At 37.5% G+C, this 57,671-nt stretch carries 55 protein-coding genes and 2 pseudogenes (1 of these 57 running past the window's edge); 43 read left to right on the top strand and 14 right to left on the bottom strand.

The genetic code is table 11. The annotated features are described in order from the left end of the window. The 4 genes from HVN35_08190 to HVN35_08175 all read left to right on the top strand — a co-directional run. Positions 1-7 carry the final stretch of a hypothetical protein gene (locus HVN35_08190; protein NYB52519.1) on the top strand. The gene continues 722 nt to the left of window position 1, outside the view, so 7 of the gene's 729 nt are visible here — the last part of the coding sequence; the start codon falls outside the window, past its left edge; its stop codon occupies positions 5-7. Positions 8-104: 97 nt separating this feature from the next. Then, complete coding sequence (sucD, locus tag HVN35_08185) at positions 105-965, top strand: succinate--CoA ligase subunit alpha (protein NYB52518.1); 861 nt, start codon at positions 105-107, stop codon at positions 963-965. Positions 966-1,108: 143 nt separating this feature from the next. Beyond that, complete coding sequence (hmgA, locus tag HVN35_08180) at positions 1,109-2,317, top strand: hydroxymethylglutaryl-CoA reductase (NADPH) (protein NYB52517.1); 1,209 nt, start codon at positions 1,109-1,111, stop codon at positions 2,315-2,317. 309 nt (positions 2,318-2,626) lie between these two features. Then, a complete protein-coding gene (locus tag HVN35_08175; protein NYB52516.1) occupies positions 2,627-3,208 on the top strand; it encodes a TIGR00267 family protein in 582 nt (193 codons plus the stop codon). Positions 3,209-3,273: 65 nt separating this feature from the next. Here the strand turns inward: HVN35_08175 and HVN35_08170 are convergent, their stop codons facing one another. Further along, positions 3,274-4,122, bottom strand: coding sequence for a TatD family hydrolase (locus HVN35_08170; GenBank protein ID NYB52515.1), 849 nt, complete (start codon positions 4,120-4,122; stop codon positions 3,274-3,276). A 122-nt stretch (positions 4,123-4,244) separates the two neighbouring features. Beyond that, positions 4,245-5,096 carry a shikimate dehydrogenase gene (locus HVN35_08165; GenBank protein NYB52514.1) on the bottom strand — a complete coding sequence of 284 codons (852 nt, stop codon included), beginning with the start codon at positions 5,094-5,096 and terminating at the stop codon, positions 4,245-4,247. A gap of 667 nt (positions 5,097-5,763) precedes the next feature. Here HVN35_08165 and HVN35_08160 point away from each other — a divergent pair. Both HVN35_08160 and HVN35_08155 read left to right on the top strand, forming a co-directional pair. Continuing rightward, positions 5,764-5,856, top strand: coding sequence for a hypothetical protein (locus HVN35_08160; protein NYB52513.1), 93 nt, complete (start codon positions 5,764-5,766; stop codon positions 5,854-5,856). 69 nt (positions 5,857-5,925) lie between these two features. Beyond that, positions 5,926-6,339 (top strand): hypothetical protein, encoded by a 414-nt coding sequence (locus tag HVN35_08155; GenBank protein NYB52512.1) that lies wholly within the window; start codon positions 5,926-5,928, stop codon positions 6,337-6,339. Positions 6,340-6,891: 552 nt separating this feature from the next. Here HVN35_08155 and HVN35_08150 read toward each other — a convergent pair. Both HVN35_08150 and HVN35_08145 read right to left on the bottom strand, forming a co-directional pair. Continuing rightward, entirely contained in the window at positions 6,892-7,281 is a 390-nt protein-coding gene (locus HVN35_08150; GenBank protein NYB52511.1) for a zinc ribbon domain-containing protein, read from the bottom strand. An 86-nt stretch (positions 7,282-7,367) separates the two neighbouring features. Further along, on the bottom strand, positions 7,368-7,979 hold the full coding sequence (locus HVN35_08145; GenBank protein NYB52510.1) for a zinc ribbon domain-containing protein: 612 nt from the start codon (positions 7,977-7,979) through the stop codon (positions 7,368-7,370). Positions 7,980-8,799: 820 nt separating this feature from the next. Here HVN35_08145 and HVN35_08140 point away from each other — a divergent pair. The 5 genes from HVN35_08140 to HVN35_08120 all read left to right on the top strand — a co-directional run bounded on the left by HVN35_08140 (position 8,800) and on the right by HVN35_08120 (position 14,276). Further along, positions 8,800-9,462, top strand: coding sequence for an RNA ligase partner protein (locus tag HVN35_08140; GenBank protein NYB52509.1), 663 nt, complete (start codon positions 8,800-8,802; stop codon positions 9,460-9,462). Positions 9,463-9,695: 233 nt separating this feature from the next. After that, complete coding sequence (locus tag HVN35_08135) at positions 9,696-10,991, top strand: histidine--tRNA ligase (protein NYB52508.1); 1,296 nt, start codon at positions 9,696-9,698, stop codon at positions 10,989-10,991. A gap of 73 nt (positions 10,992-11,064) precedes the next feature. Further along, on the top strand, positions 11,065-11,463 hold the full coding sequence (gene hisI / locus HVN35_08130; GenBank protein ID NYB52507.1) for a phosphoribosyl-AMP cyclohydrolase: 399 nt from the start codon (positions 11,065-11,067) through the stop codon (positions 11,461-11,463). 5 nt (positions 11,464-11,468) lie between these two features. After that, positions 11,469-13,334, top strand: coding sequence for a Flp pilus assembly complex ATPase component TadA (tadA, locus tag HVN35_08125; GenBank protein ID NYB52506.1), 1,866 nt, complete (start codon positions 11,469-11,471; stop codon positions 13,332-13,334). Between the two features lie 192 nt (positions 13,335-13,526). After that, entirely contained in the window at positions 13,527-14,276 is a 750-nt protein-coding gene (locus HVN35_08120) for a sugar phosphate isomerase/epimerase (GenBank protein NYB52505.1), read from the top strand. 186 nt (positions 14,277-14,462) lie between these two features. Here HVN35_08120 and HVN35_08115 read toward each other — a convergent pair whose 3' ends face one another. Further along, positions 14,463-15,131 (bottom strand): hypothetical protein, encoded by a 669-nt coding sequence (locus HVN35_08115; GenBank protein NYB52504.1) that lies wholly within the window; start codon positions 15,129-15,131, stop codon positions 14,463-14,465. Between the two features lie 751 nt (positions 15,132-15,882). Between HVN35_08115 and HVN35_08110 the strand changes: the two are divergent. The 3 genes and pseudogenes from HVN35_08110 to HVN35_08100 all read left to right on the top strand — a co-directional run bounded on the left by HVN35_08110 (position 15,883) and on the right by HVN35_08100 (position 17,765). Further along, positions 15,883-16,514, top strand: a pseudogene (locus tag HVN35_08110) (flavin reductase family protein). Between the two features lie 2 nt (positions 16,515-16,516). Next, positions 16,517-17,062 carry a dTDP-4-dehydrorhamnose 3,5-epimerase family protein gene (locus tag HVN35_08105; GenBank protein ID NYB52503.1) on the top strand — a complete coding sequence of 182 codons (546 nt, stop codon included), beginning with the start codon at positions 16,517-16,519 and terminating at the stop codon, positions 17,060-17,062. A gap of 91 nt (positions 17,063-17,153) precedes the next feature. Beyond that, on the top strand, positions 17,154-17,765 hold the full coding sequence (locus tag HVN35_08100) for a TraR/DksA C4-type zinc finger protein (GenBank protein NYB52502.1): 612 nt from the start codon (positions 17,154-17,156) through the stop codon (positions 17,763-17,765). A gap of 1,201 nt (positions 17,766-18,966) precedes the next feature. On the opposite strand, the gene HVN35_08095 is transcribed toward HVN35_08100, so the two are convergent. Genes HVN35_08095 through HVN35_08085 form a run of 3 tightly spaced genes read right to left on the bottom strand, consistent with a single transcriptional unit; the run spans position 18,967 to position 19,561 of the window. Then, a complete protein-coding gene (locus HVN35_08095; protein NYB52501.1) occupies positions 18,967-19,131 on the bottom strand; it encodes a hypothetical protein in 165 nt (54 codons plus the stop codon). Next, positions 19,092-19,310: a hypothetical protein gene (locus HVN35_08090; GenBank protein ID NYB52500.1), complete on the bottom strand. Its 219-nt coding sequence runs from the start codon at positions 19,308-19,310 to the stop codon at positions 19,092-19,094. Before HVN35_08090 ends, HVN35_08095 begins: the two co-directional genes overlap by 40 nt. Positions 19,311-19,360: 50 nt before the next feature. After that, positions 19,361-19,561 (bottom strand): hypothetical protein, encoded by a 201-nt coding sequence (locus tag HVN35_08085; GenBank protein ID NYB52499.1) that lies wholly within the window; start codon positions 19,559-19,561, stop codon positions 19,361-19,363. 149 nt (positions 19,562-19,710) lie between these two features. Here HVN35_08085 and npdG point away from each other — a divergent pair, with 149 nt between their 5' ends. The 22 genes from npdG to argH all read left to right on the top strand — a co-directional run bounded on the left by npdG (position 19,711) and on the right by argH (position 35,347). Beyond that, entirely contained in the window at positions 19,711-20,382 is a 672-nt protein-coding gene (gene npdG / locus HVN35_08080; protein ID NYB52498.1) for an NADPH-dependent F420 reductase, read from the top strand. A 103-nt stretch (positions 20,383-20,485) separates the two neighbouring features. After that, on the top strand, positions 20,486-21,067 hold the full coding sequence (gene hxlB / locus HVN35_08075; protein ID NYB52497.1) for a 6-phospho-3-hexuloisomerase: 582 nt from the start codon (positions 20,486-20,488) through the stop codon (positions 21,065-21,067). 136 nt (positions 21,068-21,203) lie between these two features. Beyond that, positions 21,204-21,707, top strand: a complete 504-nt coding sequence (endA, locus tag HVN35_08070; GenBank protein ID NYB52496.1) for a tRNA-intron lyase — start codon at positions 21,204-21,206, stop codon at positions 21,705-21,707. Between the two features lie 135 nt (positions 21,708-21,842). Then, positions 21,843-22,934, top strand: coding sequence for a tryptophan--tRNA ligase (locus HVN35_08065; GenBank protein NYB52495.1), 1,092 nt, complete (start codon positions 21,843-21,845; stop codon positions 22,932-22,934). Positions 22,935-22,966: 32 nt separating this feature from the next. Further along, on the top strand, positions 22,967-23,599 hold the full coding sequence (locus HVN35_08060) for a stage II sporulation protein M (GenBank protein ID NYB52494.1): 633 nt from the start codon (positions 22,967-22,969) through the stop codon (positions 23,597-23,599). A 271-nt stretch (positions 23,600-23,870) separates the two neighbouring features. Next, positions 23,871-25,067, top strand: coding sequence for a threonine synthase (locus HVN35_08055; GenBank protein ID NYB52493.1), 1,197 nt, complete (start codon positions 23,871-23,873; stop codon positions 25,065-25,067). A 236-nt stretch (positions 25,068-25,303) separates the two neighbouring features. Beyond that, positions 25,304-25,507: a histone family protein gene (locus tag HVN35_08050; protein NYB52492.1), complete on the top strand. Its 204-nt coding sequence runs from the start codon at positions 25,304-25,306 to the stop codon at positions 25,505-25,507. Between the two features lie 547 nt (positions 25,508-26,054). Then, positions 26,055-26,426 carry a 50S ribosomal protein L7ae gene (locus HVN35_08045; protein ID NYB52491.1) on the top strand — a complete coding sequence of 124 codons (372 nt, stop codon included), beginning with the start codon at positions 26,055-26,057 and terminating at the stop codon, positions 26,424-26,426. Between the two features lie 48 nt (positions 26,427-26,474). Then, positions 26,475-26,681, top strand: coding sequence for a 30S ribosomal protein S28e (locus tag HVN35_08040; GenBank protein NYB52490.1), 207 nt, complete (start codon positions 26,475-26,477; stop codon positions 26,679-26,681). Positions 26,682-26,697: 16 nt separating this feature from the next. After that, positions 26,698-26,859 carry a 50S ribosomal protein L24e gene (locus tag HVN35_08035; protein NYB52489.1) on the top strand — a complete coding sequence of 54 codons (162 nt, stop codon included), beginning with the start codon at positions 26,698-26,700 and terminating at the stop codon, positions 26,857-26,859. Beyond that, entirely contained in the window at positions 26,856-27,314 is a 459-nt protein-coding gene (gene ndk, locus HVN35_08030) for a nucleoside-diphosphate kinase (protein NYB52488.1), read from the top strand. The genes HVN35_08035 and ndk overlap by 4 nt, the downstream gene beginning before the upstream one ends. Positions 27,315-27,439: 125 nt before the next feature. Beyond that, on the top strand, positions 27,440-29,218 hold the full coding sequence (infB, locus tag HVN35_08025) for a translation initiation factor IF-2 (GenBank protein NYB52487.1): 1,779 nt from the start codon (positions 27,440-27,442) through the stop codon (positions 29,216-29,218). 112 nt (positions 29,219-29,330) lie between these two features. After that, on the top strand, positions 29,331-29,708 hold the full coding sequence (locus tag HVN35_08020; protein NYB52486.1) for a 30S ribosomal protein S6e: 378 nt from the start codon (positions 29,331-29,333) through the stop codon (positions 29,706-29,708). A gap of 18 nt (positions 29,709-29,726) precedes the next feature. After that, positions 29,727-30,953 (top strand): translation initiation factor IF-2 subunit gamma, encoded by a 1,227-nt coding sequence (locus HVN35_08015; protein ID NYB52485.1) that lies wholly within the window; start codon positions 29,727-29,729, stop codon positions 30,951-30,953. Between the two features lie 27 nt (positions 30,954-30,980). Further along, positions 30,981-31,337, top strand: a complete 357-nt coding sequence (locus HVN35_08010) for a twitching motility protein PilT (GenBank protein NYB52484.1) — start codon at positions 30,981-30,983, stop codon at positions 31,335-31,337. A 150-nt stretch (positions 31,338-31,487) separates the two neighbouring features. After that, a complete protein-coding gene (locus tag HVN35_08005) occupies positions 31,488-32,009 on the top strand; it encodes an inorganic diphosphatase (protein ID NYB52483.1) in 522 nt (173 codons plus the stop codon). Positions 32,010-32,048: 39 nt separating this feature from the next. Further along, a complete protein-coding gene (locus HVN35_08000; protein NYB52482.1) occupies positions 32,049-32,627 on the top strand; it encodes a DNA-directed RNA polymerase in 579 nt (192 codons plus the stop codon). Then, positions 32,628-32,810, top strand: coding sequence for a DNA-directed RNA polymerase, subunit E'' (locus HVN35_07995; GenBank protein NYB52481.1), 183 nt, complete (start codon positions 32,628-32,630; stop codon positions 32,808-32,810). Beyond that, positions 32,810-33,331 (top strand): DUF359 domain-containing protein, encoded by a 522-nt coding sequence (locus tag HVN35_07990; protein NYB52480.1) that lies wholly within the window; start codon positions 32,810-32,812, stop codon positions 33,329-33,331. Before HVN35_07995 ends, HVN35_07990 begins: the two co-directional genes overlap by 1 nt. 11 nt (positions 33,332-33,342) lie before the next feature. Beyond that, entirely contained in the window at positions 33,343-33,648 is a 306-nt protein-coding gene (locus HVN35_07985; protein NYB52479.1) for a 30S ribosomal protein S24e, read from the top strand. 53 nt (positions 33,649-33,701) lie between these two features. After that, on the top strand, positions 33,702-33,866 hold the full coding sequence (locus tag HVN35_07980) for a 30S ribosomal protein S27ae (GenBank protein ID NYB52478.1): 165 nt from the start codon (positions 33,702-33,704) through the stop codon (positions 33,864-33,866). Positions 33,867-33,940: 74 nt separating this feature from the next. After that, the gene (gene argH, locus HVN35_07975; GenBank protein ID NYB52477.1) at positions 33,941-35,347 is read left to right on the top strand and encodes an argininosuccinate lyase; all 1,407 of its coding nucleotides are present in this window, start codon (positions 33,941-33,943) and stop codon (positions 35,345-35,347) included. A 336-nt stretch (positions 35,348-35,683) separates the two neighbouring features. On the opposite strand, the gene HVN35_07970 is transcribed toward argH, so the two are convergent. Continuing rightward, positions 35,684-35,959, bottom strand: coding sequence for a hypothetical protein (locus tag HVN35_07970; GenBank protein NYB52476.1), 276 nt, complete (start codon positions 35,957-35,959; stop codon positions 35,684-35,686). A 53-nt stretch (positions 35,960-36,012) separates the two neighbouring features. Between HVN35_07970 and HVN35_07965 the strand changes: the two genes are divergently transcribed. Continuing rightward, complete coding sequence (locus HVN35_07965; protein NYB52475.1) at positions 36,013-36,153, top strand: DUF3096 domain-containing protein; 141 nt, start codon at positions 36,013-36,015, stop codon at positions 36,151-36,153. On the opposite strand, the gene HVN35_07960 is transcribed toward HVN35_07965, so the two are convergent. From HVN35_07960 to HVN35_07945, 4 genes are all read right to left on the bottom strand, one after another. Further along, positions 36,154-37,260: a 7-cyano-7-deazaguanine synthase gene (locus HVN35_07960; protein ID NYB52474.1), complete on the bottom strand. Its 1,107-nt coding sequence runs from the start codon at positions 37,258-37,260 to the stop codon at positions 36,154-36,156. Between the two features lie 183 nt (positions 37,261-37,443). Beyond that, positions 37,444-39,588 (bottom strand): PAS domain S-box protein, encoded by a 2,145-nt coding sequence (locus HVN35_07955; GenBank protein NYB52473.1) that lies wholly within the window; start codon positions 39,586-39,588, stop codon positions 37,444-37,446. A gap of 26 nt (positions 39,589-39,614) precedes the next feature. Continuing rightward, complete coding sequence (locus HVN35_07950) at positions 39,615-41,222, bottom strand: MEDS domain-containing protein (protein ID NYB52472.1); 1,608 nt, start codon at positions 41,220-41,222, stop codon at positions 39,615-39,617. 218 nt (positions 41,223-41,440) lie between these two features. Further along, positions 41,441-41,911 (bottom strand): YbhB/YbcL family Raf kinase inhibitor-like protein, encoded by a 471-nt coding sequence (locus HVN35_07945; protein ID NYB52471.1) that lies wholly within the window; start codon positions 41,909-41,911, stop codon positions 41,441-41,443. Positions 41,912-42,238: 327 nt separating this feature from the next. Between HVN35_07945 and HVN35_07940 the strand changes: the two genes are divergently transcribed. From HVN35_07940 to HVN35_07925, 4 genes are all read left to right on the top strand, one after another. Next, entirely contained in the window at positions 42,239-42,445 is a 207-nt protein-coding gene (locus HVN35_07940) for a histone family protein (protein NYB52470.1), read from the top strand. A 607-nt stretch (positions 42,446-43,052) separates the two neighbouring features. Further along, positions 43,053-43,277, top strand: coding sequence for a hypothetical protein (locus tag HVN35_07935; protein ID NYB52469.1), 225 nt, complete (start codon positions 43,053-43,055; stop codon positions 43,275-43,277). Further along, the gene (locus tag HVN35_07930) at positions 43,255-43,494 is read left to right on the top strand and encodes a sensor histidine kinase (protein NYB52468.1); all 240 of its coding nucleotides are present in this window, start codon (positions 43,255-43,257) and stop codon (positions 43,492-43,494) included. The genes HVN35_07935 and HVN35_07930 overlap by 23 nt, the downstream gene beginning before the upstream one ends. Before the next feature lie 327 nt (positions 43,495-43,821). Continuing rightward, on the top strand, positions 43,822-45,597 hold the full coding sequence (locus HVN35_07925) for a ribosome biogenesis/translation initiation ATPase RLI (GenBank protein NYB52467.1): 1,776 nt from the start codon (positions 43,822-43,824) through the stop codon (positions 45,595-45,597). Between the two features lie 38 nt (positions 45,598-45,635). Here HVN35_07925 and HVN35_07920 read toward each other — a convergent pair. Beyond that, a pseudogene (locus HVN35_07920) lies at positions 45,636-45,994 on the bottom strand (DUF1801 domain-containing protein). Positions 45,995-46,899: 905 nt separating this feature from the next. Here HVN35_07920 and HVN35_07915 point away from each other — a divergent pair. Together HVN35_07915 and HVN35_07910 are read left to right on the top strand one after the other, a co-directional pair. After that, positions 46,900-49,875: a right-handed parallel beta-helix repeat-containing protein gene (locus tag HVN35_07915; GenBank protein ID NYB52466.1), complete on the top strand. Its 2,976-nt coding sequence runs from the start codon at positions 46,900-46,902 to the stop codon at positions 49,873-49,875. A 93-nt stretch (positions 49,876-49,968) separates the two neighbouring features. Beyond that, positions 49,969-57,671, top strand: a 7,703-nt coding sequence (locus HVN35_07910) for a right-handed parallel beta-helix repeat-containing protein (protein NYB52465.1), incomplete at its 3' end; no start/stop codon positions are given.

Here is a 57,671-nt window from a genome sequence, read left to right as displayed (position 1 = left end):
GGTTTAAACATGGTTTAAAAATCATCAGATAACTTATATAATTAACAAATTTGGAAAAAAACAAAAAATCAATGATAGATCTTTAAGTTACAGGAAGTGATACCGTGATATTTCTTGATGAGGACACCAGATGCGTGGTGCAGGGCATTACCGGGAAACAGGGTTCTTTTCACACTAAAAGTATGCTGGAATATAACACCAACATAGTAGCAGGCACATCACCAGGTAAAGGAGGTCAGGAATTTGAAGGTATTCCTGTCTACAACTCCATTGCAGAGATAAAAGAAGAAATGGATGTTAATGCATCCATAATATTCATTCCCGCACCATTCGCTAAGGATGCTGCTTTTGAAGCCATATCCCAACTGGAATTAGTAGTGATCATCACCGAACACATCCCAGTCCATGATGCCATGGAAATAGCTAGGTATGCTAGGAATAACAACTGTAATGTAATAGGACCCAACACTCCGGGTATCATAACCCCAGGAGTTGGTAAGCTGGGAATAATGCCTACCCACATCTTCAACCCTGGTGATATAGGCATTGTTTCACGTAGTGGAACCCTTACCTATGAAGTGGCCAGTCAAATAACCAACGCTGGTTTAGGACAGAGCACCTGCCTGGGTATTGGAGGTGACCCAGTGGTGGGTATGGATTTTGCAGATGTATTGCAGAAATTCGAGGATGACCCTCAAACCAGGGCCATGGCAATGATAGGAGAGATAGGGGGTAATGCAGAGGAAAAAGCCTCAGAATACATTGCAGAGCACATAACCAAACCAGTGGTAGCCTACATTGCGGGTAGAACAGCTCCTGCAGGGAAGAGAATGGGACATGCTGGGGCGATTATAGAAGGAAATACAGGGACTGCTGAAAGCAAGATAAAAGCACTTAAAGCAGCTGGAGTGGAAGTAGCAAAACAGCCCTCACAAATTGCCAGTCTAATGAATGAAATAACCTAAATCTTAAAAAAAAATGTTTGAATGAACCCTGAATTAATGATTCACTAGTTCTATTCAAAGAATATAAAAAACCTTAACACCAGCACTGCCATGCACAGAAAAAAATTATAGAAAAAAGATTATAAAAAAAATAAGATGATTTTATGACAGGAAAAAAAGAAATCATTGAAAAACTTTCCAAAGGAGAGATTAAACTTCATCAGGTTGAGAATTTCACTGCTAAACCTCGAGATGCAGTTGATATAAGGAGAGAATTTGTAGAAAAAATTTCCAAAACTAAATTAAAACACTTATCCCAGTACTCACTGGACCTGGTTGAAGCCAGTAAAAGGAATATTGAAAACCCCATTGGAACCGTGCAGATCCCATTGGGACTGGCCGGACCTTTAAAAGTCAATGGAGAACATGCTCAGGGAGACTTTTTCATTCCCCTGGCTACTTCTGAAGGTGCACTGGTTGCCTCGGTTAACAGGGGATGCTCAGTTACCCAGGCAGTTGGCGGTGCCACCGTTCGAATCATAGATGATAAGATGACCCGAGCCCCTGTCATAAGGGCCAGTTCTGTTTCTGGAGCACTGGAAATAAAGGAATGGATTGAAAGACATTTCATTGAGCTTAAAGAAGCCTCAGAAAGTACTACCAGTCATGGGAGACTTTTGAAGATTGACCCCATTGTAGTGGTTGGTCGCTATGTTTATCCCCGTTTCACCTTCAGCACTGGAGATAGTATGGGTATGAACATGGTTACCATTGCCACTGAAAAGGCACTGGAAATTTTAACCAGGGAAACTGGAGCCCATGTGGTGGCACTCAGCAGCAACCTGTGTGTTGATAAAAAGCCTTCTGCACTGAACCTGATTGAAGGACGTGGAAAAACCGTGGTTGCTGAGATTGTGATACCCGGTGAAGTGGTGGAGGAAAAACTTAAAACCAATGTCCAGTCAATTGTGGAAGTTAACCTTGCTAAAAACATGATTGGATCTGCCGTATCCGGAAGTATGGGATTCAATGCCCATTACGCCAACATGATCGGAGCATTATTCCTGGCCACAGGACAGGATGAAGCCCACATAGTAGAAGGCAGCCTGGGGATAACCACTGCTGAAGAAGAAAATGGAAACCTTTACTTTTCTGTGACCCTGCCAGACCTTCCCCTGGCCACAGTTGGAGGAGGCACACGTCTGGAAACTGCCCGGGAATGCTTAGAGATCATGGGAGTTTATGGCGGGGGTAATGTTAGTAAATTTGCCGAAATCGTAGGCGCTACTGTACTGGCAGGTGAATTATCACTCATGGGCGCCTTAGCAGCCGGACACTTGGCACGGGCACATAAAGAACTGGGAAGAGGTTAAAATAACTTTCCCCAACATTAACTAGACTAAAGGTTTTTACAATGCGGAAATTATACTGAAGGTTTATGTTAATGTACAGATTCTAATAATGAATTAAACCATGAATTGGGAAAAAGGCACCCTTAACCCAGTTTTATTACAAGATGCAATAAGATTTTAAATTCACCGATACTTTGAATAGAACTTATATTTAACCTGAAAATTTGTTCCAAGTGGTATTCCATCCTGTGAGGAAATTCTCAAAATAAAGGAAGAATTATATTAAAGAATATTAGATTAATTTTAACTTTTATATTGGAGTAAATTTCAATGAAGATAAGAGAATTCATTAATGAATATCTTAAAATGAGCCGTTACGTTGCTCTGGGCACTATGGATGGGATACTGGCAGTTATGGGAGTTACCCTCACTGCTAGTGGAGTGGCTGGTGCAGCTGGAGTGGAGATTTCTAATTTTTCTGTTGGATTAACTGGTCTTGCCGGTGGCATAGCCCTGGCCCTGTCCAATGCCTTCGGATCCTTTATTGGTGAACGGGCTGAGGAAGCTCGCACCCTCCGTGAACTGGAGCAGAAGATGATGCTTGATGAGGGTAAACTGGATGACACCCATATTCACCAGCAGGCCAAGAGACGAATCTTTATGAGCATGTTCACACATGGATTCAGCAGTTTCACTGGTTCATTTGTCCCAGTGCTGCCCTTCCTCTTAATAGCTGACAGGATGCCTGCCACCATATGCACCATTATACTCTGCTTTGTAGCCTTGATTATACTGGGTGTGTACCTGGGCCGAGTATCCCGGGAAAGTTTACTTAAAACCAGTATTGAAATCGTGATCATCGGGATTGTAATTGGCGTGATCAGCTTCTTAATTGGAGGAGGGCATGGTTAAAACCATGTTATTAACATATAACTACACTAATAACTTATCTCCATATTCTTAACATAAAATCTACACTAATAACCCATATCTATATTGTAAAGCCTCTCCACTCGTTCAACATGAATCTTAAAAGCATCTTCTTCAGTTATTAGACCTGCATTAAGAAGTTTACGGGTTCTCCTGGGCACTGTTTTCGGACCCAGAACTGCACCAGGTCTATTAAGGTCATCCAGGTAATCAGTTTCCATCAGGAAGTTTTTCCCCTTCCTCAGAGCCTGTCTCATAACATCCCCACTGGCTATGAGTGATGGTGTCAGACCATGATTTTCCTCAGGGAGTATATAAGGTCCTGAGAAATGTTTGATAACTTTTTCTTCCTTTAAATGGGCTTTTCTGGCCATGTCTGCGAATTCTTTGAAATTTTCTTCTGAGGCACTCTCGGTGTGCAATTGCACTGGGCAATCTGCCTCTCGGGCCAGTTCCATGGCATACACCATGATACGGTTATGGGCTTCCATCTCCTCTGTGGAAACTGGATAATGTGGTCTGCCAATTTCACCAATGCCCACGGCTCTTCCCTCTAACACCATGCTCTGGGCTGTTTCCAGGGCTCTTCTCATGAGTTCCTCAGCCTGGGCCAATTCCATCCCGGCTTCAACTCGGCGGCTGAGTTCGGCGGGATGGGCTCCCACCACTGCAAAGGCTTTCACTTCGGTTTCACGGTTGATTTCAGCCACATACCTTATTACAAGTTCCATGGCCTCCTTGAAATCACACTGAGGGCTTACTGTCCAGGTAGGTTTGTTGGGAATGATCATGGCAGTGCCACCTGATCTGTGGAATTTCACTGCAACTGTCTGGGGTCCCTCACCGTTTACCGGGTCCACGTGTATGTGATTGTCTGTGGATGGCAGGTTATCCATTAAAATACCTCTAAAGAACTATTTTATAGCATTATTAACTCGTATTTCTCTAATAATCCGATCAATTGTCTATTTTAGAAATCCTAATTGTTTTAAAACCTGAAAACTCAGATTCGATTTTCTTAATAACCCAATCCCTTCATTAATGCTTCTTCGAATATTTTATAGGAGGGCGTGACCCCGGTCCATATGCGAAAAGCCTCCATTCCCTGATAGATAAGCATTTTAGCACCAGTGATTGTTTTTGCCCCTGCTTTGCGAGCTTCAATCAGAAGACTGGTCTTTAGTGGGTTGTATACTATATCATTCACCACCAGATCACGATGCATCATATCCCGGTTTACAATGGGTTTTTGATTCTCATAGGGATGCATTCCCACCGGTGTGGTATTTATTAGTACATCTGCATCCTTCAATTCTTCTTTAAGTTTATCATCCAGCCCCAAACTGCTTACTGATGTGGGGAAGTGTTCCCGAAGGTTATCAGATAGTTTAGTTGCATTTTCGATGGTGCGGTTGGCAATTAAAACCTCACCCGCGCCATTGAAGAGTAATTGGAATGATATTGCCCTTGCTGCACCACCAGCACCTATTATAATAATCTTTTTCCCCTTAACAGGAATTACCTCTTCAATGGCCTTCACTGCACCCATACCATCGGTGTTGAAACCTGATATTTTGTTTTTATGAAATTTGAGGGTGTTTACTGCACCAATAAGCTTAGCTGCCTGAGTGATTTCATTAAGGTAACCTATCACTTCTGTTTTATGAGGAATAGTTATGTTGAGACCTTTGATTCCCATAGACCGGGCGCCAGCAATGGCAGGTGCCAGTTCCCCTCGTTTAACATGGAATGGCACGTACACATAGTCCATTTTAAGGTCCTTGAAAGCAGCATTGTGCATGGAAGGAGATAGGCTGTGCTCCACTGGATCCCCCATTATTCCCACCACAGCAGTTTTTCCAGTTATCAATTTCTTCACCAACACATTATTAGGCAACATTTTATATTACCCCATTCCCATAAAAGGGAAGGTTTTATTTTTGGATAATAATTTTTCCTTTATTAGATGTTGTTTTGCAATCTATAAAAGTTTCAATGAAAAAAACCGATTAATTATTAATTTACCCTTGATATTGGCATTTCGTACATTTGTTTTCTAATTACTTTTTTAGGGACTGTAAAGTTAATGGGTGTTGGACTGTTCATCAAAATTTGAAATTCGTTGTTATGTTCTTTCACCAAACAAAGACACATTAAAGCAAAAATTATTGCAAACATCTCTTAACCCCCAATAACTTTACAACCCCCTTTTTTAGTAAAGTATATATAAATCCCATATCATTTGAGGACTATATTATCATATTTTATAGTTTAAGTTCATTATAATGGTTTTTTCAGGATCGTTGCAATTAATGTATTATTCCATTCTTTTTGGAAAAGTTAAATGGGTTTGATGATAAAATAAGACGTTTGTTGCGATGTGCAGATCCTATAAAGGATTCATGTTTTTCGAACTCCACAAAACCTTTACTAGAGAAGTGTTCTAGAGGATTTTCTTGTTAAATAGGAGAAATTTAGATACTCTTGCAGAAGGATTCCCATAAAACAAGGATTGAAAGGATTACTGCCTAAAATTAATTGTCCTAAATGGAGATTCTAAATACCTTAGAAACATTACAGGAAAAATAATGAAGCTTAAAGGTGTTGAGCATGTTGAACTTACAAGTTAAGGAATTAAAGAGAAATAATAATATTTATTTGTAATTAATGATTAAGTAAATTCTGATACGAACATTTAATTGAATAAGGATTTAGATTATATGGGAAGAAAAAAAGAATTTTCCATCATAACAATGTTGGTACCAGCATTTTTTTTATTGAGTTCAGTACTTAGATATTTAATTTCATATTTAAGAAATGCATTGGACCCGTTTAATGGTATATCAGCATTTTTCTTCTTTTATTGTCTGGTTGGGGGATTGTTTTTGTATAAAAATTATTATAATAAAAAACTTTTTCAGTTAATTGGTGTTGTAATTTTAGGTTTAATGTTGGTTTATATTTACACTTTGCCTTCAAAATGGGTAGATTCCTTATTTTTGGCATGTTCAGGAATAATTACAGTGGCATTGTTCTTTTTAGTATTTTATCAGCCTAAAGAATGGGAAAAATACCAAAAAGAAATAGAACAAAAAGATGAAGTTGTGGAATAGTTGTATATAATAATTAAGTAATTTTATATGCTTGGTGGTTCATTTGATCGATTATTTTTACCTAATAATGGGTTTGGGTTACTTAATTCCTGGTTTTTTCTTTATTTATGTGAAAAAGAAAGATTTATTTTCTGGTTTGACACTTAATTTTAATATTATATTCTGTTTTTTTATGGGAATTGGATTTTTATACCTTGCATTTACGTAAAAAACTTTAATAATCTCCTAAACCCCCTATCTCACTTTTGTTTTTTGTCGAAGATGCCTAAGGATTCTACTTACCATATTTAATTTATCCTTCAGATGTTGCCATGTTACTCGCTGATTAAATAAAGATAATTTTTCATAAATCTATCTTTAATGTCGCTAAATGTAATATGATGAGTTGACAAATAGATTCTAAAGTTATTATGATACCCAGATGTTTTTCGTCGACTTATCATCGGACTCATAACTAGTTCCGGATTAATACCTACAAAATTTACTCAATGAAAAAAAGAGAATAATGGATTCATATAGGCAATTATGGAACTTATTATATTCCAAATTAACCTAGATTAGGTCTCTGTATTGATAGGAACTATAAAAAAATGTAATGGCCATAAAAAACTGGATCAAACCAAAATTATTACCTGAAAAAATGTTGTAGATTCCAGCCAGAAGAATTAGGGTGCCAATAACTGGCAATAGTACAACTTTCTTTAATAGAAGCATAAGAGCACCCAAAAAAATGGTTAATAATCCTGCATTTATATTAAATAAACCTATAAATGCTCCTAATCCAATGGTAAGAAACCCGGAATTTCTCATTAAAATATCAAACTTTTCATTTTTAGTTTGAATCTGCTCTTTTTCTGTATTATTCGTAGTTAGAATGTTTCCACATTCCTGACAGTATTTCGCTTCGTCAATGTTAGCAGCACCGCATTCCGTACAGAACATATATAACACCCATCAATCCGATTAATAGCAAGATAAATTTGTTTATAATAAAAAAAGAACATGTATTTATAATTATTTTACAATTTTCAGTCTAAAGCTTTATAGTTATGTTTTTTTCTGTATATTAAAACCCCAATTAGACCTCCTGTTGTTCCGAATACGGTTAATGTTACAAAACCACCGATAAAAGTTATAATATTGTTGGTAAACCCTATTGAAAAGATCATTCCCATTAATAAACCTAATATAATTCCATTAAAATAACTTTTACCCGATAAATAACCGACCATAAACCCACTTATAAGTATGGAAATCAAAAATTGGGTAAAATATCCCTCTGGTGATAAATCCTGAATATATGTGAATGACAGTATGTACAATAAATAGTATACCAAAATAAATGCTGCGAATCCAATCAAGATAGCTTTAAGTTTAAATATTTTAGGAAATAGTTTATTTAATCCACTCAACGTTAAGATAAGACCTAAAGGAACCAATAAAAAATTTAAAATTATTCCTAATCCATCAATTATTATAAAAGTAAGACCTATAATGGTTATTAAAGCATAAATATAGTTCTCAGATTTACTTTTTTTATCTTCAGTTGTTTCTAACTCTCTTGTTAAAGTATTCCCACATTCTTTACAGAATTTAGCATCTGCATCATTTTTTGTACTACATCTACTGCAAAAAGCCATGATTCATAATATATAATATTAATATATAAACATTTTCTATTATCATGACTGTAAAATTATAAGAAGTTGATATTTTTTGAATGTTTTATATCATTTGATCCTTGAAAGAGCAATCAATGCATCATATACTCTTTATCATTGTACTCTCTAACAGGGTTTCATATTATGGATTTGAGAAGGTCCGGTGATCATAAAAGCCTTAATATTTTTAGGATCAAGTAGTCTGACCATATTTAAGGTTCTATCAATTATTTTCATCTTAAAATTGTATGTTTCAACTAGATCCATCTTTTGAAGACGTTTATGGAAATCCGTCTGATGATCCTCTCTTAAAATCATCAGCATATGGATTTGATGATTCCATTAATATTTATTGTAATCATCTTCAATTGAAAATATGCAATTGTAAACCCTGTTAATTGGTTTTTACTAGGATACTCTGGAAATCTGGCTTAGGCATCTGAATGACAGATAAATCCAGAGTTTGTTGATTGTAAGACTTTTTAACATTTTCCGCAAATCATGACGCTGCCATGTTAAGTTTTTAAAACCAATGGCCTTGAAATGTATGAATGACACCCTTTGAGCCGCTGAAAAAAAGGGCAAGGTAATTATTAAGGTTTCTATAAACCCTACTGCAAAATGTTTATATTAATCATTTTAGAAATTAAAATGTTAAGAGCTTATGTTAAATAAAAGATATTGATTTGTCATCTTCAGAAAGGATTGTAAATATGGGGATTCTCAGAGTTAATGGATAATACCCAAGTTTCAAGTTATAATATGATTTATTAATAAAATTTTTGAGGGGTTTTGGATGATGATTGCTAAACAGAGGTTCGTTTTAGATACAACTGCCTTTACTGATAATCAGTTAAGGGAGGATTACGGTGAGGGGGAACTGAACAAGACCGTAGAGTGCCTGCTGGATTTGATAGCTCGTTCCAGGATAAAACTCAACATGAGCTGTCACATGCCCCCCATAACCTATAAGGAATTCACTGATTACATAACCCGCTATGAATGTCCCCAGGAAATCATGATCAAGGCAGAAACCTGGATTGTGAAAAAATCACCCAACAGATACGACACCAAAATACCCTCCGAAATATTCTACGAATACGTGCATGACATGCGGGAACGTATGAATAAGGGTATGCGCATCTCAGAGAGTGCAGTATGGGAGGCAGCTGTGGAATCCATGGTAATGATGTCCCGTGGTGAGAAAAAAACCCAGATCGAAATGGAAGTCATAGGCAAGGCCATAAAGGATTTCAGAAAACGCTACCGAGCAGCTCTCAGAAAAGGAACCCTGGACAGTGCCCCTGACCTGGATGTGCTTCTATTAGCCAAGGAATTGGGAGCTGGAGTGGTGGCTGCAGATGAAGGGATCAAGGTCTGGGCCGAAAGACTGGGACTGCGCTTTTTAAGTGCTAAATCATTCCCTAAAATGCTAAAAGAGTACCTAAAATACTATGAATAAGATTTAAAACCATTTGAAGGCCTTTTTTATTTATTACCATTAATGAATAAATCATAAACCTATGGTAGATTTATTATGGTAGATCTATAAATCATGACGCATTTAATCAGATTGAAAATAATTATCCACCATTCTAAAATAAGATCTATAAATAAGATCTATATTCTTGAAATGCAACTATTTAGAAATGTAACAATCAAAAAAAATTCACTTTTTTGAGGCAGGCAATAAACATGGAACTACAAAAACCTAGAGGAACGCGTGATTTTCTCTTTGAGGAGATGAAAGAACGAAAATCGGTTGAAAACACCATGCGGAGAGTGTTTGAAACTTACGGTTTTCAAGAGATCAAAACCCCCATATTCGAAGATCTTTCACTTTTCACCACAAAATCAGGTGAAGGAATAATTGAAGAAATATATCATTTCCAGGATAAGGGAGGAAGAGACCTGGCACTCCGTCCAGAGTTAACTGCCCCCGTAGCTAGAATTTACCTTAACCAACTGCAAAAAGCACCTAGACCAATAAAAATGTATTATTTTGGTAGTTGCTTCCGTTATGAGCGACCTCAGGCTGGCCGTTTCAGACAGTTCTGGCAGATGGGGTGTGAAATTATTGGTGGAAAATCACCGGATTCAGAAGCAGAGATCATTGCCCTGGCAGCCCACTGCATGGAAGAACTGAAATTAGAAAACTATGAAATTCACCTGGGCAACCTGGGAATTTTAAGGGGCATCCTAAGCCAGAATGGTGTTTCCAGTGATCAGCAGGACCAGATAATGGCAATTATCGATAAGGGTGATGTTGATGGTCTTAATACATTACTGAACCAATTTGAACTGTCCCAAAAATCCTGTGAAATTCTCCTGAAACTGGTTGGAATGCAGGGACATCAGGAAATAATAGGAGAGGTAAAAGAAATAATAGAAGATTATCCTGATGCATTAAAATCTTTAAAGGAACTGGAAGAACTTTTATTAATGCTGGATGCCTTTGGTTTCTCAAACTACATTGTAAATCTGGGTATTGCCCGTGGACTGGATTACTACACCGGCACAGTTTTTGAGATCTACATGGAAGGCTTGGGAGCCCAGAAACAAATAAGTGGTGGGGGAACCTATAATTTAATAGAGATTTTTGGTGGGGATAAGGTGGAATCCACTGGTTTCGCCTTTGGCTTCGACCGGGTTATGGAAGCACTCAGAATACAAGAAACACGGATACCAATCGAAAAGAACGTGGAAGTCTTTGTTGCCCCCATATCTCCAGAAATGAAATTTAAAGCCTTTGAAATAGCCCAAAAACTGAGAAAATCCGGTATTGCTACAGATGTGGAACTGGCAGGTAGAAAGCTTAAGAAGGTACTTTCCTTTGCCAACAACCTAAAAGCAGGGTATGTGTTACTGGTAGGGGCCCGTGATCTAGAAGAGGGCAAGGTCACAGTTAAAGACATGGAATCCGGTGACCAGGAACAAATACCTGTAGGAACTGTAGTTGAAGTTATTAAAAACAGACTTTTGCAAGAATGATGGGTTTTTAGAAGATTGAAAGAGTACAGGAGATTAAAAAATAATTTAGATTAGTAAATAAGGACTGATGTTAATGGAATTACCCCAACTAAACTACCGCCATGTGATTAATGGAGAAAAACTGGTTATTGCCATATCCCAGGACTATGAAAGTGGGGAAGTGCTAATGGTAGCCTACATGAACCGTGAAGCATTTCAAAAGACCATTGAAACTGGTAAAGCCCACTACTGGAGTACCAGTCGCCACCAGCTCTGGTTAAAGGGTGAAAGTTCCGGTCACACCCAACAAGTGCGGGAAATACTTACTGATTGTGATCTGGATGCCATTCTCATGAAGGTTGAACAGAATGGTGCTGCCTGCCACGAAGGTTATTATTCATGTTTCTATAGAGAGATAAAAGATGAAGATGGATTTAAACTTAAAATAGTTAAAGACAAGGTTTTTGAACCGGAAAATGTTTATGGAGAATGAGAAGGATGCGAATTGTTCCAGATACAAGTGTGATTGTGGATGGTAGGATCACTCGTATAGTTCAGGAAGAAGATTACCAGGGTTGTGAGGTGATAATCCCAGAAGCTGTTGTATCTGAATTAGAAAACCAGGCTAATAAGGGAAGAGATAGCGGTTATAACGGTCTGGAAGAATTGAAAGATTTGCAGAAACTGCATAGTCAGGGGACCATACATTTGAGTTTTGTGGGACGTCGACCTACCCTGGAGGAGATATCCCTGGCCAGGGGAGGGGAAATTGATGCCATGATCAGGAATACTGCTGGGGAAAACAAAGCCACCCTCATAACCAGTGACAGGGTTCAAAAAGAGGTTGCAGAAGCACAGGGCCTTAATGCGATTTATTTGAAACCGGAAATGTTGGAATACGGTGACATTGAAGTTACCAAATATTTCGATAAAAACACCATGTCCGTCCACCTGAAAGAGAATGTAGTTCCCATGGCCAAGAAAGGGAAACCGGGTAATATAAAACTGGTTAGAATCGGGAAAAAACCCCTCACCAGAGGAAAGATTGAATACATGTCCAGGGAGATAGTGGAACGTGCTAAAAGTGATTTTAAAAGTTTCATTGAGATAGAGATGGATGGAGCCACTGTGGTGCAATTCAGGGAGTACCGTATCTCCATTGCTAAACCTCCATTTTCCGATGGTATGGAAATCACCATTGTGCGACCAGTGGCCAAGGTATCTATGGAGAGTTACCGGCTGCCAGAAAAATTGATAGACCGTTTAACTAACACTGCCAAAGGAATACTGATTGCTGGCCCTCCTGGAGCTGGTAAAACAACCTTTGCCCAGGCAGCAGCCGAGTTCTACCAGAATATGGGGGCAATTGTTAAAACCATGGAATCACCACGTGACCTGCAAGTGGGAGATGAAATCACCCAATACGCACCTTTAGAGAAGGATATGGGCAAAACAGCGGATATACTCCTTCTGGTTAGACCTGATTACACCATCTATGATGAGCTCAGGAAAACCAAGGATTTCCGTATCTTTGCTGACATGAGATTGGCTGGGGTGGGTATGATTGGAGTGGTCCACGCCACCAGACCCATTGATGCCATTCAGCGAATCATAGGCAGGGTAGAGCTGGGTATGATTCCCTCCATTGTAGACACCACCATCTTCATTGATGAGGGACGAGTGGCTGCGATTTACGATATAAAACTCACAGTTAAAGTTCCCAGTGGAATGTTGGAAGCAGATCTTTCCAGACCAGTCATTGAAATAAGGGATTTTGAAACGGGAGATCTGGTACACGAGATCTATACATATGGAGAACAGACCATTGTTATGGATGTGGGAAGAACTCAGTTTGAGAAGACTCCCATCCAGAAAATGGCGGAAAGAGAAATCATCAAGGAAGTTAAAAAGGTTGTACCCGGTAAGGTGGAAGTGGATATGAAATCTGACCGGCGTGCTACGGTTTGGGTGGGAGAAGATGCCATTCCCAAACTTATTGGTAAAAGGGGAAAGAACATTGAAGAATTAGAGGGTAAAGTGGGTATCAGTATTGGTGTGGAGTCCCTGGAAGCCAGAAAGGGTCAGGCCAAACCCCGGCAGAGAAATGGTCGTATTCCCGAATTATTATCCCACAATCACGTGCCAGTGGAAGTGGAAGTTTCCGGTAACTACGTGGTTTTGAATTTCGGTAAGGATGTGGTAGGTACTCCTTTTGATATACTGGTTGATGAAGATTATCTTTTCACTGCTACTGTGGGTAAAAAAGGGACTATTAAAATTAAAAAAGACATCGAGCTGGCAAAGATAATTCTCAATTCTAAAAAGCAAAATATTCCAATTGAAGCTAGAATTAGGGAAGAATAAATCAAACTTAGTGATTATTCTGGAAGATGAAAGTCTTATGAGATTTATAATAGTTCAAGACTGAATTTTAATATAACCAAAACTGATGCAGACTGCGATTTATTTTTTAGGAATTTAATAAGCTTGTTGAATGGTGGAATGTTTATTATAAAAAAAAAATGGTGCATTAAACAATTTAAAGGAGTATAATGAATGAAAATTGGTGTCTCTACTCTGGCTCTTTATCCCCAGCCCATATGTCAAGTTCTTGAGGGTCTTGAATCCCTTAATGTTGATTATTGTGAAATAATTAATGAATATCCTTATGATGGTATAGATCAGGATATTTTGGAATCATATCAGGTCAAACTCACTGTACATTCCCCCCTATCAGATATTAACCTGGCATCCCATAACCAGACTATACGCCAATCATCTATACAGGAAATTAAAAGGTCCATGGACCGGGCTGTGGAGTGGGATGCGGAAATAGTGGTTGTTCATCCTGGTAGTATGCCCATTATGGGTCAGAGAATTGAAAAAAAGATTTACGAATATAATATGGAATCTTTAAGTGAATGTAACCTTTACGCTCAAGATTGCGGTGTTTTAATGTGTGTGGAGAACATGCCCGTGATTGAAGGCCTTCTATTCCAGGACTTGGAAGAATTAAACTCCCTTTTAGATGGGATAGATGCATATATGACTTTAGATGTGGGACATGCTCATAATTCAGGTTTCAAACCTCAGGATATGATTCAATCTCCTCTGATTAAACACATCCACCTCAGTGACAATGATGGGACATGGGATCATCACAATGCACTGGGCACTGGGAATATAGACTTCAATTCAATCTTCAAAGCACTGAAAAAACTTAAATACCGTGGAGTTCTGGTGGTAGAGGTGAAAAATCCCCAGGACGTTTCTGAAAGTTTAAAATATATGGAAAAAAAGGTTTAAGAACAGAGCAATCCCTATAAAAACAAAGTTATAATACTTTGAATTATCATTTTATTTTACAAAATTTGCACTGCATTCGACTTGTTTTTAGAAGAATTAATGCAACTGAGATGAAACTACAGATAATAATTAAAAATGAATTCTTATAATCTATTTAGTTGAATAAAAAAAAATGGTGGCTGGTTTTTAGACCAACCAGTATCTACTTATTTTTTCAAGGTGGGATTGGAGTACGGTATGGTTTACCAGTACCTTACTAACACCTAAATTCACAGAAATGGTTGTATCAGGCTGTTCTACCTCAGTTATTAAAGCTTTTGAGGTTAAATTCTTTGAATCCTGATTTATAAAGTAATTTGATGTTGAATTTGGTGTTGAATTTTTAGTTTCCTGGATTTCGGGTTTTGCTGTTGACTCTGTGAATTGAGGTGCTGCTTGTGCTTCTGGTTTGGTTTCTATCACTGCTGGGATCAATTTAGCCCTTGCACCTCCATCATACTTATCATAACCTGAGCATCCATCATAATCTGCATCACAACGAGAACAGGTTATTTCACCTTCGTGTGTTCCTTTGGGGTTCACTTCCAGACAACCATAATGATGGCAGAGTGGACAGTAGTTTTCCCAGTAGTGATATCCAGATTCACCACCGTACATTCCCCCCGGTATAAAATATCCTCCAATTGATGAAGCACTGCTCACCGGCAATGCTCCCAATAATAAAACGACAATAGCCGCTTTGTATAAATTTCGCTTAATATAATTCCTCCGTTGGTTCATTCCGACAAAAATCATGCCAAATATGGGGCATGCCACATTTTTGTGGTACCAGTTGGTTTTATCGGTTTGCCACAATCGCCACTAATGACTATTGGGTTCATTGAACCACTTGTAATACATTGAAACACCTCACTGTTTGCATGATTCCTAACAATTTATAATCATCAATACATTATTACAATTTTATTACAATTTATCTAATTTTGTATTATATTTAAGACCATTATTCGACCATTATTCAATAAAATATATTCCCATTAATGACACCTTCCCATAATGACATCTACTCAGCTCGTTGATAATCAGACATTATGAGAATAATTTAAGCACATAAATAGAATATTTTCCCTGTTTAAGCGATTAATAAATTAGAACTTAGTGGAATTTGTGAAAAATGCATAAGTATTTTTGAGAATTTACTCCAAATTTCTCATTAGCTCCAACTTTAATGTTCAATAGAAAGATTTCTTTCCCTGAACATCAAAACATCACTTTCAGTGAATTTAGTTACAAACACCTATATATAATTTGTGTTAGGCTGTGACTGTAAAGTTATTGAGGGTTATTTGATATTTGCTAAAAATTTTTGCCTTAAACTGTCTTTGTTTGATGAAAAAACATAACAAACGAATTTTAAATTTTAATGAAAAGTCCAACACCCATTATTTTTTCAACCAATATTTAAAAAGTTTTATTTAAATGGTTTGAAAGTAATCTCGTGAGAATTAAGTAATAAAATTCATCTAAATTTTATTAGAATTGTAATACTTTTTTATAAAAAGCTAATATTTATATATGTTAAAATCCAACGAAGATTGGTGGTAATATGATATTGGAAAATTTTAAGAGAGAATCGCTGATACCACTACCCGTGGCATTCATTTCCACAGCCAGTGAAGATGGAATCAGGAACATAGCACCATATTCTTGTGTTATGCCCGTTTTACGTCCATTTGATCTGATTTGTGTGGCTTCAGCGAAAATGAGGGACACATTTGTTAATATCGAAAGCACAGAAGAATTTGTAATTAATATGCTGGCGCGAACATGGTTGATAAAGTGATACCAACAGCTTCGCATGTTCCCTTCGATGTTAATGAATTTGAACTAGCAGATTTAAAGGAAAAACCCTCAAAGAAGGTTAAAGCACCAGGAATAGAAGGTTGCTATGCCTGGATGGAATGCAAACTCCATAACATGCATGAAGAAGAATACGAAGGGTTCCCCTACTTATTGATTATGGGTAAAGTGGTGCATCTTGAAATAAGAGATGATATATACAACCCAGAAGACGGTTCCTGGGACATAGCAAAGGCTAAACCATTGATGATGACAGAATCAGACCAGGGAATGCATTTCTGCACCGTCAAAGATATTGATAAATTCGAACCTTACGGAGCCATGTTTGAAGACGGTAAAGATCCATTATCATGGATGTATGAAAAAAAAGAGGTGTAAAAATGCAAATAAAAAGCATGGCAGATTTTAATAAACTGGAAAAGCCTCGAGTTCAAAATATTCCAGGTTTTTATGGTGAAGAACTCATTGAAGGCGTTGTTATGAAGGATATAAAACTTTTCAGTGATGAAAGAGGGTATTTAACTGAACTCATACGTTTAGACGATGAGGAGCTGAAAGCACAGAATATCAAGCAAATAATTGCTTCATATTCTTATCCTGGAATGATTAAGGGTTGGCATCTCCATTCCAAACAGGAAGATCATCTGGTTTGCGTTACTGGAATGGTAAAAGTTGCATTATATGATTATAGAGAAGATTCACCTACCTACAAAGTTCTTAATGAGATATTTATGGGTGAAAAATATCCTCGTGTAATTTACATCCCTCCGGGAGTCTTCCACGGTACAAAAAATGTGGGCAATGAGATATCTGTGGTAATAGGAATGCCTTCTCTGTTGTATGACCCCGAAGATGTAGATGAAAGGCGGGTTAATCCCATTGAGAATGATATTATCCCTTATGACTGGAACTGCAAAATGGAATAAAACAGAGAATTCACGGATAAATCAGGCTTATTAATATAAAATTCTTTTTTATTTTTTAAATAATTTAAAAAATCGTTATATAGGTGATAAAATGGAAATATCAAATCAAATACTTTCTTTTTCAGATATCACTGAGTTTCATGGACATTCATGTCCCGGAATAGCTATAGGATATCGTGCTGGAAAAATAGCCATAAAAGAACTTAGTTCACCCCGAGCAGTTGATGAAGAGTTTTTGGCTATTGTAGAAAACGATAGTTGCAGTGTGGATGCCATACAAGTTGTAACAGGCTGTACCTTCGGAAAAGGCAATTTAATATTTAAAGACCATGGAAAACAAGTATACATTTTTGTAAATAGAGATACTGGCTATGCTTTGCGCATATCTTTAATTAAAAGCGTAGATGAAATGGATTCAGATTTTAAAAAACTTCAGAAAAAAATATTTTCTGGATCAGCTAGTAAAGAAGAGGAACTAGAATTTGAAAAACAAAGGGAAAGAATAACTCAAAAAATTCTTAACATGCCAGATAATGAATTGTTCAAAATAGAATATGTAGAAATTGACATTCCTGAAAAAGCTCGAATATTTCAATCAATTAAATGCGCTAAATGTGGAGAACTAGTTTCAGAACACAGAGCACGGGCAGAAAATGGCAATTTTGTTTGTATTCCCTGCTTTGATGATTATTCAAGAACATAAATACAATTTTTTTTAACATCAAAATTACAAAAATTGTTGAGCACAAGATTAAAAAATCTATTTGATAGTTATTATTATGGGGTGTTATGTTTTTACATTTCAGAGGGTTGTAAAGTTATTGGTGGTTGAGAGATGTTTGCAAATAATTTTTGCCTTAATTTGTCTTTGTTTGGTGAAAGAACACTAATAAACAAATTTCAAATTTTGATAAACAGTCCAACAACCATTAACTTTACAGCCCCCATTTCAGCGAGTTGCTGTAATTTGCTTGTTATGAAGTTTTAGTTTGGATTAGTATTAGCTATTAGGGCTCTTAAAGTACACTTATGATATGTGGTTTTTGCTACTGATTTGTATGTATAAGAAGGTACTTGTTCATATCCTACTCCATTCTTGAAGAATTTGATAAAATCTTCGATTTTGCTTTTAATAGACTTTAAATCACCCATTTATCTTATAGTTTATCTAATTTAGTTACTAATCATCTTTATAAATGTTTTTAATGGATTTCCACGCCACACAACCCTAATGAGTATTTAAATTGGCTGAAAACCCTTATATTTTCGCGTGCATTTTTTATGGTCAGATTAAAGGAATGATTTTTATTAGTCCAGTTAATCCAAACCCATAGTTTTTAAAACTGAAATAGCCTTTACACGGCAAGTACTAAATCCCCTGTTTTAGTATCCTTCTTCAATTTTTAGGTCTTCTAGGATTTCAAGATAAAATTTGGCTGTACATAAACTGCTCCAGGGTGAATAGTATGGTCAATGGTTGAAATATGTCTATATTCATAGCTATTTGTTAATTTAACTCCAATAAATTTGCTTTTTGAGCTAAAAAAGCCAAATTCATACCCACTTTTTCTTCTAAAGTTCTATCATCATAATACTATTTTTGTCAAGATTTGTCAAGATCATATTCTAAATATGGATATCTGTTGAATCAAAGGATTATATTTCCTATTTCCACCCATATACTTTTTAAATTCTTTATTTAGACGTTTTAAAACAGAATAATACATCTCCCAATAAAACTTTCCATCCTTATCGTTCCTTCACTAATTGGGCATACTTATAAATCTTCCAAAGAGCATTTGTTTCGGTTTCGGTGGACATCCCGTTTTCCTATCTTGGAAGTCCTTGAAGTCCTTAATATAAGCATATCAGTCAAATAATGCTTGTGCGTAGTATTTTTTCCGTCATTGCCGGATAAAGGTGATTTTTTTTAGCCTATCATCAGTTTGTTTAACAATCTTATCAGCCACATCTAGATTCGTGGAGCTTGCGTAGGCTGCTAAGATTAGTCTGTGTTCGGGTGCGAAGCTTAGCCAAATCCATCTTTCGTCTTCTGATTCATGCTCCATTTTTGGAACTGTTTTTTTTTAACAAAAGTCCATAATTCATCTAACTCCACTTTATCCGCTTTTATATCTTTCATAAGGACTTTGTTTATTTCTTCACTGTGTTCGGCTGCTATGCGCAGCCATCTGCGCACAGTATCCAGTTTAACACCTAAAACTTCTGCTGTTCCTCGTAAACTCATGCCTTTTAAAATCATTTTCAAAGCTAAAAAAACTGTATCTTCATCAGTTCTTAAATCGTGTAATATTGTGTTTGAATATGAAGTGAAGCTTTTAGAGCATGTTCGACAAATAAATTTGTGAACAGGACCATTTTTGTCTGGTAAGTTCCATTACCCACAATATTGCCTTTTTTAGTTTCCCCGTAATCTGCACAGCTCTTATTAGGACAAGCCACATCCACAAAACCAGGTTTAGGACCACGAACACCCATTAAAACACATCTCTTTATATATAAAATATGATCCTAACTACTATATCAAACTTCAGTATTTTAAATGGTCAACACCAAAAAATATTAATATAAAAAATCAAAATATCTGCGAAAAAGGATTTAGTAAATAATTAAAGGGGATGTTTTCTTTGAAAATCGGAATAATCGGTGGAACTGGTGATCAGGGACTTGGATTGGCACTCAGATTTGCAAAAGGGGGTGAACAGGTAATTGTAGGGTCAAGGGATGTTAAAAAAGCTGAAAATGCTGTTAACGTCATTGAAAATATGTTAAAACATGATGAATGTCCCAATGTGCGGGGAATGACCAATGAAGAAGCTGCAAGAGAAGCAGATCTTCTGATTCTAACTGTACCACTGCAGGCCCAGATGGTTACCTTAAAAAGTATCAAAGACCATGTAGAGGGTAAGATACTGATTGATGCCACGGTTCCCATGGAAAGTTGTCTGGGTGGAAGTCCAGTGAGATATGTTAACATGTGGGATGGCTCTGCCGCTGAAAGAACAGCTAACTTCTTAAAAGATAAAAATGTACGGGTGGTATCTGCCTTCAATAACATCAGTGCTGCCAGCCTGACCACCATTGAAAATGAGATAGACTGCGACTGCCTGATCTCAGGAGATGATGCAGAAGCAAAAAAAGCAGCCATGAAATTAGCAGAGATTATACCTGGAGTCAGGGCCATTGATTGCGGTCCCCTGGAAAACGCCAGGATTGTTGAAAAAATAACACCCCTCCTGATTAACCTCAACATTCGTAACAAAATAAAACTGGCAGGAATAAGAATAACCGGCCTCTAATCCTCTAATAAGACTTAGAAAATTTCAAAATGAATCAACATATAAATATCTAATAATAAAAATTTAAACATCAACTAAAACACTAAAAAAAGGTAAGTGGATTATGGAATACATAAAAAAAACCGCAGAAGGAATAGCCAAACACACCCTGGAAGTTATCGACCGTATCAATGAGGAACGGGTAGAAGAGATGATCCAGTGCATCCTTGATGCAGATTCCATTTTTATTGTGGGAAGTGGGAGATCTGAACTGGTAGGTAAGGCTTTTGCCATGCGCCTTATGCACCTGGGATTTCGAGTTTACGTGGTGGGTGATGTTACCACCCCTGCCCTCACTGACAAGGACTGTTTGGTAGCTATTTCCGGTTCCGGTGAAACCAAAACCGTTGCCATAGCATCTGGAACTGCCAGAGAAGTGGGTACTAAAGTAGTAGGAATTACCACCGACCCTGAATCCACAGTTGGCAGGAATGCAGATGTCGTGGTTAATATTGAAAGTAAAAGTAAGGTGCCCTGGAAGTATTACACCTCCCATGTTTTAAAGGGAAATTACGATGATTTAACCCCAATGGGGACTCTTTTCGAAGACAGCACTCTTTTATTCTTGGATGGACTTATAGCAGCTTTTATGGTACGATTAGGTAAAAAAGAAAATGATCTGAAAAAGTTGCATGCCCGAGATTAATCATCATACTGAGTATAATTTCTCAAAAAATTTCTCAAAAAAGCATGTCCATGTCCGGAAAATTCGATCTTTTTTAACTAAAAAACTCCTTCAAAACCTCCCAGAAAGCTAAGCGAATGAAGTTAAGGTGAAAAACATGGACGCGGAACTGAAAGGAGAACTAGTAATCATTAAAAACAAAAAAGCTGTTGCACTTAATGAAAAAAGTCATTTTGGTAAATTTAACCAGGATGAACTGCAAATTTCAATTATGGAGGCTCTTTACCTTCAGGAAAAAGGAAAAATAAATATTCTGGATGATAATAGAGAAGTTTCAGTCCATGAGATGTGGGGAATGATCCAGGAAAAAGGCCTTCTCTATAAATATATTGTATTCAGAGACCTTCGCAACAGGGGATACATTGTTAAAACAGGTTTCAAGTATGGTTCCGAGTTTAGATTATATGAAAGGGGTAAATCTCCAGGTGACGGTCATTCTGATTTTGTGGTGAAAGTAGTTAATGAGAACCAGGACATATCCATCGCCAACTTCTCCAGTTACGTTCGTGTGGCCCACGGAGTTAACAAGAAACTCCTACTGGCAGTGGTGGATGATGAACAAGATATCACTTACTACAATGTTGAGTGGACCAGACCATAATCTTAGTGGACTACACTATATTGACCTAACCATATCTAAGAGCAAGAAGAAACTATATAAAACAATTGAACAACGATAATTATCATAACATTTATATCCTTGTGAATAATGTTTATTATCATTTAAGGTGATTTATTGATTGATCCATGGAGTTCAGCCCTAGTAAACTATGAAAAGCTAATCCAAGAATTTGGAATAAAACCCTTCCAAGACCTTTTAGGTGAACTGGAAAATCCTCACATGCTGATGCGCAGGGGGATTGTTTTCGGGCATCGAGATTACGGCAGGATTTTAAAGGCAATGCGTGAAAAATCAGCCTTTGCTGTGGTTACCGGAATGATGCCCAGTGGTAAAATGCATATAGGCCACAAAATGATTGTGGATCAACTCATCTGGTACCAGGAGAAAGGTGCTGAAATCTATATCCCCATTGCTGACATGGAATCCTACTCCGCCAGGGGAATGAGCTTTGAAGATGCAAAAAAGATTGCCATTGAAGAATACATCACAAATTACATTGCTCTAGGCCTGGATCCTGATAATGAAAATCTGCATATTTACTTACAATCTGAAAACAAAACAGTGGGCGATTTGGCATATAAACTGGCTAAAAGAGTGAATTTAAACGAAATGAAATCTATATATGGTTTTTCAGGTTCAACCAACATAGCACATCTCTACACACCACTTATACAAGTGGCTGATATACTGCACCCCCAACTGGAGGAATTAGGTGGACCTAAACCCATTGTGGTTCCTGTGGGACCTGATCAGGACCCTCATATCCGCCTTACAAGGGACATAGCTGAAAGATTCCAATCAAAATTCCATTTCATAAGTCCCTCCTCCACCTACCACCGATTCATCACTGGACTAACAGGAGGTAAGATGTCCAGCAGCAAACCAAAAACTGCTATTTTCCTCAGTGACTCTCCAGAAGAAGCTGAAAAGAAATTAAGATCGGCTAAAACTGGTGGAAGAGAAAGTTTAAAAGAACAACAGGAAATGGGAGGCATTCCAGATGAATGTGTTGTTTATGAGATGTTACTTTACCATCTAATGCATTCTGACTCTGATTTAAAAGATATCTACCATCAATGTAAAGATGGCAGTATTATGTGTGGGGAGTGCAAAGCAAATGCAGCAGAATTAATAAGAGATTTCTTTACTGACCTCCAAGAGAAAAGGGAAAAAGCTAAAGATAAGGCTGAAAATATATTAAAGTAATACAAAACTAATAAAGAATTAGGAGCTTAAAAATGGGCAAAGAACGGTATGAAGGTTTATTTACTGGACTCTATAATCGTAACGAGAGTTATTTAATTTTATCAGCCGCTATATTCATATCCTCTCTTTTTATAGGATACGCCTTTGCCTGGCTGTTAGATCCAATCTTATCATCCATGCTAGGAAATTTTAAAAGACGTGTGGTTGAGGGAGAATTACAGCTCACCACCACTTCCCTGTTTTTCAATAATATTAAGATTATACTGATGATCTATGCCGGTGGAATAATTTTAGGCATTATAACTGCTTACTTCCTCATAAGCAATGGAATATTCATTGGTTACACAGCATCTCAATTTTCTCTTGGTGATTTCATTATTTACACCATTCCACATGGTGTGTTTGAGATATTAGGAATCATAATCGCAGGTGCAGCTGGTTTTAAACTGGGTCACACTGTCTTAAACGTTATAAAAGGTTTAGTTCACATACAAACAGATTTCTCAATATCTAACCAGCTTAAATATTTATTGGAAGTGAATCTAGATGATTTCAAGGATACGCTAATTATGTTGGCCATTGCAGTTATTCTTATAATAATTGCAGCCATAATCGAGGCAAACTTCACCATAACATGGGCAAATTACATAAAAGGCATTTTATGATTTGTAATACTTACAAATACTGTTAATATAAGAGTATTAGTTTAGTTATTATTTGGGAAATTCACATTTTCTGGCAAAAAACCTGCTGAAATTTGTTAGATTTTATTTGACAATAGTTTTATAACCGTATCCCGAGATATTTTATTCTCGAGAAATAACTAAAAACGACTAATTTAATGAAATCAATTAGTTTTTTTGATAATGTTATTTGCATAATTCAATGGGATTCAATTGAAAAATTTCATGGACCATTTTAATTTAGGGTGATTTTATGATGAAATGTATATCTTGCGGAGCAGAATATCCTGATGATGAAATAATATATACCTGTAGTAAATGCAATTCCATACTGGAAGTCATCTGCCAAGCAGATGTATCAAAAGAGGTTTTTAAGTGCCGTAAATCTACCATGTGGAAATATAAGGAGTTCATGCCTGTAGATCCAGATAGAATAGTGAGTCTGGATGAAGGAGGAACTCCATTTTGCAAGTGTGATAAACTGGGTAAAGAATTAGGAGTTGAACTCTACGTTAAGGTTGAAGGTTCTAATCCCACTGGCAGCTTTAAAGATAGGGGTATGAGTGTGGGGATTACCAAAGCCCTTGAATTGGGTGTGGACACCGTAGGTTGCGCTTCCACAGGGAACACCTCTGCATCACTGGCCGCTTACGCTGCAAGAGCTGGTTTGAAGTGCGCAGTACTCTTACCTGCAGGTAAAGTCGCTCTGGGAAAACTGGCTCAGGCCATGTTTCACGGAGCCGAAGTTATATCCGTGAGGGGTAACTTCGATCAGGCTTTAGAGGCAATCACCACTCTGGCATTGCAAGGTCAGTTATATCTTTTAAATTCTGTGAATCCCTACAGATTAGAGGGTCAAAAATCCATTGGATTCGAGATAGTTGATGATTTGGGATGGAAATCTCCCGACAGAATCATATTACCTGTGGGAAATGCGGGGAACATCTCAGCCATCTGGAAGGGAATAACTGAATTTTACAGAGCTGGTTTTATAGATGATCTTCCCTGTATGACTGGAATTCAGGCTGAAGGAGCTGCTCCTATAGCTCATGCGGTATGGGAAGGTCAGGATGACATTGTGCCTGTGGAACACCCTGAAACAGTAGCCACAGCCATTCGTATTGGTGCACCAGTCAGTGCCAGAAAGGCCATCCGTGCCATTTATGAGTCTGATGGTTTGGCTGAAACTGTAAGTGATGAGGAGATCTTAAGTGCTCAGAAACTTTTAGCCAGAACCGAAGGAATTGGAGTTGAACCGGCTTCAGCAGCATCCATTGCAGGGCTTATAAAACTGGTTAATTCCGGTAAAGTGGATAAGGGCGAACAAATCGTGTGCGTGGTGACAGGACATGTACTCAAAGACCCTAATGTGGCAATCAATGCATGTGAAGAACCGGTTGAAGTAGATGCGGATATAAAAGCTCTTTCAAAGATTATAAAGGAAATCTAAAAGATTTTACTTAACCTTTTTTTTCTGGATGATCTGGACTATTTCTATATCCCAATTTTTACTTTTTGACTCAAGATCATATGATTTGTCATGTGGTGTCCCAAGATTATAGGGATCATCATGACATGACCCAATAACATATGGATCACCGAATAATCAGTGCTTTTAACGATACATATATATAGGAGTACGGCAACAGTGTATATTAACAAATATACAAAAATGAGGTGATTAATATGGAATTACCAATAGCTCCAATTGGAAGAATAATAAAGAACGCCGGTGCAGAAAGAGTAAGTGACGACGCTAGAGAAGCTCTAGCCAAAGCCTTAGAAGAAAAAGGCGAAACTATCGCTACTGAAGCTGTTAAACTGGCAAAACACGCAGGAAGAAAAACTGTTAAAGCTTCTGACGTTGAATTAGCCGTCAAAAGGTTATAAGTTAACCTTCCTTTTTTCTTTTCTTTTTATAAATATTTAAAACCAATATAATCATCTGTTTTTTACTTAATTGACTTCGTTATACCATTCCACAATTCCTCAATTTTTCGTCGAATGTACGTAAAGATCATGACAACATAATAGACCTTAAAAATACAGCAAATTACAATCACAGAAGAATAATGAATATGAATATGAATACTATAATGAAAGTTAATATGACCGAATATCCAATAAATCTCCAGAAAAAATAAATCAACTCACTTTTACATTGATCATACTTTAATAGGGAAACAATTTTATGATTATGGTTTTTAGTTCATTGAAAGTCAAGTAAAGTATATATACTGTAATCAACTAATTTTGTTACATCTAATTTTAGAATTCTAAAATATTAATTTAAGTTTAAAATTAGAATTTTTGGTCGATCATCGGAACCAGAACTTCATAAACAGCATATCTGATATATATCAGTTATCAAAGCGAAGTCTAAAATTAGAGTTTGCCGATGGATGGTTAAACCCAGATGAAAAAGGAGGTAAATTTAATGGCAAAAGCAATGTATGTTAAATTTGATGTACCTAAAGAGTTAGCGGACAAAGCTTACGAAGCTTTAGAGATCGCAAGAGACACAGGAAAAGTAGGTAAAGGAAGTAATGAAGTAACCAAAGCAGTGGAAAGAGGCGACGCAGTGCTGGTATTAATAGCTGAAGATGTTGACCCCGCTGAAATTATCGCTCACCTTCCTGTTCTCGCTGAAGAAAAAGAAATTCCTTACGTTTACATACCCACCAAGGACGAACTGGGAGAAGCTGCTGGTCTCAATGTGGGAACCGCATCTGCATGTATCATTGATGCTGGTGAAGGCGAAGACCTCATCAAAGACATCGTGGAAAAAGTAGAAGAGCTCAAGAAATAATTAACTTTCACGGAAGGGAAAAACCTTCCCACTATTTAAGGTGATGATATGACAGAAGCAACTCCTGCAGAAGTTATTGAGGTCCTAAAAAGAACCGGTATGACTGGAGAAGTCATGCAGGTGAAATGCAGGATATTAGAAGGAAGAGATAAGGGTAGGATATTAACCCGTAATGTGATGGGAGCCATAAGGGAAGGCGACATACTGATGCTCCTGGACACCATCAGAGAAGCCAAAGAAATCCGCACACCCTAAATAAAAAGGTGACACCATGAGAACATGTTCATTCTGCGGAGAAGAGATGGAAGATGGTACCGGCAAGATGTACGTAAAAAAAGACGGCACTGTGTATCTTTTCTGCAGCAGCAAATGTGAAAAAAATCGTATAAAACTTGGTAGAGTTCCCAGAAAAGTTAAGTGGGTTAAAAAATGATGCAAAAAAGTTTTGTGATGTTAAAACCTGATGCAGTTTTACGGAGGTTAACTGGGAAGATTATAACCCGCTTCGAAGAGCGGGGACTCCAGATCCTGGCGGCTAAAATGATGGTAATCCCTCGAGAACTGGCAGAAGAACACTACGCTGAACACAAGGAAAAACCATTTTTTGGCGATTTAGTGAACTATATTACTTCAGGACCCGTTCTAGCAATGGTTATTGAAGGAGAAGAATGTATTACCCTCATCAGAAAGATGGTGGGAGCCACTAACCCTCAAGAAGCCGATTTAGGCACTATCCGTGGTGATTTTGCCATGGAAACTGGTAGGAACATTGTCCATGCTTCTGATTCACCTGCATCTGCAGAAAGGGAAATTGCACTGTTTTTCCAGGATGAGGAGATCTGCACATACCAGCTACCAGACCGGGAACTGGTATATGAAGAACCTTAAAAGAAACCTCAAATCTTCTCTAAAATTAGAAACAATATAGAAGAATGCGATAATAGGAATTTTATTTAAAAAAAGTGGAAATTACTTTTTTTGATTCCATCACAATTTTTTGGCCGGAGGATAACTTGCAAATTAGATCACCCATTGTATCGGTTCTGGGTCATGTGGACCATGGAAAAACCACTCTACTGGACTTTATCCGAGGTAGTGCCATAGCTCAGAGAGAAGCAGGTGGAATAACTCAACACATAGGAGCCACAGAAATCCCCATGGAAGTAATTGAAAATATCTGCGGGGCTTTCCTGGACAAACTGACCATTAAAGACACCCTCCCCGGCCTGTTCTTCATAGACACACCCGGCCATGAAGCCTTCACCACCCTTCGCAAGCGAGGTGGTGCCCTGGCTGATCTGGCCATACTCATGGTGGATTTGAATGAGGGATTCAAACCTCAAACCTATGAAGCACTGAACATTCTTAAAATGTATAAAACCCCCTTCATAGTTGCTGCAAATAAGATGGATAAGCTATATGGGTGGCAGACCCATGAAAGAGAATCATTCACCCAGACTTACCAGAAACAACCAGCTAACGTACAAACCGCCCTCGACACCCAGATTTATGAATTAGTGGGAATACTTCACCAGGAAGGTTTCGAATCGGAACGCTTCGATAGAGTGGAGAACTTTGCCAGACAGGTTAGTATCATTCCCATCAGCGCCAAAAGCGGAGAAGGGATTCCAGAACTTTTAACCATGCTCCTGGGACTGGCCCAACAGTATCTAAAGGAACAGTTGCAGATAGAAGCCGATGCCCCTGCAAAGGGCACCATTTTAGAAGTTAAAGAAGAAGTTGGACTGGGAACAACCATTGATGCAGTCATATACGATGGTATAATCCGGCACAAAGATACCATTGTTCTCACTACTCCTGATGATGTTATCACCACCAAAATAAGATCCCTTTTAAAGCCCAGAGCCTTAGAAGAAATCAGAGACGCGAAAAAACGTTTTGAAAAGGTGGATGAAGTAGTTGCAGCTGCAGGTATCAAAATTGTAGCTCCCAACATTGACCATGTCATTTCTGGCTCACCATTACGTGTGGCCAGGGAAGACCTGTTAAAGGTCAAAGAAGAGATTTTACATGAAATAGAGGATATTAAAGTTGATACTGACGAATTGGGAGTTATTGTTAAAGCGGATACATTGGGATCTCTGGAAGCACTGGTGAACATGCTCCAGGAAATGGAAGTACCCATAAGAGCCGCGGATATTGGGGATGTTTCTCGTAGAGATGTGGTAGACGCATCTATAGTCAGACAGGAAAACGAACTCTACGGAGTTATAATTGCCTTCAATGTCAAGGTACTACCTTCTGCTTCAGAGGAAATAAAAAACACCGACCTTAAGATATTCTCTGCCAATGTTATCTACCAATTAACTGAAGATTATCAGGAATGGGTAAGGGCTGCAGAAGAGCGCCGTAAAAAAGAATGGTTTGACGCCATCATAAAACCTGGTAAAATACGTATAATGCCCAAACTAGTTTTCAGACAGAGCAAACCTGCTATTGCAGGTATTGAAGTTCTGGGAGGTAGTGTTAAAAAGGGTTGTGGCCTTATAAATGAAGATGGGCAGAGAGTGGGAACTGTAGAGAGTATGCAGGATAAGGGTGATAATCTACCCTCAATTTCCAAGGGACAAAAGGTGGCCATGGCCATAAAAGACGGGGTTTTTGGACGAAATTTAGATGAAGGGGATGAGCTATACATAGACATCCCTGAAAGCCATTACAAAGTCCTGGAATCAGAGATGAAATCTGATTTAAATGAAGATGAAACAGAAATACTCCAAAAAACGGTTAATATTAAGAGGAAAGAGGATCCTAATTGGGGAATTTACTAGTAAGTCTAAATAAGTCTAAAATTTAGCTATAATAATATTCAATCATTACTAATGATGAAAAACGATAAATAATATGAACATAAAACACCAAAAATAAGATGGAGGAGATAGATTGGCATTTAAATTAATTATTTCCCAAGGTGAAACCAGTCATCAGATGGAAGTGGAAGCTGCCGAATCAAAAAAATTGATCGGAATGAAGATCGGCGAAGAGTTTGACGCTGCCCCTATGGGTCTTAAAGGATACACACTCCGTATAACAGGCGGAAGTGATAAAAACGGTTTTCCAATGAAAAAAGATGTTGAAGGACCGCGAAGGATTAAAAGTCTCCTTTCAGGCGGAGTTGGGTTCAAACCACAACGAGCCGGGCAGAGAAGGAGAAAAACCGTCCGTGGGAATACAATATCTGATGACATAGTTCAGATTAACACCATTGTGGTAAAAAAAGGTTCAAAATCAATAGAAGACCTCTTGGCAAGTGAAGAGTAAGGGTAATAGGTGTGACGAGTGAAAGTACAGTCTGAAGTTAACATTGGGCTAGTGGGGCATGTTGATCATGGGAAAACCACCCTCACCAAGGCCTTGTCAGGTATATGGACCGACACCCATAGTGAGGAAACCAAAAGAGGTATTTCCATCCGTTTAGGTTATGCGGATATAACCTTCCGTAGATGTATGGAATGTCCCGAACCCCAGTGCTACACCACTGCCCTGGTGTGTGAACACTGCGGTAGTGAAACCCAGACCCTGCGTAAAGTTTCCTTTGTGGATTCTCCTGGACACGAAACCCTCATGGCCACCATGCTCTCTGGAGCAGCCATCATGGATGGTGCTGTGCTGGTAATAGCAGCCAATGAACCCTGTCCCCAACCACAAACCAAAGAACACCTCATGGCTCTGGATGTTATAGGAGTCAAAGAGGTAATTGTGGTCCAGAACAAGATCGATATTGTATCCAGAGAAAGAGCCCTGGAAAGTTATAAAGAGATCAAAGAATTTGTTAAGGGAACTTGTGCTGAAGACGCTCCAATTATACCTGTATCAGCACAACAAGGCGCTAACATTGACATTTTAATTGAAAACATTCAACACATAATAAGAACACCCCGACGTTCACTTAGAAAGGCACCCCGTATGCATGTTGCCCGTTCCTTCGATATAAACCGGCCTGGTTGTAGTCCTGATAAAATCCAGGGAGGAGTTATAGGAGGATCCCTTATTCAGGGAAAAATACACCTGGGAGATGAAATAGAAATCAAACCAGGAATACAAATAAAAAACAGAGGTAAAGTAGAGTGGATAAGCCTCATCTCAGAAGTAACCGGTTTAAACGGAGGAGGGGAAGCTGTGGATGAAGTGGGACCTGGAGGACTCATTGGAGTCGCCACTAAACTGGACCCTGCACTGACCAAGGCAGATTCACTTTCCGGATCAGTGGCTGGGAAACCAGGAACCCTTCCAGATATTCTGCACACCTTCACCATGAAAACTCACCTTTTAGATAGAGTAGTGGGTACTAAGGAAGAGAGAAAAGTTGACCCTATAAAGTCATCCGAACCACTAATGATTAATATTGGAACCGCCACTACCATTGGAGTGGTTACCAGTGCCCGGAAAAAAGAAGCAGAAGTGAAACTTAAACTACCTGTCTGTGCAGAGTCCGGTCAGAGAGTTGCTCTTTCCAGGAGAGTTGGTGCCAGGTGGAGGTTGATTGGTTATGGAATCATACGCTAAAGAGGCAGTCATAGACACAAATTTTTGATGATGGCGGGCCAGTTCTCAATGGATCTGGTGGGAGAACTGGAACGCACCTTACCATCATACCAACTTCTCATCCCTTCAACAGTTATCTACGAACTGGAAAAGATAAAAAAAAGAAGTAAGGGTAAACATAAAATATCAGCTTCAATAGCTCTTAAAATCTCAAAATCTCCCCCTTTTAAGATAATAGAATTAGAACTTAATCCCGGGGAGACGGTAGATGATGCTTTACTCCGAATTTCTAAGGTATTATGTACCAATGATAGGCAGTTAAGAATTAAAGCACGTGAAAAGGGAATTGATGTGGTTTACATGCGTCAGAAGAAGTATCTGGCTGTTGATGGCCACATAAAATAATATAACGCATATGACATTCAAATAAAGAAAAAAAATGTCACGGGAAATCATTAGTCTCACAATTATTCAGTGAAAGCTTAAAAAAAATTTAAGTAAAATTTTATAATTTACCAACCTTCAAAATGGTTGATTTCATGGAGGAATTACAATATGAATCTCTGGAAGGACATAAAAACTGGGCCATCAGCTCCTGAAGTAGTATATGCAGTTATTGAAATACCCAAAGGGTCCCGGAACAAGTACGAATATGATAAAGATTTAGAATCATTTGCTCTGGACCGGGTGCTGTACTCCCCATTCCATTACCCTGCAGAATACGGTATCATACCCCAAACTCTTTATGACGACGGGGACCCCATGGATATAATGGTTATCATGGACCAGCCCACTTTCCCTGGATGCATTATTGAATCCAGACCCATTGGAATGATGCGCATGATAGATGGTGGGGATCATGATGATAAGATCCTGGCAGTGCCAGTAGAAGACCCACACTACAAGGACATTCAAAACATAAATGATATTTCCAAAGCTTTCCTGGATGAGGTAGCTCACTTCTTCAAAGAGTACAAAACCTTAGAAGGAAAAGAAACCGAAATTTTGGGATGGGAAAATGCAGATAAAGCTAAAAGTGCAGTTGTTCACTCCATGAAACTTTACCAGGAGCTTTAATTATTAAAAAATTGTAATTGAGGGATTTGTTTGTATTTAATATCCAAAATAGAGGACACGGTGAGAATCCCACCCAGCCGCTTTGAAGAACCTTTAAAAGAAGTGGCCAGTGAAATTATAAACGAAAACTACGTTGGAAAAATTGACAAAAAAATGGGATTAATGGTCACTGTCAAAGACATAGAAGAAATAGGTGTGGGTAAAGTCATTATGGGTGACGGAGCCGCCTACCACGAGGTAGTGTTTAATGCTTTGTTCTTCAAACCAGAATTACATGAAATCGTGGAGGGGGAAGTTATCGAAGTAACTGAATTCGGAGCTTTCATACGTATCGGCCCTATGGATGGACTGGTTCACGTATCACAGGTAACTGATGACTACATTAACTACGATGGGAAAAGAGGGGCTTTGATAGGCAAAGAATCCAAGAAAAGCCTGGAAGAAGGTAATAGGGTTCGTGCCAGAATCGTTGCCCTCAGCTTGAAGGGTAAATCTTCCAAGGAAACCAAAATCGGTCTGACCATGAGACAACCTAACCTGGGAAGGGTGGAATGGATCGAGGCTGAGAAAGAAAAAAAGAAAAAGAAAGGAAAGAAAGGTAAAAAGGAGAAGAAATAGATGGTTACCAAAGCATGCACTCGCTGTCATCGCCTCATGGATGAGGATAGATGTGCAGTTTGCAATATGGCCACCTCCAAGAACTGGAGTGGATTTCTGATAATTGTGGATCCTGAAAACTCACCCATTGCCCAGGAACTGCAGATCACCCTACCCGGAGAATACGCCCTGAGGGTTCGCTAGTGTTAATACTTAACAAGGAGTTGAGAGCTGAATTTAAAAAACCCGTCGGGGTACTTTACCCCTCATTAGATGATGCTCTAGATTTCATCAAAACCAAATACCCTGATGAACTTTTAATAACTGTGGGTGATGTAACCACCCGAAACCTGCAGAAATCAGGTTTAATTCCCCATCTGGGAATCATTGACCATGTGGTGGAACGAAGCCCCATAAATGAGAAAAAACCAGTAGATTATACCATCTATGACTACGTAACCCTCAATGCTGAAAACCCCCCTGGATTAATAACCGATGAACTGCAGGATGCCATTGGAAAGGCTTTTAAGCTTATTAAAAGTGGTTTCAGAGTTATAATTGTAGTAGATGGTGAAGAAGATTTAGCTGCCATTCCATGTATCTTAATGGCCCCAACCACTTCACTGGTCCTTTATGGCCAGCCAGGTGAAGGTTTAGTGGTCTGTGAAGTTGATAAAGTTTTAGAAAAAGTTAAAAAATTAAAGAGTAAATTAGAGGAAAGATAGGAGAGATTTATATGGAGATAGACATTAAAGAACAGGTTGAAAATCCACTTTTAAACCGTACCGAAATACACTTTGACTGCATTTACCAGGGAGAATCCACTCCCAAACTACTGGATGTTAAAAACAGGCTTGTGGCACAGTTAAACGTGGACAAAAATCTGTTAGTAGTGGACAAAGTAAAACCCAGTTTCGGTGAAGGACGAGCCGATGGTTATGCTAAGCTCTATGACTCAGAAGAAAAACTGGTTCAGATCGAAAAACAGCATGTTCTTCAAAAAAACAGAGAACCTTCTAAAGAAGAAGCTGAAGAAGAATAAATTTAACTGCATAATTTCACACCTTATAACTCTATGGACAAGGAGGATAAATCATGAGGAAATTCGAACTATACGAAGTTAAAGATAATAAAATCATCCGTAAAAACCCTGAATGTGTACGCTGCTCCCATGGTATTTTCATGGCCGACCACGGAGACCGATACGCATGCGGTAAATGCGGTTACACTCAGTGGAAGAGTAAAGAAGGGAAAAAATAATATATTAATACTTCATTCCTTTAAAAATAGAATTTAAAGAAAAATTTCAAAAAAATCATAAAAAGGTGTATTTTTTGAATCTCCGCTCGGGAAGGCTTAAAGGGCATATGAGTAGTGACGTGGCCACTTTCACATCTTCCCTAGATTCTGACCACAGGATATTCAAAGCAGATCTTCGGTGCAATCAAGCCCATACCACCATGCTCATGGAACAGGGCATCATCCCCCAAGATATAGGAAAAAAAATCCTTAATGCTCTCGATGAACTCGAAAAAGAGGGTGTTGAAGCTCTGGATCTTAACCCTGCTGTGGAAGACATTCACATGGCAGTGGAAAACTACGTGACCAGCAAAATCGGTCCTGATGCTGGTTTCATGCACACCGCCAAATCAAGAAACGACCAGGTGGCAACCGACCTTAAAATAGCATTAAAAGAAGAGATACGGGAAATACAACTTGAACTACTTACTTTTATTGAAATTATTATTGAAATGGCTGAGGAAAACCTTGATTCTATTATGGTGGCTTACACCCACCTCCAACATGCTCAGCCCACTACTTTTGCCCATCATCTACTTTCATATGCTCAGGCACTGAAAAGGGATTATGGAAGACTTCAAGATGCATACCATAGGATGGATCTTTGCCCGCTGGGTTCAGCAGCACTGACAACAACCAGCTTTCCTATAAACCGGGATAGAACTGCTGAACTTCTGGGATTCTCCGGACCCATGGAAAACTCCATTGATGGAGTGAGTAGCCGGGATTTTATAGCTGAAACTGTTTTCGCCCTGACCATGCTGGGGACTACTTTATCCAAGATATCAGAAGAACTCATCATCTGGAGTACCTATGAGTTTGGCATGGTGGAACTGGCAGATGAATTCTCATCCACATCATCTATAATGCCTCAGAAAAAAAATCCAGATGTTGCAGAGATTGTTAGGGCTAAAACAGCCCTGTTAAATGGTGAACTGGTTACGATTCTCACAATCATTAAATCACTACCTCAAAGTTACAATCGAGATTTACAGGAAGTTTCTCCCCATCTCTGGAAATCTGCAGATACCATAAGGTCAGCTTTGAAGATCACTACAGAAATGCTGGCATCCGCAGATTTTAAAGGTTTGAGAGGAGAAGAACTAGCCCGGGCTAACTTTTCTGCTGCCACGGAACTGGCAGATCTAATGGTTCGTGAGGGTGGATTACCCTTCAGAACTGCCCATCAGATAGTGGGCCGAGCAGTGACCATTGCCCTGGATAAGGATATGAAGGCGGAAGAAATTGATGCCCAGTTTTTGGATGATGTTTCAAAAGAGATAACAGGTGAAGTTCTGGGAATTGATGACTCAAAAGTGAAAAAAGCCCTGGATCCAGTAGAAATCATTAAAAGCAGACAAGTAACTGGAGGTCCAGCACCATCTCAGGTTAAAAAGGTTATTGATAGTTTAAAAAAGTTTGTTAAGGATAATAGAGAATAAACTAACGAATTTTTTCAAATCCAAGCATTCTAAATAATGCTTAAAAAAAAAGAATCCTTAGAAATTACTAATTAAAAATAACAAATTTAAAATGACTTTGAAATGATGGAATCAAAATCTTTAGAATCTTCATCTTAATAACTTTTTTGTGACCTGGGAACTGTAATTCTTACATCTTTTTTGATTCTTTAACCTTTTTCAAGATTAATATCTCTGATAACCTCTCCATCCCTGATAAAAACAGTTTACCTTCCCTGTGGACATGGGATGATCCTGTCCTGCTATATTACATATTGGATCAGATCAGGGCCATGAATTAAACATTAATCCAAATACTCAAGTCTTCCTTTCATTTTCATTACCAGAATCTTCCCTTAGTTCCTTCTTATCATCTTCCGAATCTTTCCTTTTACCCACATTATCATCGGATTCTTCGTTTTTAATTCTCTTTAAAAAATTCTCCCTAATCTCATCTGCCATTTTCCCATCCTCTACAATAACCGCACCCTGATAACCACAGTCCCAGCATTTCCATATAGACCACATCTGAGGGTTAAGCCATTTAATATTCATGGAACCACAATTTGGACAGAACTTGACTGATCTTTTCATGATTAACCTCACTTCACAATATTTATATACATTCTCTTACAAAAAATATAAACATGAAAGAAGACACCACCAAAGAAATAATCGCTATAATTGCTATTATATTAGGGGTTTTAATGCTTATTTATCCCCAGCTGGTAGGATACTTGGCAGGATTATTCTTGATCATATATGGTATATTGGAATTAATTAAATAATTAAATTATACCTTTTATTTGATTCAAAGCCTCTCCTGGTTCAAGTACTCCAGCTCTGGTTTCTCTTAAAACCCTCTGGATAGAAAAACGCCTCATATGAGGGTGCTTTTTATGTACTTCACCAACGAGGGGACATCCATAGCCTCCTTTCTTTTTAACCTTCATTTTACCAGCTATTTTTTTAACATCACCTTTTTTAAGAGCAAATAATGCCAGTAGATTGATTCTTAAAATATTTTCTTCCAAATGTAAAGATTGTGTCCCTGTTGAGAGCAGATCACCATATATTAAGAAAGGGATGTTTTTTGTTCTGGTAAAATCTAGAACAGCTCTTTCAATAGTTTTAGAACACCTTCCACAGGGGTGAAATGTTCCTTCCAGAGCCCCTTCAATTATATCATTCATTTCTACATTTAGATAGTGGTGTTCCACACCCAATTTACAGGTGAGGTTCTCCACACTTTCACGAAAATAACGTGGAAGAATAATATCACCAGGATTAACTGTTACTGCAATGGGGTTGAAACCAAGTTTTTTAGCAATTATTAATGATGCACTGCTGTCAACTCCACCAGATAATGCCACTACTGTTTGAAGCTTAACTTGTTCATCATCATTTTGCTTTTCCTCTCCATGAAGATCTTTAGCTTTAAAATCCACTTGGTTATAAGTGGAGCTTAGAGCAACCGACTGGGATGGGGTTTTATAGTTTTTCAAAAGAGATTCTAAATCATATGGTTTTTTTATAAATTGTTTTAGAAGGTTTGATAAATTCATTAGTGGTTCATTCAAAGGAGGGGAATATTTTGGAACTATTTCTTCCAATTTTTTCAGGGCTAGTTTCATTCTATAAACTGGTACCATATAATCTGAATAGGCCTCCACATGGATGGAATTCACTCCCAGTTCTTCACGGAGTCGACCTACCACCCAACCCCCTTTGCCAATTATCACTGATTTTTCCGGACGGTCTGGGGTTATAATCAGAATATTAGCAGATTCTTCATCGAAAAATATATCCACTATTTCTATTTCAACCTCTTTGTGACCTATATCTTTCCTGATTTTTGATATTAAAGTGGTTAGATCTTTTTTTGTGATATTCAACTTATTTTCCACCTTTATTAACTCTTTATAGTTTTTCTTTATTTGAAGGTCTTCTTAACAATTATACTTAAAGTTTCCAACTATAGGGAAAATTAATATCAACAAATAAAATTAAATCATTAAAATAAACGAATATGTTTTGGAAAATTGTATTTCCTTAAAAAATAAAAAATACTCGATAAATCAAATTCTATTTTTGTATTGTAATTCAGAGAATTTAATGACAAATTTAGTTCCCCTAGTTCGTTTAATTTCCATGGATCCATTGATCTGATTTACCAGACTGTACACTAATTTCAAACCCAGGGTATCTGTTTTTTCGGGTTCAATCTCTTGTGGTAAACCAACTCCATCATCAGCAATAGTTAAAATATACTTATCATTCTCTGATTTGCATTTGATGAATATTTTACCTGTCTTTCTATTAGGGAAGGCATACTTGAGGCTGTTGGTGAGAAGTTCGTTTATGATAAGTCCCAAGGGAATGGCTGTGTCCAGATTCAGGGATACATCATCCACATCCATATCCATGGTAATGGAACCAGGTTGAGTGACATAAGTTTGAAACAAGCCTTCAGCTAGGCTTTTAATATAATCCTGAATACTTATATTGGAAAGTTTATGGGAGTGGTAAAGTTTTTCATGAACTAAAGCCATGGTACGCACCCGATCCTGACTCACCCTGCAGAATTCCTTGGCCTGCTGTTCCATGGTTTCATGAGACTGTAGATTAAGCAGGCTGACAATGATCTGCAGATTATTTTTGACCCGATGATGGATCTCCCTTAAGAGGAGTTCTTTTTCATTTAAAGAATCTAATATCTTCTTTTTATATCTGATCCTTTGAATGGCTAGTGCATAGAATTCAGCCAGTCTTTTCACAGCCTCTAAATCATTTTTACTGTAGTCCTTACCAGGATTTGCTAAGGCTATCTGACCAACCAGTTCTTCTCCCATAATCACTGGAACTGAGAGAAATTTTTCTAGGACAATGTGCCCCTCTGGGGTGCCTTTGGCTGCCGGGTGATTAGCAGGAGAGTTGGTGTAAAAAGCCTGGAGTTTATTTAAAGAATAGCCCCAAAGAGCAGGGTAACTACCATTGTCATCACAGGGGAATCTTATTTTATCCACATCCTCCCCAATTTGACATTCATCCATCATGGCTGTGTGGGTGTGCACCACCATATCTAAATTATCAGGATCAATGGTAGAAACATAACCTTTCTCACTACCAGTGAGTTTTTTAGCCTCCTCAAATACCACAAAGGCTATGTCAGAAAGTGTGGAACTTTCTGAGATCAAAACAGGGTATATCCTGGAAAGTGACTGGTTGATTTCCAGTTCATGACGTAGTTCGTCTAAATAATTTCTCTGTTGAGTTATATCCTGGGCTGCTCCGTAGATACGTAGCTTACCTAGCTGGGAGTCTTCCACACACCGAATGTAGTTGCGAAGCCAGCGCACTTTACCACGACTATCTATAATGCGAAATGTTCTAATATTATACATACCATGTTTTAACTCGGAAAGTTGCTGTTGAGCAATTTCTTCATCATCTGGATGGACGGTGAACATCCAGCAACGATTTAGTCGAAGTTCATCCTCAGAAAAACCAGTTATATTATAAAAAGAATCAGTAATCCAGTCTACTGCATAATTATCCTTCTCATCTTGTACACAGGAGTAAGCAAAGTCACTGATCAATTGACCCACCATACGATAACGATGCTCGGCCTCCTTTAAATTCTCTTCAAGTATTTTACGCTGGGTTACATCGATCAACATACCTGAAATAATATCATTATTTATAGAAGCAGCCATTATCAAGTTAAGTTCTTTACCACACTTGCTGAGAACTTCCAGTTCCATCTGGTCAATTTTAGAATCTTTTTTAAGTCTTTTGATAATCAAATCCCGTTTTTCAGGATATTTATGGAGCCTTATGGAGCTGATGGACTTCAACTCATCTGGATTGTCATATTCCAAAATGTCAGCCAGAGCCTGATTGGCAAATAATATTTCACCCCGAGTATTGGTTTGGAAAACTCCTACTAATGAATTTTCTACCAGAGAACGGTAGTGTGACTCACTAGCTTTCAAGGCTTCCTGTATTTTTTTAGTGTGGGTAATATCCCGATTACTTCCACGTTTCCCAATATAATGACCTTCTTCATCGAATACAGGCTTACAAACGTGTTCTATCCATTTTTCTTTTCCATCTCTAGTTATGATTCTGTACTGAAAATTTCCAGGCTTTTTATGTGGAAAATCCTCTATCATATGTTTTTCGTATAGTTCAAGATCATCTGGGTGGATTATTTCACTCATGAGTTGTGGATTATTTTGTAGATCCTTCACAGTGTACCCTGTGATTTTTTCACATGCTGGAGAGATGTATAAAAATTTTCCTTGGGGATCTGCCCAGTATTCCAGTCATAGGTATTATCAGCCACTATGCGGTATTTTTCTTTGGCTTCAATTAATGATCTTTCTGCTTCTTTTTTCTGGGTCAAGTCTTCGATGATGGCCTGTACAAAGTATTCTCCGTTAAGGTCGATTCGGTTTAGGGTAATCCCTGCGTAAAAGGGAGTTCCATCACTTTTTAGATGTTGCCATTCAAATTTTACCGTATTCCCAGACAATGCATCTGCCAAGTATTTACGGGCTTTAATTTTAGAACTTTCTCCATCGGGTTGTATTTCCGGTGAATATATAGAATAGGGTGTTTCACCAATAATCTGATCCCTGGTGACCTTAAACAGTTCAAGGGCCTTTTTATTGCATTCAATGAACTCCTCATCCTTAAGTATGAATATTCCCTCTCCTGCATTGTCAAAGAGTGCTCGGTACTTCTTTTCACTTTCCCAAATTTTTTTTTCCATTTCCTTTCGTTTGCTGATATCCGTGATAAAAGCGTAGTAATATCTTAGCTTACCCTGATGATCGTAGACAGGGTGAACCAGTAACTCTATGGGTAAAATGGTTCCGTCTTTTTTTATGTACTCTTTTTCATAACGTACTGGTTGGCCTGTTTTTTCCAGTTTTTGCAGCATTTCTTGCTCTTTTTCGGTCCATTTGGAAGGGGTTAAATCAGTGGCCCAATCTAGTTTTTTTATCTCTTCTTCACTGTAACCAATGAGATCATTGAAGGCTTGGTTGTTGAAGGCTAATTTGCCATCTGGAAAACCTATAGCAAAAGGTTGGGATGATTTGTTAAGCAAATCTGCGTAGAGGTTTTTTTTATCTTTTATTTCCCTCTCCCTTTCCAAATTGTTAAACCATTGCTGAACTTCTCTTTCTGCTTTTTTTGCGTTTAAAAAGTCCTCAGGAGGTATGTAGTAAAAATTTTTATAAATTTTATTTCCTTTAATAAGTAATGGATGGGTCATTACCACTCCCTTGATGATTTCAGGGTCGAATTGCCAACGATCGTATTGGCAGATTGCAACACATGGATATTCTGGGAAAAAATCTCTATTTAATTTAGCTTCATATTCAAGGAGTCTTTCTGATCCAGGATTTCCTTTTAAAACCCATGTCATCTCCCCCGTTGCCCTTAAAGCCGTGAACCCCTCATCTAAAGCCTTCCTAGTTTCATTGATGAGGAGTTGGATCATGCTATCCGGGTCAAAAATACCTCCCAGAGTATAGGCATCAGAGTGATTTAGAACCACCAGCTGCCCGGCATCTTCATAATATTCCACATCAATAGCTTCTTCTTTAAGGATAGTACGTAATTCACGGGCAGTGCGCGAATCTACTATGTATACACACTTTTCTCCCCTTTCCAGACCAATGCGTATAAAAGGAATTATGGCATCCTGCCATTCATGGAGAGATTCATAAATTAGACATAAATGATCATGTGGTTTTAAGGATTTCAAGGCATCTTTTAGATTATATGAATCTTCAAAGGTATGCTGAAATCCTGGATTTGTATCATCTCCAACTATGTTAAACACCCCTACTCTCTAGTATATTATAAATTTTAGAGAATATAATGATTTCATAAAAATTATAATCATTAACCTATAATGGAAAGATTAAATAAAACTAATCAAATTCAGGATTCGGGGCTGAAAATTAAATAAAAATTATAATTGAGAGTATTTCATTAAAAATTGGAAAAATAGTTAATAAGAATTCAGTTCTAATCCATTTCTCCAGTCTTATTTGAAAATCATATGCGAGTATAAGTGCCCATTATCTGCCCTTCATCAAGTACATGGCCTTCCATGGCCTTTAAAAGTTCCTTCTTGTTAGATCCTGCTGGAAGATCCAGTTTTATATTCAGGGCATAGATTTTAAAGTAATAACGATGGGTTCCACTGGGTGGGCAGGGCCCACGGTATCCTATGGTTCCCCAGCTATTGGAACCCTGCAGTGCACCGTTTTCCAGTTCCTCCCGAGGCATGACCCTCTCTGGCAGACTGCAAGTTTCTGGTGGTAAGTTAAACAAAACCCAGTGGACCCAGGTCCCACCCGGTGCATCAGGATCATCACATATAAGAACCATACTACCCTCATCAGGTATTGCCAACTCAGAAGCATCCCATTCAAGAGGAGGGGAAACATCTGATTCTACACAAGTGTATCTGGGAGGTATTGGTTCTCCATCTTCAAAGGCCGCACTTTTTATTGTTATAGTCATATAAATCACCCCTGAACCGCTAATTTCATTCTTTCTTGTTATCAATTATTTTGTTTTCTCATATTCTCAGTTAATAATGGTTTGTTCTCTAATAACTTATGTGCTGCTTAGTACTTATAAGTGAAGTGATTGCACAACACCCCACTGGATAGTGATTTTCAGTATAGGGAACTTATTTCTATGATCAATGGTAACTAAATGTTGATCTTACTCATAGTTAATTATGGTTTTCAAGGTGAACATCTTTAGGGTTATGGGTTAATCATAAGCAAAAGATCGACAAACTTAAATATAATGGAGACTCTAAAGATGATTGAGGTGATTAACATGGCTGAATTGCCAATTGCTCCAGTAGGAAGAATCATTAAAAATGCTGGTGCTCCAAGAGTAAGTGACGACGCGAGAGATGCATTAGCTAAAGTATTGGAAGAGATGGGTGAAGACATAGCTGCAGAAGCTGTTAAACTAGCAAAACACGCCGGTAGAAAAACAGTGAAAGCATCAGACATTGAAATGGCTGTCAAAGCAGCCTAATCCCTTCTCTTTTTCTTTAAATCTTTTTTAATAGGAAATATTTTCGTTGATTATTTTGTTCTCTTAATCTTATTAGTATTGATTATGTATGATCACATAACCAAACCACATCATAATTTAGTATTAAAAAATTTAATAAAAAAACCATTATATTGAAATTGCCCGAAATTGCCCACATATTCTTTTTAATCTTAAGAGTTTCACTAAGCATTATTGATTTATTTACTAAAGACTACATAAAATGAATACAATACTATATAAGGCGATATAAGTGAATATAAGTTATGGAACTATCCAAATGGGGGTTTTATGGACATAAGAGCAAAATCTTACAATATCCCCTTAATTGAAGATAATCTCCATGACTTTTTTTTCTTATCCAGGAAGTTCTGAAAATAACGGAATAATTTTTTGAATTCACTCATGATTATACCCTCAAAGAAGGTTTAAAACTTTAGATGAAGGTAATTTTGATATTATACTTCTGGATCTGAGTTTACCTGACAGTGAAGGTTTTGAAACATTCACCAGTACCTGTAAAAACTCCCCACAAACACCCATTATCATATTAACCCGTCTCAAAGACAAAGAACTTGGAACTCGGGCAGTGAAAAAGGGCGCTGAGGAGAAAAAGATTTTTGAAGATAGTCAGAATCGGGTTGAATCCATGAAAATGACCCATGAGAAACTGTACCAGTCCTGGGATCTGGCCAAGATCGACTTTGCTGATTACGTTAAAAGCCTGGCTTCAGTAATCTTCGCCTCATACGGAGTCAGCACCAATATTAAACTCACCATAAATGTTGCGAATGTCTTATTGGATATTATTTGATATTGAGACTGCTATTCCCTGTGGATTAATCGTTAACGACCTTCTGACCAACTCTATAAAGCATGCCTTCCCTTCTGGTGAATCAGGAGAGATTAGAATAGGCCTCCACTTGGATGAGGAGGGTATATTTCACCCTCACTGTGGGGTGATGATGGATTGGGATTCCCTGAAGACCTTGACTTTAAAAAAACAGACACTCTGGGATAGCAACTGGTGAATACTCTGGTGGGGCAACTGGAAGGTAAAATAGAAATTAGTAGAAAAGAAGGAACCGAATTTATAATAACCTTTAAGGAACTGTATTATAAGAAAAGAATTTTATTACTTAAGTTACTTTATTATAATTAAGTTCAATATGATTTAACTACAATTTTAATATAAAACGGGAAAATAACTAAAAATAAGTCCATATTATTAATCTAAATTTTTAGACTATCTATGCCTATCTATGATTATAATTTATTGTTCAAGCTAACTTTAAATTGTGAAATAAGTGTCTTTAATATTCAAATAATCTATAAATTTTGTGTAAGGTATTGATTAAATGACCAGAATATCCATATTAGACTATGACCGCTGTCAGCCGAAGAAATGTAACTATATGTGTATTGAATACTGTCCTGGGGTGCGTATGGAAGAAGACACCATAACCATCGACCCCAAGACAAAAAAACCAATCATGTCCGAGGAACTGTGTTCAGGGTGTGGTATTTGCACCAATCGCTGCCCCTTCAATGCAGTAAGCATCATAAACCTCCCCGAAGCCTTAGAAGATCCTATTCATCGTTACGGGCAGAACCAGTTTGAATTATTCGGCCTGCCCACCATCAGGGAAGGATCAGTGGTAGGGCTCCTGGGACCCAATGGTATTGGTAAATCAACCATTATGCGCATACTATCCGGAGAACTTCAGCCCAATCTGGGAAGATATGAAGAAGAAGTGAGTTGGGATGAGATAATCAACTTTTTTAAGGGCAGTCAACTGCAGAGTTACTTCCAGAAACTTTCCAAGGGTGAGTTGAAGGTGGTGCACAAGCCCCAGATGGTGGATCTTCTGCCTAAGTTCGTGAAGGGGAATGTGGATGATCTTTTAAACAGTGTGGATGAGAGAAAACGAATGGACTTTGTGGCTAGTTCTCTGCAACTGGAACCCATCATGGATAGAGAAATAACCAAACTGAGTGGTGGGGAACTGCAAAGGGTAGCTATTGCCGCGGCTGTTTTGAGGGAAGCTGATTTCTATTACTTTGACGAGCCCACCAGTTGGCTGGATGTTCAGCAACGTTTATATGCCATTAAAGTTATTCGGGAGCTTGCTGATGCAGGTAAGTCCATCCTGGTAATTGAACACGACCTGGCAGCCCTGGATGCCATCTCTGATTATGTGCATATTCTATACGGACAATCTGGTGGTTATGGTGTGGTTTCCCACATGCGTGGTGTTAGGGTGGGGATAAATGCTTATATTGAGGGTTATCTGCGGGAGGAAAATGTTCGATTCCGTAAACAGCCCATTGAATTCCATGTGCGACCTCCTGCTGCTGAGGTTGAGACTGAAGCCCTTTCCAGTTACACTGACCTGGAAAAGTCTTATGATGGTTTCCATTTGAAGGTGGATGCGGGTGAAATTCAGCATGATGAAATCTTAACTGCCTTCGGACCCAATGGTATTGGTAAAACCACCTTTGCCAAGATACTGGCTGGTGTGGAAAAGCCTGACAAGGGTAAAATAAAGAAAAAAGTTAAAATAAGTTACAAACCACAGTACCTGGTATCAGATTACAGTGGAACCGTACAGGAGTTCCTTTACACCACAGTCCCCCATTATGGTACCAACATTTTTAAAACCGAGATTATGAAGCCTTTCCTCCTGGAAGAACTGCTGGAGAAGAGGATGGATGAGCTCTCTGGTGGGGAACTGCAACGATTAAGTGTGGCTATTTCACTCTCCCAGGAAGCTGATATATATCTATTCGACGAACCCACTGCCCATTTGGATGTTGAGCAGCGACTCAGAGCTGGTAAGGCCATTCGACGCGTGGTGGAAAGCCGTAATGCTGCAGCCATCATTGTGGATCACGATATTGTCTTCATTGATTACATATCCAGCAGGGCCATGGTCTTCACTGGAGAGCCTGGTTTGGATGGTCATGCCACCAGTCCCATGGACCTGCGTTCAGCTATGAACCGTTTCCTTAAAGAAGTGGGTATTACCTTCCGCCGGGATAAGGAAACACGCAGGCCAAGGGTGAACAAGGAAAACAGTTACCTTGACCGGGAGCAAAAGGAGAAAGGGGAATATTACTATCTAAAAAGTTAAATAATCCCCTAAATTTTTTTAAGATTAAATATGGAATACTACTTTTTCATCAAATTTTCTTTCACTCGAAAAATAACAATATTTTTTACCAATTCTAATAGGATGGTTCATCTATTGGGAATTCACTGAACCTTTACCACTTTTATATTGTGAAATTTCTTTTTTAAACGCTTCAATGCCTGAAGGTGAGGGATAAAAACCGATATGACTTTTGTACACAGCAAAATGCACTAAATTGCTATTAAGCTTGAATATAGGCATTCCATAACTTATAGCCTCTTCAGCCTCAGGACGATTCATTAAAGGTTTTAAGAAGTTTTTCTAAAATATCCTGAACATTTATGGGAAATATAGATATATACTCATCTATGGTTCCGAATTTTTTTCTCGATGGCATATTTTGACACCTAAATCCAAGTTATAATCTAATTTTTTAAACCCCCAAGTTAAAAAAAGAATTAATTCACTTTTTTACCTGTCCTGGCATCAATGTAAAAATTGTTTATGAATTTAGGGTTCATGGTATATAATGGCACCTGCCACGCATGAATCCTTTTATAGGTCTTTTTACTGGTTTTCCCAGCATAACACAGGGGCCCACATATTTTTTTACCAAATCTTTAGCCTCATCAGCAGATATTTAAGGAGTAGGTGGAGGATTATTGTTGTCAGGCTGATCCTGGGAAGTATTAGAAACATTACTGTTATTTGCAAGTGTTAGAAGCAATACTAGAATTTAGGGTATTATTGATGTTATCAGTTATATTTTTAGGTGATTGCGGTATGAGGGAGAATGAAGCTAGAACAATGAGAAAATAGAAATAACTACGATAAACACAAGTATATCTTTTTTCAACCAATACAGCTCCCAATTCATCTATTTTGATTATTTTTAATTATTTTGAAATGATTTTCTATTTACTCTTTACTTAATTTTTCCAAATATTTAAAGAATGAAATATTTAAAATTAGGATTAAGTCTCAGGAATAAGATTAAAAAAAATAAGTTATTCCTTTATTTCCTTATTTTATATTATTTTATTTTAAAATTCTTTTCTAATTTTCCCTGTTTTTTACACACAAGCTTTATTTTAAGAATTAATATTATTAAGAAACCACAATTAGAGAATGATCCATTAAAAAGCAAAATAAATGTAAAAAGAGCAGTTATAGTGATCATTTATTTCACACAAATAACATTTTTGTATTACTAATAATGACCATAACGCCCCCTAAGTATTACGAAAAATAGAATAAAAAGTATTAAATAGTAGTATTATCCAATGATTTTTTGGTGCTATTATGAATAAACAATGTTTAAGTATTATAATGCTATTTTCGTTTTTTGTTTTAATTTCCATTAGTGGAACTGTTTCAGCTGCAAATTTAACTGTGAATCCTGGTGGAAGTATTCAGGCAGCAGTTAATAACGCATCTTCAGGAGATATCATAACGGTCAATGATAATAATGGCTCTGCTTATACCTACACTGAAAACGTAATCATTAATAAAAAGGTATCATTGCAAAGCAAAAATGGTTCCAATGTAACAGTGCAAGCTGCTAATCCAACAAATCCTGTTTTCACCATTAATTCTGGAGGTAGTGGAACTTGTATTAGCGGTTTTACAATAAAAAACGCTGCTAACAGTACTGGAATTCTTCTAAACTCCGTTACGAACTGCACAGTTCACAATAACACCATTTACGGTAACAATTACGGCATCAATATCTTCGATTCATCCTTCAACAACATAACCCAAAACATTGTCAAACAAAATAATTACGGTCTTTATCTTACAACACAATGCATATCACTAGAAGATTTCTGTGGAGATGAAATTGAGTGGTATGAAGAAGAAGATTATTACTGTTTTTATGAGTATTCCGGCATTCACTCAGACTCCCAAGGAAATTTAATCAAAGGAAACTCTTTTAACATGAATACATATGGTTTGTACTTAAAAAGTGATGAATGTTGGAGTGATTTGAGTGAATACGACAACCATGTCCTTGAAAATAATATAGCTGGAAATAACTATGGAATATTTGCAGAGGGTGTGTATGTCTGGTCAAGTGAAGTTGCCCAAGTCCATTTCAACCGTATAGAAAATAACATCCTTTTTGGTATCTATCTAAATGAAATAGGTGTAAATGCAACAAATAACTGGTGGGGATCATCAAATAGTCCCACAATCTCATCCAACAATAACAGTGATATACGCCCATACGAAGACCCCTGCTACTACTATTCTCCATGGTTAGTTTTAGGTTTAAACGCCAACCCAACTAACATTTCAGGCAGAGAATCCATTATAACTGCAGATTTAACCCACAATAGCAACGGTAATGACACATCCTCACAAGGACACATCCCAGATGGAATCCCAATCAATTTCACTACCAACCTAGGCACAATAACCAGCCCCATATACACCCGGAACGGAAAGGCTAACTCTACATTTAATAGGGGTTTAATTCCGTCAGGAACAGCAACTATCACTGCTACACTAGATAATCAAAGTGTGCAGGCCAGTGTCATTATAATTGCCGACACAACACAACCAGTGGTCACAGCAAGTCTTGCGGGAGGAATTTATAATACAACAAAATCCGTGACTTTAACAGCTTCGGATAATCTTGATCCAAATCCTGTGATATTTTATAGCTCAAACAACGGCACCACATGGAACAGTCAGACAAATACTGTAACATTAAACCTTACACAAGGAATAACAAACCTAAAATTCTATGCACGTGATGCCTCAAACAACACTTGTTTAAACCAAACAATAACATATACCATCGATACAACAGCGCCCACAGTAAATGCAAATCCTACAGGTAATTTTTATAATACGCCCCAGAATGTTGTTTTATCTGCAACAGATAATATTGACCATAATCCGGTTATTTATTACACTAGAGATGACAGTACTCCTACAACATTAAGTACAATTTATACAGGACCTATTAACATAAACACTGATACTATTCTGAAGTTCATTGCTGTAGATGATGCTGGTAACCAGGCTGCAGTTCAAATTCAGAATTACATATTCAACTTCTTAATTATGAATAATAACACGGTGAAAACTTATTCAAGTATCCAAGCAGCGCTAGATGATCCAATGACCTTAAATGGTCATGTAATTATTGTAAATAATGGAACTTACATTGAAAATATCATACTTAATAAAAATATTACCATAATGTCCATTCAAAATGGTAATGTAACTTTGCAGGCTTTGAACTCTTCAAAACCTATTTTTACAATTAATTCATTAGGAAGCGGGTCAACCATACAAGGGTTTATAATAACTGGTGCGAATGATTCATCTGCCATCTACATCAATTCAGCAAATAACTGCATAATCAACAACAACGAATTAACTAATAATAAAAATGGAATCTACCTCCACAAAAGCAAATACAACATCATTACAGGTAACAAACTTAACAATCATAGCAACATCGGAATCTACATTTACCCTAATTCGGATAATAACAATATTAATAATAACATTTTAGCATTTTTCCCTTATGGAATTTACATTAGGAACTCGTTTAACAACTCCATCACGGGTAACACCCTATATAACAGTACTACTTATGCCATTTACCTCAATAATGCTACCAACACACTCACAAAACAAAACAACCTCACAAACAATAATTATTCCATAGTTCTTTCCAAAGCCCAAAATAATACCATAACAGAAAATTCAGTATCAAAAACCACAAATTACGGAATTTACCTCGATAGTAGCTCTATAAACACTTTAAACCAAAACACAATAAATACCAGTTCCAGTAGGGGAATATACCTTACAACCAACTCTAATAATAATTACATCCAAAACAACATTTTAACATTAAACCCATACGGAATCTACCTTTTAAACTCAATTAATAACATATTAACAGCAAATATAATAAATAACAGCACATCCTACGCCATATACATAAGCAACGCAACCAGCACTACAACCAACCAAAACAACCTCACAAACAATAACCGTGGAATATACTTAACAAACACTCAAAACAACACAATAACTGGTAACAACTTAATCAACAATACCAAAACTGGAATATATCTCAACAACAGCACAAACAACATTCTGACAGATAACACAGCAAAAAATAGCCAATATGGGCTATATATCTACACAAATTCAAACAACAATCAACTCCAGAACAATGTTTTAACATCAAATCAATATGGAATTTATCTTTATATCACTGAAAATAACATAATTAAAGGAAACAACGTCTAAAACAACACATACGATGGAATTTATCTTTATAACTCATCAGCTATTGTTAACTTCAATAGAATAGTTGGAAATGGCAGATACGGCCTTGAAAATGTGGGAAATGGAACAGTAAATACTACAAACAACTGGTGGAAATCAAACAATCCAATAATCTCATCAGCCAATGGAAGTGATATTTACATAGCCGGAGGAAATGTTACTTACAATCCTTGGCTAGTTTTAAATTTAACAGCCAACCCCTCAGTTGTAGGTGATGAAAACTCAACATTAACCGCAGATTTAACCCGTAATTCCAATGGCGCTGATACTTCTTCACAGGGACATTTACCCAATGGTATTCCAGTTAATTTCACAACTAATTTGGGTACAATTACCACTACAGCTTACACTGGCAATGGAAAAGCAAATGCAACATTCAACCGTGGATCAGCCAGTTCAGGAACAGCAACTGTCACCACCACCATTGACAATCAAAGTATACAGACCAACATTACTATTATTGACACAATTGCACCAACAGTCACTGCCAGTCTTGCCAATGGAACTTACAATTCATATCAAAACGTAACTTTAACTGTAACAGATAATATTGACCAAAATCCTCATATTTACTACACTTTGGATGGATCCACACCAACAACAAGTAGCATTCTTTATACAGCTCCAATTAACATTTTCAAAAACATCACCACTCTGAAGTTTATGGCTGTGGATGCTGCAGGTAATCAGGCACAAATCCAAAGCCGAAACTATGTAATAAACCTCCCAATAATTAACATCAACACCGAAAAAGTTTATTCCCATATTCAAGATGCTATTAATGACCAATTAACCATTAATGGTCACACTATTCAAGTAAATAGTGGAACATACACCGAAAACATCATAGTAAACAAAAATCTGACCATTAAAGCCCGAGAAGGAAACAACGACATAACCATACAAGCCGCAACCCCCTCAAGCCCAGTAATCACCATAACATCAACCGCCAACGGCAGCACCATACAAGGATTCATTATTAAAGGTGCCACAGATTATAATAAACCAGGAATTTATTTAAACGGCGCTACAAATTGTAACATCACTAATAACATATTGACAGGAAATTTCCATGGAATAGACTTTTCAAACTCTAACAACAACACCATACAAAACAATACCATACAAAACAACAACTGGGACGGACTACACATCCTAAACTCCAACAACAACAAAATAACAGGAAACACAATAAAAAACCAAACCGCCGCATCAGGCATTTATCTAAACAATTCAAACAACATAATAACCGAAAACACAATAACCGACAACGATTTCGGAATTTATCTTTACCAATCATCATCCACCATACAATTCAACAGAATAACTAATAACGACATATGCGGACTTTGGGGCAGTGCAGTATCAATAACCGCCATCAACAACTGGTGGGGAACAAACAACCCCAAAATTTCAACCAATTACCCAAGCGACATCTGGGCAACATCAGGAACAATAACTTACAACCCCTGGATTGTACTTACTATCAGTAGTTCTTCGGATATTGTATCTCATGATAGTTCTTCCAGTGTCACAGCAGATTTAACCCGTAATAATCAGGGAAATGATACATCACCATATGGTAAGATCCCAAATGGCATACCAATAAATTATAGTACCACCTTAGGAACCATCGGTAGTCCTGCATCTACAATGAATGGTAAATCAGTCACTACTTTTAATTCAAGTGCAACAGCAGGTACAGCCACTGTTTCAGCCACATTAGATAAACAAACAGTTTCTAAAACAATAATCAACGTTGCTGGTGCATATAATCAGAGAACTAAAAAAACATTTACCACAATACAGGCTGCAATAGATGATGCAACTACCTTAAACGGCGATACAATACTTGTAGGTGGGGGCACTTACACTGAAAATGTAATTGTAGCTAAACAACTTATTCTGATGTCAGCTTATGGAAAAAATGTGACGGTTCAGCCTATGAATTCTTCCCAACCTGCTTTTACTGTTTACTCCAGCGGTTCAACCATCAAAGGATTCAATATAAAAGGATCTACTAACTACGGAATCTTTTTATACCAAGTTAATAACTGCAATATCACAGGAAATACCATAACAAATTGTTCAGGCGGTATTTTCCTTTATTACTCAAATAATACAAGCATAAGTGAAAATAACGCCACAAACAATACTGAAAACGGAATTGACTTATATTATTCAAATGGAAATATGATTTCTGGAAATAACTTGGAAAGTAATGGATTGAACGGAATTTATATAGATCATACAAATAATAACACCATATCTGGAAATAATGCTACAAAAAACACTTTAAAAGGAATATATGTTGATAATTCAAAAACCACAACCATAATCAGAAACAACGCAACAAACAATAAACAGATAGGTATTCTAATTAATAATTCAAACAGTACTTGGATCTCTGAAAACAATATAAAAAATAACATATGCGAAAATATTGGTGGAGGACTCGTACTCATTGATACAAACAATACCACAATATCGACAAATAATCTAACAAACAATACAAATTATGGACTACTCCTGATTAATTCTAATAATAACACCATATCCTCAAATAATGCAACAAACAATACTATGGGAATAAACCTTCAAAAGACAACAAACAACACCATATCACTGAATAACGTAACTAGTAACATTCAAGATGGAATTATGCTTCTTTATTCAAGTAATAGCATATTATCTGGAAATAATATAACAAACAATCTCAATTATGGAATTTGCCTTGATAACTCAGATAACACCAAAATAACTGAAAATAAAATAACAAACAATCTGGGTGGTATTTACCTTTACTTTTCACCAACCAATGTTAATTTCAATAGGATTGTTGGAAACACTGCATTCGGACTTTGCAATGCTTATAGCAACTTTGTAAACGCAACAAACAACTGGTGGGGAACCAACAGCCCAACAGTCTCCTCAAGCAATTCCAGTGACATTTACATCTTAGGCGGGAACATTATTTACGACCCCTGGATAGTACTAAATGTCAATTCAACCTACATTACAGATGGTATTTCCAACATAACAGTCGATTTAACCTACAATAATCAAGGAACCAACACATTGCCCCTTGGGCATATTCCAAATGGAACAAATGTGAATTTCACTACAGATTATGGATCTATTCAACAAAGTGGCTTTACAGTAAATGGAAAAACAACATCACAGCTTAATTATTCATCACCACACAACACCGCCAACATTACAGTCACCCTAGATAATCAAATAATCTCTAAAACAGTTAATCTGTTTAAAGTATATAATACTGTAAGCCATCAAGGATTTACAACTATACAAGCAGCTATAAATGCACCTTCAACTTCTGCTGGCGATATTATTGAGGTTGCAAGTGGAACATATGTTGAAAATATTGTCCTAACTAAAAAGCTAACCATAAGAGCAGTTCCTGGAGGAACTGTAACATTGCAGGCATTAAATCCTAATCTCCCTGTTTTCACCATAAAAACCAACGGAACAGGTTCAAAAATATCTGGCTTTGTTATAAACGGGACAAATAGCTCCTTTGGAATTCTCCTGGAAAATGCCAATGAATGCATTATTGAAAATAATAACATTAATGGGAATTTTAAAGGAATTTACCTATTCCAATCATCACGTAACTCCATAAGCAATAACACCCTATTTAACAACACTTATGGTATTTTCATACCTGCTGAATGTACTTATCAAATTTCTTCATTTTCACTAAACAATACCATATCTCAAAATAATATAAGAAATAATTGTTATGGCATCTATTTATGGGGTGATTGGTCAGGAATAGGATTCATTGGTGGAATAAATACAATTGACACCAGTATAACAAGTAATATTATATATGGAAATGTTTATGGTGTTTATTCCAATTCCAGTCAATTTAATATGCATTTTAACCAGCTTAGCAATAATACTATGGCTGATTTATGGTTAGAAGTAGAAGAAGGAATATCTTTTGATGCCAGAAATAACTGGTGGGGAACTAGTAATTTAATAATAGAATGGGATAACTATGACCCTGAAGTTACTTATGATGTTTATTCTGAAGGGGGTATTGATGGTTGGTATTGTAATGATTTAATATATGGAGTTATACCTTGGTTGGTTTTAAATGTAACTGCTAATCCAGTGATTACTAATGGTAATTCTACAGTTACAGCAGATCTCACCCACAATAGCAATGGAAACGATACTTCTCCACAGGGACATGTACCTGATGGCATTCCAATAGATATAACCACCAGTTTAGGCGCGGTTACCAGCCCAGTATATACCAGAAACGGGAAAGCCACCCTAACATTTAACTCAGGAACAGTCACTTCAGGAATAGCCAATATTACCGCTACATTGGATAGGCAGAGCGTGCAGACTAATGTAACCATTGATAAAATTGCGCCAACAGTAAATGCAAGTCTTTCAAGCGGACTTTACAACACCAGCCAATCTGTGAATTTAACCGCATCTGATAACATTGACCTGCATCCAATTATTTATTACACCACTGATGGAAGCAACCCAACAACTTCAAGCGCAATATACACAACCTCCATCACCATCAGCACAACCACCACTTTGAAGTTTATGGCTGTGGACTTTACAGGGAACCAATCCCCAGTTAACATGGTATATTATATATTTTCACCTATAGGAAATCTTAATACGGGGAAAGGTTATTCCAGTATACAAAATGCTATAAATGATAATTTAACAGTTAACGGTAATGTTATTGTGGTTAGAAATGGAACTTACACCGAAAACATTGTAGTAAATAAAAAACTTACCATAACTCCGTATAATGGGAACGTGACCATTCAGGCTGCCAATCTCAACAACCCAGCTATCACTATTAATTCGGGCGGTAGTGGATCTGTGATTTCAGGATTTACCTTGAAAGGAGCTAATGGCACATCCTCATCTGGCATCTATCTCAACAATGCCAGTAACTGTACCATTACCGGTAACATTTTAACTGGTAACTACTATGGATTACTCCTTACCAATTCCCCGAATAATATGATATGGGATAACAACCTAACCGGTAATTTAATGGAGGGAATCCGATTTAACAGTTCAAATAACAACACAGTATACTCTAATACTATCATTAATAATTCGGGCACTGGAATCTACATCGGTAACTCATTATACTCGTTGATAATGGAAAATACCATTCAGAACAATTTAATGAATGGAATTGAACTTAATAATTCCAGTAATAGCACAGTCTATGAAAACACTATAATGAATAATCATCAAAGCGGAATTAAAGCCACATCATCCTCTGCCAGTATTAATTTCAACATAATCGCGGAAAATACTGTTTATGGGCTTTATAATCTGGTTAATGGTACGGTGAATGCCACCAATAACTGGTGGGGTACTAACAACCTTACTGTTTCATCAACAAATGGCAGTTCGATTTATATTGCTGGGGGAACGGTTTTATACAACCCTTGGCTCGTGATGAATTTAACAGGTTCAGTGATCTATGTAACACATAACAGCACATCCAGTTCAGAAATAACAGCCGATATAACGCATAACAACCAGGGAAAAGACACTTCTGGTTCTGGAAGAATACCTGATGGTCTGCCAGTGAATTTCACCACCACATTAGGAACCATTAACAGCACTGCAACTGTTCGCAGTGGTAAGGCTAGAGTAACCCTCACATCTAGCCCAAGTTCTGGTGCAACGACTGTCACTGCCACTCTGGGTAACTATTCTGTTTCCAGAGCATTCCATAAATCTTTCAGTACCATACAAGGGGCGGTTAGTGATCCTCTGACTGTTGATGGTGATGTTATTTTTGTCACAAATGGGACATATGTTGAAAATATTGTGATAAATAAGAATTTAACCATAGTATCGGAGGGTAATGTGACAGTGCAGGCTTCAAATATTTCAAGTCCTGTTTTTACAGTTAATAACTGCAGTGATTCCATGATTTATGGATTTAAAATCACCGGTGCAACAAATTCATCAGCTATTTATCTAAATAGGGCTAATAACTGCTATATATTGGATAATACTATTACAGGGAATGGATTAAGTAGCACTGGCGACTTTGGTTATGGTATTTTCCTGAACTCCACCACAAACTGCACGGTTTCTGGAAATATTCTACAGGGCAATTTGGGTGGAATTGATCTTGAATACTCAAACAACACTCTCCTATCAGGAAATAATATAACTGGTAGCACATTTAGGGGTGTTTATCTTTACCAGGCCAATTATACCACCATCAGTGAGAGTAATCTGGCGAACAATGATTGTGGTATTCTTGCCTGTTATTCCAATAACCTGAAGGTAACTAGTAATGATGTGAAAAATAACACATATCATGGTATTTATTTATATTACTCTTCAGGAGACCTTCATTTCAACAGGATAGTTGGAAATGGACAATATGGACTTTTAAGCAGGGGAGGTACTGTAAATGCCACCAACAACTGGTGGGGAACCAATAATCCTGTGGTATCTTCAGCAAAACCCAGCGCCATATATGTAATAAGTGGATCCGTGCTTTACAATCCTCGTCTGGTTCTCACTATAACCCCTACTTCTTACAAGGTTGCAGATGGTAAGGTTTACGAGGCAACCATTACCGCAGATTTAAACCACAACAGCAATAATGAAGATCTTTCAACTGTGATTTACACGCCTGATGGGATACCAGTCACCTTCATCTCAAATAATAACAGTAACATTACTAGCACCAGTTATACTGAGGACGGGAAAGCATCAGCCACCCTAATATTAAATCCGAACCTTCAATCTGGTTTCACGAATGTTACAGCCACTTTAGACAGTCAAAGTGCATCTACAAGTGTGGATAGGATTGCTAAAGCAACCATAATCATTTCCAGCACGGCTATAGACCTATCAACCAATCACTCCCTTTATTTAACCTATGAAGTGCCTCTGAATGAGTCGGTTAGCTGGGTGAGTGTGTTGTGGAAGTCAAAAAGCTGTGATTTCGGATCGTTCCAGAATGAAGTGGATTTAATTGTAAATGGGGTGGTGGTTTTAAACAAAACAGTTTCAAACATAAATTATCTCATTAACCATGATTCATTTTCACCAAAGGTCTGGTATAATGTCAACTTCTTAAACTGGCTGTTTTCAGAGTCAACAGAGTCTAAAAATGCACTAAAAAGCATTATTTACCAGAATCCGGGATTGCAGAATTTAACTGGAAGTGCACTGGAAACAGGACTGCTGAACATGATCAGAGAGAAAAATGGTTTCAATGATAGTGAAATGTTTGTAATTGCAAATTACAAGTATTTTAAAGATAATATAACAACTATTATCAGTTATCCTGGTGATGCGGGTAAGAAGATTTCATTTGAGGATCCGGATAGTGGTGAGGTTGTGGGAATTAATTTCCCAGGTAACCCTATTTACAGGGAGAGTACCATGATCTATGCCAACGGTGGATACTTCCATGTAGATAATCGCAACGATCCCACTTCTAGAGTTTATAAAAATGAGGGTTATGAGGGTGTGAGGAGTTTTGCTATTGTCACCACTAAAGTTACAGATGAGATGTTACGGTACTGGTTGGACGAAAAAGACAGAACAAATGCAAATGGAACTCTTCTTTACCCTGAAGGGCCCATGAAAGCAGCTTATGGGACCTTCTTGGAATCTTTACTGGTGATTAAGTGTCATGATATTGTGGCTGATGCTGCAGCAAACAAATACAATGTCACCTGGAGTCGTACCACTCCGATTGTGGT

This window comes from Methanobacteriaceae archaeon (assembly GCA_013403005.1).
Classification (GTDB): domain Archaea; phylum Methanobacteriota; class Methanobacteria; order Methanobacteriales; family Methanobacteriaceae; genus Methanobacterium.
Note: the sequence above shows the minus strand (reverse complement) of the source record. Positions and strands in the feature narration are given on the sequence as shown.

What these genes read in the sequence shown, in the direction of transcription:
- HVN35_08040 (NYB52490.1), top strand. Translation starts at nt 26,475, where the DNA reads ATGACAGAAGCAACTCCTGCAGAAGTTATTGAGGTCCTAAAAAGAACC.
- HVN35_07995 (NYB52481.1), top strand. Translation starts at nt 32,628, where the DNA reads ATGGTTACCAAAGCATGCACTCGCTGTCATCGCCTCATGGATGAGGAT.
- HVN35_08120 (NYB52505.1), top strand. Translation starts at nt 13,527, where the DNA reads ATGAAAATTGGTGTCTCTACTCTGGCTCTTTATCCCCAGCCCATATGT.
- HVN35_08005 (NYB52483.1), top strand. Translation starts at nt 31,488, where the DNA reads ATGAATCTCTGGAAGGACATAAAAACTGGGCCATCAGCTCCTGAAGTA.
- HVN35_08035 (NYB52489.1), top strand. Translation starts at nt 26,698, where the DNA reads ATGAGAACATGTTCATTCTGCGGAGAAGAGATGGAAGATGGTACCGGC.
- HVN35_07940 (NYB52470.1), top strand. Translation starts at nt 42,239, where the DNA reads ATGGCTGAATTGCCAATTGCTCCAGTAGGAAGAATCATTAAAAATGCT.
- HVN35_08090 (NYB52500.1), bottom strand. Translation starts at nt 19,310, where the DNA reads ATGAGTTTACGAGGAACAGCAGAAGTTTTAGGTGTTAAACTGGATACT.
- HVN35_08060 (NYB52494.1), top strand. Translation starts at nt 22,967, where the DNA reads ATGGGCAAAGAACGGTATGAAGGTTTATTTACTGGACTCTATAATCGT.
- HVN35_08095 (NYB52501.1), bottom strand. Translation starts at nt 19,131, where the DNA reads ATGGAGCATGAATCAGAAGACGAAAGATGGATTTGGCTAAGCTTCGCA.
- HVN35_07925 (NYB52467.1), top strand. Translation starts at nt 43,822, where the DNA reads ATGACCAGAATATCCATATTAGACTATGACCGCTGTCAGCCGAAGAAA.
- HVN35_07930 (NYB52468.1), top strand. Translation starts at nt 43,255, where the DNA reads ATGTCTTATTGGATATTATTTGATATTGAGACTGCTATTCCCTGTGGA.
- HVN35_07985 (NYB52479.1), top strand. Translation starts at nt 33,343, where the DNA reads ATGGAGATAGACATTAAAGAACAGGTTGAAAATCCACTTTTAAACCGT.
- endA (NYB52496.1), top strand. Translation starts at nt 21,204, where the DNA reads ATGGACGCGGAACTGAAAGGAGAACTAGTAATCATTAAAAACAAAAAA.
- HVN35_08085 (NYB52499.1), bottom strand. Translation starts at nt 19,561, where the DNA reads ATGGGTGTTCGTGGTCCTAAACCTGGTTTTGTGGATGTGGCTTGTCCT.
- HVN35_08145 (NYB52510.1), bottom strand. Translation starts at nt 7,979, where the DNA reads ATGGCTTTTTGCAGTAGATGTAGTACAAAAAATGATGCAGATGCTAAA.
- tadA (NYB52506.1), top strand. Translation starts at nt 11,469, where the DNA reads ATGCGAATTGTTCCAGATACAAGTGTGATTGTGGATGGTAGGATCACT.
- hxlB (NYB52497.1), top strand. Translation starts at nt 20,486, where the DNA reads ATGGAATACATAAAAAAAACCGCAGAAGGAATAGCCAAACACACCCTG.
- HVN35_07980 (NYB52478.1), top strand. Translation starts at nt 33,702, where the DNA reads ATGAGGAAATTCGAACTATACGAAGTTAAAGATAATAAAATCATCCGT.
- HVN35_07970 (NYB52476.1), bottom strand. Translation starts at nt 35,959, where the DNA reads ATGAAAAGATCAGTCAAGTTCTGTCCAAATTGTGGTTCCATGAATATT.
- HVN35_08100 (NYB52502.1), top strand. Translation starts at nt 17,154, where the DNA reads ATGGAAATATCAAATCAAATACTTTCTTTTTCAGATATCACTGAGTTT.
- HVN35_07945 (NYB52471.1), bottom strand. Translation starts at nt 41,911, where the DNA reads ATGACTATAACAATAAAAAGTGCGGCCTTTGAAGATGGAGAACCAATA.
- HVN35_07915 (NYB52466.1), top strand. Translation starts at nt 46,900, where the DNA reads ATGAATAAACAATGTTTAAGTATTATAATGCTATTTTCGTTTTTTGTT.
- HVN35_08045 (NYB52491.1), top strand. Translation starts at nt 26,055, where the DNA reads ATGGCAAAAGCAATGTATGTTAAATTTGATGTACCTAAAGAGTTAGCG.
- HVN35_08105 (NYB52503.1), top strand. Translation starts at nt 16,517, where the DNA reads ATGCAAATAAAAAGCATGGCAGATTTTAATAAACTGGAAAAGCCTCGA.
- HVN35_07955 (NYB52473.1), bottom strand. Translation starts at nt 39,588, where the DNA reads ATGAGTGAAATAATCCACCCAGATGATCTTGAACTATACGAAAAACAT.
- ndk (NYB52488.1), top strand. Translation starts at nt 26,856, where the DNA reads ATGATGCAAAAAAGTTTTGTGATGTTAAAACCTGATGCAGTTTTACGG.
- HVN35_08170 (NYB52515.1), bottom strand. Translation starts at nt 4,122, where the DNA reads ATGGATAACCTGCCATCCACAGACAATCACATACACGTGGACCCGGTA.
- HVN35_08140 (NYB52509.1), top strand. Translation starts at nt 8,800, where the DNA reads ATGATTGCTAAACAGAGGTTCGTTTTAGATACAACTGCCTTTACTGAT.
- HVN35_08050 (NYB52492.1), top strand. Translation starts at nt 25,304, where the DNA reads ATGGAATTACCAATAGCTCCAATTGGAAGAATAATAAAGAACGCCGGT.
- HVN35_07965 (NYB52475.1), top strand. Translation starts at nt 36,013, where the DNA reads ATGAAAGAAGACACCACCAAAGAAATAATCGCTATAATTGCTATTATA.
- hisI (NYB52507.1), top strand. Translation starts at nt 11,065, where the DNA reads ATGGAATTACCCCAACTAAACTACCGCCATGTGATTAATGGAGAAAAA.
- hmgA (NYB52517.1), top strand. Translation starts at nt 1,109, where the DNA reads ATGACAGGAAAAAAAGAAATCATTGAAAAACTTTCCAAAGGAGAGATT.
- HVN35_08175 (NYB52516.1), top strand. Translation starts at nt 2,627, where the DNA reads ATGAAGATAAGAGAATTCATTAATGAATATCTTAAAATGAGCCGTTAC.
- HVN35_08135 (NYB52508.1), top strand. Translation starts at nt 9,696, where the DNA reads ATGGAACTACAAAAACCTAGAGGAACGCGTGATTTTCTCTTTGAGGAG.
- HVN35_08055 (NYB52493.1), top strand. Translation starts at nt 23,871, where the DNA reads ATGATGAAATGTATATCTTGCGGAGCAGAATATCCTGATGATGAAATA.
- HVN35_08010 (NYB52484.1), top strand. Translation starts at nt 30,981, where the DNA reads ATGATGGCGGGCCAGTTCTCAATGGATCTGGTGGGAGAACTGGAACGC.
- HVN35_08150 (NYB52511.1), bottom strand. Translation starts at nt 7,281, where the DNA reads ATGTTCTGTACGGAATGCGGTGCTGCTAACATTGACGAAGCGAAATAC.